The following is a 57,671-nucleotide window of genomic DNA, read 5'->3' on the forward strand; positions in this document are numbered from 1 at the left end:
GTCCGGTAATGCCTATAAGCTGCGCCTGAAGCCGGAAGTGCACCAGCAGATTGACTGGCCTGTACCTCAGGAAGTCAAAGATCTTGACCTGACGGTGATGCACTATTTCGTGTTTGAGAAGGTGCTTGGTATTGGCCGCGAAGCGCAACGCGATTATCCTGGCCTGAGCTACGTGCGCAACTTCACCGCCTGTGTCAGCCAGGTGGACTCCGGTAAAGCTCGTCTGGCCCTGATCACCAACGATGTGTCGATGGAACAGGTGAAACGCGTTTGTTACAGTGGTGCTATTATGCCGCAGAAGTCCACCTTCTTTTACCCGAAAACAATCTGCGGATTTTTATTCAGCTCAATCAAAGAAAATGAATTTATCTCGTCCGATACTGCTTGCCTCTAACTCCCCGCGCCGCAAAGAACTCATGGCCGGGCTCGGGCTTCAGTTCGAAGTGCATGTAAAGGAAGTAAACGAGGATTTCCCGGAGCATATGCAACGCGAACAGGTGGCCGAGTTTCTGGCTTCGCATAAAGCCGATGCCTATACCTCCGACTTACAAAATGAAGTGCTAATCACGGCCGATACGATCGTTTGCCTGGGTGATCGCATCCTAAACAAACCAGCCGATGCCTTGGAAGCTTTCGAAATGCTGCGGGCCTTGTCAGGGAAGCACCACGAAGTGATCACGGGTGTCTGTATACTCACGAAGAATTCAAAGACCATCTTTCACGACGTGACCAGGGTCTATTTTAAGAAGCTGAGCGACGAGGAAATCAATTACTACATCGAGCACTATCAGCCTTTCGACAAAGCGGGTGCCTACGGTATACAGGAGTGGATCGGCAAGATCGGGATCGAGAAGATCGAAGGTTCCTATTTTAATGTAGTAGGCCTGCCTGTTCAGAAACTCTATACCTACCTCAAAGATTTACAGGTAATCACTTTGTAAGTTTGCACTTTACTGTTTTCTCCGTTTGCAGGTATACCAAGGATCAAATTCTTCTCTAAAAAAGGAACGTTATTATACCTATGCAGCTTAATCTGTTTCATGCTGCAAGGGTTAATTGACGGAATTATTAATTACCATATTCGTTTATAATTTCATTGCCTTATCAGCACATCATCAATTACTATATAAATCTAGATGTCTCTTACCAAATTATACCTGGCCAAAGGAAAAGAACATTCCCTGAAGCGTTTTCACCCGTGGGTTTTCTCTGGCGCCATTAAAAAAATTGAAGGAACGGAAGCCGGAAGAAGGTGACACGGTGGAGGTATACTCCAATCAACGCGAATTTCTGGGCATGGGCCACTGGGCGCCGGGCTCTATTGCAGTGCGCGTGTTCTCTTTTGAGCAAGTAGAGCCGGACTATACCTTCTGGAAAAGCAAGGTGCAGCAAGCCTACGACTACCGTAACCGTCTTGGACTGATCGACAATCCGCATACGGATGTATACCGTCTGGTATACGCTGAAGGTGATGGCGTTCCTGGGCTGATCGTGGACATGTACAAAGACACGGCCGTGATCCAGACGCATTCTGTGGGCATGTACTCAGTGCGCGAGCATGTTGCCAAAGCTCTGCAGGAAATCTACGGTCCGCACCTGAAAGCGGTGTATGACAAGAGCGCCGAGTCCTTGCCTGCCAAGTCGCCGGTGCAGGCTGAGAATGGCTACCTGTTTGGCGAGTCTAGCGGAGGCGTAGTGGTGACCGAGAACGAGAACCAGTTCTTCGTGGATTGGGAAAGCGGTCAGAAGACAGGATTCTTCATAGACCAGCGCGAAAACCGGGAGTTGCTGGCCCGCTACGTGAAAGACAAGTCAGTGCTGAACACCTTTTGCTATACCGGTGGTTTCTCGGTATACGCCCTCAATGCCGGTGCCAAAGAAGTTCACTCGGTTGATGTCTCCAAAAAAGCCATTGAACTGACGATTAAAAACGGTGAACTGAGCCAGGCACCTGACCGCCATGAAGCCTATGCCATAGATACATTCGAGTTCCTGAAAGGCAAGGAAGACCGCTACGATGTGATCATTCTGGACCCGCCAGCCTTTGCCAAGAGCCAGAAAGTGCGTCACAATGCGGTCATGGGCTACAAGCGTCTGAATGCCGAGGCGATGAAGCGCATCAAGCCGGGTGGTATTCTGTTTACTTTCTCCTGCTCGCAGGTGGTAGACAAATACCTGTTCAACAACACGGTGATGGCTGCTGCCATTGAGGCCGGTCGAAATATCAAAATCATGCACCATCTCTCCCAGCCCGCCGACCATCCAATCTCCATCTTCCATCCTGAAGGTGAGTATCTGAAGGGGTTAGTGTTGTTTGTAGAGTAAGACCAGTTTAGGAGTTTGAGAGTTTAGGAGTTAGAAAATCAATAAATTCTGAGTTACAATTTTATATTCTCTGTACCCGAAGAATTAAAAAGGCCTACCAGTGATGGTAGGCCTTTTTAATTTTTAAACTTATGTCTTTAGAAGAGCTTACCTCTTAATCTAAACTCCCCAGCTCTTAAACTCTAATACTTGAGGCAATTCCATGCGGATGCGCCATTCTTTTGGGTAGTAGTTATTAAGCGATTGCCAACTTGCTTTGCCCAGCCGAGGGGCTGGTTTTCGAATTGCAGCAGGATCCAGTCGTTGCTGTTGCCGCTCATACCGATGTCTTCCTTGCGAAGATAGCGCAGGGCCGCTTCCAGGTCGAGCTCTTCCGTGCGGAAAGCTGCTTTGTTGAGATGTTGCGACAGTGCCAGGGCTTGCAACGGCTTCAGCTTTTTGCCTTTCGCTTCTGCTATTTCGGTGCCTGCGTAGATCACATATAGGTTTTGGTAGAGCTGGTCCACTTCTTCGAACAGATTCTCAGGTATAGCAGAGATCACTTCGCCATACTGTACCCAGGCAAAGCGGTCCGGTTCCAACAACCAGTCGCTGACCATGGCCTGTTCCTTCTTGCCAGCGTGTATCAATTTATACTTTTTCTTTTTGGATGATCGCTGTGGCTCTTCATACTCCCCTGCTTTTCGGATGACTGACAAAAAGAACCCTTCGCCCTGTACCTGGTGCGGGTAGAAACGATAGCCAGAAACACCATCGAGGGAAGTAGCTTCTACCCCCCAAGCCGGATCGAGTGTGAGTGAAAGCGACTGCGCGTTTTCCTGATCGGCCAGCCAGGCAGTGTTCTTTTCGTTTTCCGCCAGATTCCAGGTACAGGTGCTGTAAATCAGGATACCGCCCGGTCGCAGGGCTTCCCACACATCCATCAGGATGCGCTGTTGGCGTTGGGCGCAAAGGTTCACGTTCTCGTCCGACCATTCATTCATTGCCTGCGGGTCCTTGCGGAACATGCCTTCGCCACTACAGGGGGCATCTACCACCATCACATCAAAAAACTCCGGTAGTCGGCCAAAATCACGCGGGTCATTGTTGGTGACTACCACATTGCCGCTTCCCCACTTGGTCACGTTCTCTGCCAGTATGCTGGCACGGCTTCGAATGACTTCGTTGGCTACCAATAAGCTGTCTGGTGAGATCAAACTGGAGATGTGAGTTGACTTGCCTCCAGGCGCTCCGCAAAGGTCCAGCACACGGAGTGACTGGCTGAGGTCTACGTGCTGACGAAGCGCTTGCTCCAGAAACATGGAGCTTGCCTCCTGCACATAATAGGCACCGGCATGCAGACGAGGGTCCAAGGTGAACTGAGGTCGCGAGGGCAGGTAATAGCCCGTCTCTGTCCAGGGGACCCGCGGCAGGTTAGGCTGCCCTGCAGCTTATTTTTGTTTAAACGAATGCTTACCGGCGCAGGCTGTTGCAAAGCTGTCTCGAAGCGGGTATAGTCCGCTCCCAACTGGCCTTTCATGCGCTCGACAAATGACTGAGGTAATTCCATACCCTAAAGGTACGGCTATTTGGTCTTTCAGTAAAAGAAGTGATGTGTGTTGTTAGGTCCGTTGCTCATTTATCAGCTCCAAAAATTCCTGTACAATGGGAATATCAGCCGGGCACCAGTTGTAATTGGTCAGATCCTGTGGCATTACCCAGTGATAAGAGCGGTGTTCAGTGAGCTTGATTGTTCCGCCGTTGTATTGGCAAAGGAAAGGTATAAGTTCGATCGTTTTATCATCGTATTTCTGTACAACAGGTGTTAGACGCTGCACCGGGGTGATGCTCAGATTTAGTTCCTCTTGAATCTCTCGTATCAGGCAGGCGATCTCGGTTTCACCATCTTCTACTTTTCCGCCGGGAAATTCCCATAGCATGGCTTGCGGCATTGTTTCACTGCGCTGGGTAACCAGCACACGACCATATTGTTCAATCAGAGCACAGGTAACTTTTGTAATCATAGCTTAAGTTAGTAAAGTGGCAGAAATGTATTAACTTTTAATGTGATATTTTTTTACTTAAATAAGTGTCCAACCAGAAGAAGATCTGTCCAGCCAATAAGCAAATAGCCAGATTTAATATGATACTCGAGTCATCCTGTACTAGTCCGAAGTAAAGCACCTGCACCAGAAAAATATGGTAGGATGCTTTTCCAAGGTTAGCCATCAAGCGAAGTACTACATGATCTGATTGCTGCGGGAAAGCCAGAATAGCCAGGTAAATAAGTATAGCGGCATATGGGAAGGTCAGGAACAGTTGTGATTGCCACTCAGGTCTTATGTATGGCAGACTGAGATTCTGATATTGATAAACGTACAGGTATATGCCACTGGCAATGCCGGCCAGTAGCAGTAACAAGCTATTCTTTTTCTGAAAAGGGGTGGTTATCAGTCGTGAAAGCCACAGGCCTAACGCGATGGCCGAAAAATAACGGAACAAGGCCGCATCGTACAGGTAGCGGTCTTTTTGGAAGTAGGCCACCTGATAAGCCAGAAACTGAAAAGCAATTTCTGTCAGCAGTAGTATGATACTGGTGCGAACAGGCCAGCGATGGAAGGTATAGCCAATCAGGGGAAGTGCGATCAAAGACTGCAGCAATAGCGTGATAAAGTAATTGCCTTTGCCTGACACCGGTAGCACACCGATCAGGTTTTTCCAGCCCAGTGTATAGATTTCCAGTGCGTATACCTGTTCTGATACATAGCCCGCAACTAAGGCGATGATATAGATCAGCAAGAGCGGGAAAATGATGCGCAGGGCCTTCTTCTGAAAATAATGCGGGGTATAAAGCTGGTCAAAACGCAGTGTTCTGCTACCGTAAGACATCCCCAGGTTCAAACCCATCAATACCATGAAAACAGGCACAGCCTGCCAGATATGAAACACAGCATAGCTGCCAACCAATTGCTCCCGCGAGAGCGAGTGCAACAGCAGTACGGCGATAATGGCCAGTCCCTTCAGGATATCAATTTGCTGGAAATGCTGTTTCATCTATCAGGCCCGACCAATCAATATGGGCTTTAAACGCGAAAGGCACACCTCAGGGTATGCCTTTCGTGCTATATGGTCTGTTACGGCTTAGGTGAGTTTTTCCTTCAGTATCTCAAACTCCACAGCCGGTGCGATGCGCTCGTACAGGATCAGGTATACCGCTGTCGTGATCGGCATGTCAACTTTTAGCTTTTTATTAAGCTCGTAAATGCTTTGCACAGCATAGTAACCCTCCGCCACCATGTTCATCTCAATCTGGGCCGACTTTACAGTATAGCCATGTCCGATCATGTTACCGAAAGTACGGTTACGGCTAAACTGTGAATAGGCGGTCACGAGTAGGTCTCCCAAATAGGCTGAACCGTTCAGATCACGGTGAATCGGCATGGCGGCATGTAGAAAGCGCTCTATCTCCTGCATGGCATTTGATACGAGAACCGCCTGAAAGTTGTCGCCATAGTTCAGACCGCGGGCTATCCCGCAAGCCAGCGCAATAATGTTCTTGATCACAGCACAGTACTCCACGCCGTCCAGGTCGTCAAGCGGATTGGCTTTGACGTAGCGGTTGCGCAGCAGTTCGCAGAAGCGCTCCGCCGTGGGCAGATCGTATGAACCGATGGTCAGGTAAGACTGCTTTTCCATGGCTACCTCCTCGGCATGGCACGGACCGGCAATCACCAGCTGGTGGCTGTTCGGAACGTCGTACTGCTGGCCCAGGTAGTCCGTGATCAGGATGTTCTGCTTCGGGATCATCCCTTTGATGGCAGAAATCAGCACCTTGTCTTTTAGCGCATGCTGCTCCAGGCCGCTCAGCGCCTCCTGTACGAAAGCAGCAGGTACGGCCAGAATCACCCAGTCCGCCACGGCAACTACATTGCGCAGGTCCGTCGAAGGCTTTACATAGTTAAGGTCATAGGTCACGCCACTCAGGTAACGTGGGTTATGACGGTAATTAATCAGGTGTTGCACGTCGTTTTCGTTGCGCATCCACCAGTGTACCTGTGATTTATTCTCTGAAAGGATCTTTACCAGGCTGATGCCCAGCTTCCCCCTCCTATAACTGCAATTTTTTCCAAACCGGGTGTTTATTTGTTATTCACCATTCGCTTCAGCCAAAGCTGATTTGTTTAGTGACTTCTCGTCTTTCACGGCCACTTTGGCTCCGTCTTTCAATGTTTTCGATACAGCTCTGAAAGGACCGGATACTATTTTCTGACCTTCTTCCAGACCACTCAGAATCTCGATGTTCTCGAAGTCGCTGATACCGGTTTTCACCTTTACTGATTTAACGGTATTATCGTCTGCATACACAAACACAACTTCTTCGATTGGTCCTGAAGGTGCTGCCGGAGCTGGTTCCGCGTTATTATTTGCGTTTTCTCCATTACCGTTTTCTCCTTCAGCATTCTCTCCTGTTGATCTGGCTGGCGTGTTCGAGCGAGTCGTCACAGCGGACAAAGGTACAGATAAAACGTTATTTTTGCGTGCTGTGATGATGTCAACCGAAGCTGTCATGCCCGGACGGAATGGACGGGCGTTCTTATCGGCAAGGTGGCTGTACGATTCGTTCAGCAAACGGATACGCACTTCAAACTCAGTCACGGCCTCCAGTGAAGCGGCGTCTTTTGCGGTATTTGCAATAGAGGTCACGATGCCCTTGAACTTCTCGTCGCGGCTGGTGTAAGAGTCAACTTCCACAATTACGGAGTCTCCCATACCTACCCGGATGATGTCGTTTTCGTTCACGTTCACACGTACCTCCATATTGTTGAGGTTGGCAATGCGCATGATCTCTGTACCGGCCATTTGGGAAGTACCTACACACGTTCTCCTCTTTCCACATTAAGTTTTGACACCGTGCCGCTTACAGGGGCATAGATGGTGGTTTTGTTCAGGTTCTCACGGGCATCGTTCAAGGAAGCCAGCGCATTCTGAACACTGAATTCAGCGGCACGCACGCTCTGAGCCATAGACTCGATCTCTTGTTTGCCTGCTTCGTACTGTGATTTGATCTGCTGAAATTCTGCTTCGGATATCACCTTTTGGTCAAACAGACTCTTGTTGCGTTGGAAGTTCTGCTCAATCTGTACAAAATTAGCTTTTGATTGCGCTAAACGGGCTTTTGACTGCGCCAGGTTAGCGCGGGCCTGGTTTACGCCAGCTGTCTGCATGTCTACGAGCGACTGGTAGTTGTCAGGACGTATGCGTACCAGCAGTTGACCTTTTACAACGGAGTCGCCCTCCTGCACTGTCAGTTCAATGATCTCACCTGAAACATCCGGGCTTATTTTTACTTCAGTTTCAGGTTGTACTTTACCTGAGGCACTTACTTTCTCTACAATCTCGGAGCGCTTCGCTTCTGCCAGCACTACCTCTGTTCCTTCTTCCTTGCCAATCCAGCCTGCCTTTTTAGCTACTAGAGCCAGTACAAGAATCAGAACCAGAACGCCTATCAGGGTGTAAATAAGCTTATTCGATTTTTTCGTCTGCCATAATTTTATATTAGAAAGAGAGATCTTTGCCTTGGTAGAAATCCAAGACTTTTAGTTTGAAGGTATATTCGTATTTCGCCTGTACCAAGCTGGACTGAGCCGAGCGGTAGGTGTTCGCTACAACATTGAAATCTACTGTGTTGATCACACCACCCTGAAGTCTTAGTTCAGCATTGCGGAAGTTTTTCTCAGAGGCGTTTACCTGCTGGCGGGCAGCTGCGTAGCGACGCTGTGCCGCGATGGCATCCACATAGGCCTGCTCAATCGTCTGACGCAGGTTGTTACGGGCAATGTCCGCATTGAGCTGTGCATTTTGCTGCTGTATTTTAGCTCGCTGCACGTTGGTGCGTACTTGCAAACTGTTCAGGATCGGAATCTGAAGTGACACACCTACCTGCGTGTTCAGGTTGTCGTCCCACTGACGGAACATACCGTAATATTCATCAATACGACGTGTCTCGACATTGTCAAACCAGAGTGTCTGGGATGCAGAGCCTGTTTCGTTCAGGTATACCACCTGTGGCACACGGCCTACTACTTCCCTTTCGATAGCCAATAGTCTGCGGCTGGTGCTGGCATATCTGCTACCTGCACCTGCAAAAAGGCTAAGACGTGGGAAATAAGCCCCACGCGCCAGACTAAGACCTGTATCGGCACTGCGCAAGCGTAGCTCGGTGGCACGAATGGCAGGGAGCGTCTGCAGGGCCACATCATATACCTGGCTTCCATCCACAATGACCGGATTTTCATCAGGTTCCGGGATGTCTGGTATTTCTACCTGAAACTCTTCTGTAGTCGGGATATTCAACAGCTGCATCAGCGTCAGCCTTGCTATATCGCGCTGATTCTGTGCTGTAATGTAGTTAAGTTCGTCTGTTGCCAGCTGTGACTCCAGATCCAACACAGCATTTTCGGCCACGCTGCCAGCTTTCAAAAGCGCCTGAGTGCGGGTGAGCTGCTGGTTGGTGAGGTTGCGCTGCAGATCAGACACATTCATCTGCTCGTTGGCAAACAGGATGTTCAGATAAGCGGTTACGATCTGAATTGTGATATCATTTTGAGCAGAAAGATAGTCTTGCTCACTCGCCTCGAGATCTAAACTGTTCTGCTTGATCTGATTTACCTGCTGAAAACCTGCAAACAGCGGCAACGATGCGTTGACCGATACATTGGAGGTACGGGCATTCTGCGTCTGGAGGCTAAAGCTTACCGGGTCCTGAAATGAACCTGTGTTGAAGCTGTAGTTACCATTGGCATTGATACTGGGCAGTCGGGATGCACGTGACTGGTTCAGGTCAGCCTTGCTTAGATCACGGTTCAGACTGCTCTGGCGCACGTTCAGGTTATTTGCCTTTGCATAATCCACAGCTTCCTGCAGCGACCATACGCCATCACCTCCTGCACCCTGCTGCTGCGCCATGGCGGAGCCAAATCCACCAACTGTTAATCCCAGGGCCAACAAAAGCACCTTGTTTGACATTTTTTTCATAGTATGATTTCTTCTTAAAGGTCGATGTTAGGAATGTAAATCACATGCTTTACCCAGCTTAGCTGCTTCAGGTACTCAAGTGTGATAGGTTTGATGCCAGAGTCCATTTCGATGAACTGGCGAGCCAATTCATTTCTGCCCTTTCGCGACACGTTCATAGTGGCAATGTTACAATCATCCTGTGCGATCACGGTTGCGATAAAGGCGATGCTGCCCTTCACATCATCCGCGTCAATGATCAGCGTATGCAGATTAGCCGAGAAGTTTGCCGTAAACCCGTCTACCTCTACAATCTTGATCACGCCCCCGCCGCGGCTCTGGCCGATCACTTCTACCTGTCGGTCGCCTGCTTTGAGGTTCAGCTTGATCGTATTGGGGTGCATGGTAGAGGCGTTGCCTACCGAGCGGAAGGTATATTTCAGGCCACGCTCTTTGGCATGGTCAAAAGCTTCCTTAATTCGTTTGTCATCTGTTTTAAAATCCAGCAGGCCGGCTACAATAGCGCGGTCAGAGCCATGGCCTTCGTAGGTTTGAGCAAATGAATTATAAAAAGTAATGATAGCTTCCTCCGGAACCGTTCCTAACACCCGGATGGCCGCACGTGCAATGCGCACTACGCCAGCGGTATGGGAGCTTGAGGGGCCTATCATAATGGGACCAATCATATCAAAGACACTGCTTTTTTCTGCCATGGGGATAAAGCGGGTAAATATCGTAAAACCCAAATTTAACAATTAAGGCTTATTATAACATTTTTTCGCCGGTATATTCTGGTGATTTCTACCAACAGTCGCTTTTGCTCTATTAATATCGGTTTTCGGCCCATCAACTATATCGAAATGCACGGCTTTATGAGTCTTCAAAACACATGATGCTAATGGTAGAAAAATGGTTGCCTGGCACCATTGGATTTATTTTGGCAGATAATTGTTTTCATGGAAGGAGTGATAAATATGGGCGTGTCTTCAAAATCTATGCGATTGTTTTACTTTATTTGTAGGCTAATGGCATCTCATAAACCCCCATCTGTATACCATGGAGCAACAACCTTTTAAGCCGGAAGTGCTGGAGCAACTCCGCAGACTGGAAGCCAAGTACGTGCCACTCGGGCAGGATCTGGCGGCCTATCTGGAGGGACTTTACTACACGGATTACCTCAACTACTGGGATTATATTCACCTTGATACCCTGTTGAGCCTGCAGAACCCCCGCACGACCATACCGGATGAAAAGATCTTCATCATGTACCACCAGATCACTGAACTCTACTTTAAGCTTTGCCTGGAGGAATACCGGCAAATAGGTGAAGACAAAGGGATTACAGGTGAAATGCTCTTCAAACGCTTGAAGCGAATAAACCGCTATTTTGAAAACCTGATCGACTCCTTTGATGTGATGGTGGATGGCATGGATCCGAAGCAGTTCCTGCAGTTCCGGATGGCCTGATGCCAGCCAGTGGATTCCAGTCGGTGCAGTACCGCATGATCGAGATTGCTTCGACAGAGCTTCGTAACCTCACCGATAAAGAGAAACGCAAGGCCCTTGGTTTGCAGAGCACGCATGAGGAACTGATGGGCTGCATCTACTGGAAAGAAGGCGCCACCGAAGTGTCATCGGGAGCCAAGACGCTCACGCTGATACGATTTGAAGAAAAGTATACACAGCAACTCATTCAGTTTGCAAGGCAGTATGAACACATGAATGTCTGGGCTGTCTACAAGCGTTTGTCTGAGGAAGAACAGCAAAACCCGCGCCTGATCCGCCAGCTGCGTGAGCTCGACAGCAATGTGAACGTGAACTGGCCGCTGATGCATTATAAGTCAGCCGTACGCTACCTGCAGCGCGACCCGGAGGTGATTGCTGCTACGGGCGGAACCAACTGGCAGAAATACCTGCCTCCCAAGTTTCCAAAAGCGCCATTTTCTACCCGGAGCTATGGTCTGAAGAAGAGCTTGGCAACTGGGGCAAAGGCTGGGTTGAGAAAGTTCTGAATGGAGATGTTTAGGAATTGAGTGATTTATAGAACTAGCGATTGAGTGAGTTGAAATTATAATAACTGAGTGGTTTCTTATGCTTTTCAAAAATCTAAAGTTGATTCTTTTCTTTGTGGTGGGAAATTGTACTCTACTTAATAAGCAATCACTTATTCAAAATCAAAAATAATCACTCGTTAAATCAATTACTCATTCAATAATTAATTTAAGGATAAATACCTTACTAACTGTAAATGAATAAGAAAGAAGTTGAAGTTGTGCTGTCGCCAGAGGTGGCGTACAACGATGAAGTGCTGGAGCTGGAGCTCATTAAAAGTGCCGGAGTGAAGCCGGAAGATGTAAAGCATATCCACCGCATCAAGCGTTCTATTGATGCCCGTGGGCGACAGGTGCTGCTTCGGGTCAGAGCCGATATTTATCTGGACACCCCTCCTGCTGATATTATCTCGCCAAGGTATAGCTACCCTGATGTAAGTACTAAAAAGAAGGTCATTATTGTGGGCGCTGGACCGGCTGGTCTGTTTGCTGCTCTGCGCTGCATTGAACTCGGGCTGAAGCCCGTTGTGCTGGAACGTGGAAAAGACGTTCGTTCGCGCCGCCGCGACCTGGCGGCTATCAACAAAGAGCATATCGTGAATCCTGATTCAAACTATTGCTTTGGCGAAGGCGGTGCCGGTACATATTCAGACGGCAAGCTCTATACCCGATCCAAGAAGCGCGGTGATCTGCAGCGTATACTCGAGATTTTCGTACAGCACGGTGCTACCCGCGACATCCTCTTCGATGCCCATCCGCATATCGGTACAAACAAACTGCCCCGCATTATCACCGCCATCCGCGAAAGTATAGAAGCATCTGGTGGTGAGGTGCTGTTCGATAAGCGAGTGACCGATTTTATCGTGGCGCAGGACGTGATGAAAGGCGTGGTTACGCAGGATGGGCAGGAATTTACCGGTGAAGCCGTAATCTTGGCTACCGGCCACAGCGCCCGTGACATATTCGAGCTGTTGCACCACAAAGGCATTACCATTGAAGCCAAGCCTTTTGCCATGGGTGTACGTGTGGAGCATCAGCAGCGCCTCATCGACAGCATACAGTACAAGTGTGAAGACCGCGGGTGCTGGCTGCCGGCTTCTTCCTATGCCTTGGTGCATCAGACGGTTTACGATAACAAGCAGCGTGGTATTTTCTCCTTCTGTATGTGCCCGGGTGGTTTTATTGTACCTTCTGCCACAGCTCCCGGCGAAGTGGTGGTGAACGGTATGTCACCGAGCCGTCGCGATTCTAAGTTTGCCAACTCAGGTATAGTCGTGGCGATAGAGCTGGAAGACATGGAACTCGATAAGTACGGTCCACTTGCCGGACTGCGTATGCAGGAAGCTTTGGAGCGCAAAGCCTGCGAAATGGCCGGCGGCACGCAGAAAGCGCCAGCCCAGCTCCTCCTCGACTTTACCCGTCAGAAAACCGGTGGAGCCCTGCTGGAGACTTCCTACCAGCCTGGCCTGACACCTGTAGATATGAATAAACTGTTTTCCCCTGCTATGGCTTATCGCCTACGTGAAGGTTTCAAAGCCTTTGGCAACAAAATGCGCGGCTACCTGAGTAACGACGCCCAGATCATTGGTGTAGAAAGCCGTACCTCTTCCCCTGTGCGGATACCCCGCGATAGAGAGACCCTGGAACATGTTCAGGTTAAGAACCTTTACCCTTGTGCAGAAGGCGCCGGTTATGCAGGAGGCATTGTGTCAGCGGCAATGGACGGGGAGCGCTGTGCCGAAAAAATAGCGGCCAAAGTGCTTCGACAGGTATAGCTAAATGGATTGTATAAGTCTTATACCTGATTGCCCTGTAACGTTTCAGGACGTATAGCGGTTAAATAGAGGGAGCAAAATATCTGAATTATGAAAAAGACACTTGTACTGGGTGCTACCGATAATCCCTCCCGCTTTGCTACAAGGCTATACACCGGCTGCAACAGCACGGCCATGATGTGGTGCCTGTGGGCATTCGAAAAGGAGAAGTTGGCGGTCAGCCCATTATTACTGATAAAGAACAGAAGATTGAAGGAGTAGATACGGTAACCCTGTATGTGGGACCGCAGAACCAGCCAACCTGGTATGATTATATCTTGTCTGTAAAGCCGAAGCGCATCATTTTCAATCCGGGTACTGAAAACCGCGAACTGGAGCAAATGGCCGAAGACGCAGGTATAGAAACCATGCACCATTGCACGCTGGTGATGCTGGCTTCCAGCACCTATTAAAATTTTTGCAAAATATTTTTGGGGGGCTGTAACCTCCGAAATAGTCGGGCGTATAATCCAATATAATCAAAGTTTGCAGATGGCATTTGTTGTCTATGCAATCTTTAGAAAAAGGGATCTTTCAAGAGATCCCTTTTTTGTTTTAAAGCGGTTTGGGTCTCGGGAAAGAATATTTTGCCTTAATTGCTACCTGACCCCTTAGCTCCTATGCTTCTCTTCTCAAGACTTCCAACGGGGGTCTGTTCAACACACCCCGGCTATTCAGCAAGCCAACTGCTACAGTCAGCAGCGTTACCAGCACAAAGATGACCAGCAAAGGCCAGAGCACTGGCACAAACTCCATCTCAAAGCTAAATACAGCCAGGGCCCATGCGGCACCAAAGGCGATCACGCAGCCTACAGCGGCAGCCAGTACCCCCAGCATCATGTATTCCATCAGCGTTATACCTAATATCTGCTTTTTGTTAGCCCCGAGTGTACGTAGGAGCACACTCTCCTGTACCCGCTGATATTTGCTCACATTAACCGAGCCTACCAGCACAAGTAAACCGGTGAAAATACTGAAGAGGGCCATAAATTGAATCACGAAGGATATCTGGCTGACTACTTCCTCAAGGGTGCGCAGGATCAGATCGAGACCGATGGCGGACACGTTCGGAAAGGCCTCCACGACTCTGCGCTGGAACTGCGCTGCCTGTTGCTCGTTGTCGCTGCGTGTCATCAGCACATGGAACTGGGGGGCCTCTTCGAGCACGCCTTCCGGGAAAAGCACCTGGAAATTAGTCTGCACCCGGTTCCAGTCAACCCGGCGAATATGCGCTACCCGTGCAGGTATAGTTGCCCCCTGTACATTGTACAGCAGCGAATCCCCCACATTTACCTTAATACGCTCGGCATACCGTTCCTCCAAGGACACAGGCACCCTGCCGCTACCACCATACTGATTATCACTCCAACTGCCCTCCTGTGTTTTCTCGGAGTCGCTGAGATGGTCGCGATAGGTCACGCGGTATTCCCTTGTGAAGTTCCAGGGTCTGATCTCCAGGGTGGTGTCTTTGCGAACGTCGGCCAGAGTCAGGTTATTGATCTGCTCCAGTCTTACTGTCACAATTGGGTCAAAGTACAGGATAGGGAGACCCTCCTGTTTTGTCAGATCAGCCACCTGCTCGCGCTGTGCATTTTGAATGTCGAATAAGACGAGGTTTGGCTGATCTTCAGTACCGGATAGCGACACCTCGCTCAGTAGCGTGCGCTGCACCATAAAGAGCGTGCCGATCAGAGCTGTGCCTAAACCGATGGAAACAACCAGTAGCAAGGTCTGGTTGTTTGGACGGTACAGATTGGCTAGTCCCTGCCGCCAGATGTAGCCCCAATGGGAAGGGAAAAAGCGTTTGACAGTCCAGGACAAGCCTTTAGCGAGCAGAGCCAGTACCAGAAAGGCCGCAATGACCCCTCCTGTGAAGTATAGGGCCTGCCACCAGGTGCCCATCTGCCAACGGGAGAAAATAATAACAAAGGCCAGTATCAGACCATAGACCGCCCAGCGGAGCGGATCTTTCTGGTTGGTCAGGTGCTCCACCGTGGCACGCAGGGTAATCAGCGGCGAAACCTGCCGTATGCTTAACAGAGGGAGCAGCGCAAAGAGCACCGACACGACCACACCCAGCAGTATACCTTGTGCAGCGGCTGTAAATGAAAAGTAAGCATCTACAGACACCGGCAGGAAAGAGCCAAACAGCTCTGGCAGCACCAGTTGCACGACGCTACCTAAGGCCGCACCGGCAAGTCCACCCAGCAAGCCCATGCCCATTACCTGGAACAGGTATACCAGAAAGGCCTGCTTGCCGCTCATACCCAGACAGCGAAGTATGCCAATGGTTGCCAGCTTGTCGCGCATGTACACGTGCACGGCACTCGCTACACCTACGCAGCCAAGCAGCAGGGCCACAAAGCCTACCAGCGCCAGAAAACGGGCCAGTTCGTCATATGAGCGGCCCATACTCTTTTTGCGCGTTTCTACGGTGTCATAGAACATCCCCAACTCCTCGAACCGCGGATCCAGCCGATTGCCTAGCGTATCGGGTTGTACATTATCATTGAGGTCGTAGTAGTAATAGTAAGAAACCCGGCTGCCGCGCTGAATCAGGCCGGTTTCGGGCAGGTATTGTCTCGGTATGTACACGACGGGCGCTACGGCAGCCGTCATGGCTGTCTGGCCAGGTATACGGTGCAGGGCCCCTTCGATAGCAAAGGTCAATGCACCCACCCGAATCGAGTCGCCGGGCTGCGCCTCGTACTGCAGCATCAGGTTATAATCCACCAGCGCTCGCCTGTCCTCACGGAAACTTCGGCTGGCTTCTACAGGGTCGGTTTCAATGGCTCCGAAGTAAGGGAACTCCCCTTCCAGCGCCCGCACCTGTACGAGTCGGGTATCGTTGCTCTTCACAAAGTATACCATCGACATCATGCGGTTCTCGTCAGAGCGCTTGCCCAGTGTACTTACCGAATCGATCAGTGCCATGGAAAGCGAATCGGGCTCTTTGTTCATACCCATCACCAGGTCTGCGCCGATCAGGCCACGGGCTTTCTCGTCAATGGCTACCTGCAAACTGTCGCGGAACGAATTGATGGCCACCAGCGCGGCTATACCCAACACGATGGATGACAGGAACAATACCAGCCTGCCCCGGCTGCGGCGGGTATCGCGCCAAGCCATCTTGAGTAGCCAGGGTATGTTCAGTTTCGGTTTTTCCGGATTTGGCTTGTTGTCAGACAAGGTTTACTTGAAGTTTAGTGAGGTAAGATTTTACGGGCTTGATACTTATACCTTAGGAAAGGTTGGAGTCCTCGGACTGGTGAACTGTTTCAGGAGCTCCTGTATCAGACACCACATGCCCGCCCTTAATGCGAATAATGCGTTGCGTCTTTTCGGCCAGTTCCAAATCGTGGGTCACGAGTACCAGCGTAGTCCCCGCCTCTCTATTCAGGTCAAACAGCAGCTTTTCAACCTTATCGCCGGTCTCCTCGTCCAGGTTACCGGTTGGCTCATCGGCAAAGAGAATGGTGGGTCGATTGGAGAAAGCCCTTGCCAGCGACACCCGCTGCTGCTCTCCTCCTGAGAGTTGTGTCGGGTAATGGTCGTGACGTTCCGCCAGTCCTACGCGGGCCAGCAGATCCATGGCCTGTCGCTGCACATTGCGTTCGCCACGCAGCTCAAGCGGTACCATCACATTCTCAAGGGCCGTAAGCGTAGGGATCAACTGAAAGTTCTGAAAGATGAAGCCCACATACTGATTGCGCACCTGCGCCCTTGCGTCTTCGCTGAGGTTGTCGAGCCGCACACCGTTGAGTACAACAGAGCCGCTACTGGCCCTGTCGAGTCCTGCACAAAGGCCCAGCAAAGTAGTTTTGCCGCTTCCGGAAGGTCCAACAATAGAACAGGTGTCACCGGCCTGCAATGTAAAGTTGATTCCCTCCAGCACAGTCAGGTGACGGTCGCCGCTGTCGTAGGTTTTCTTCAGGTTGTTGATTTCTAGTATAGTAGACACGTAGGTAGTGTTTTATGAATTGTAACGTCAGGTATAGCGCCGCAGGTATAGGTATATGCTGCACTATTCCCGAACCTAATAACTTATACCGGTCGTTATAGGTTTTAAGATTGATAAAACTAAATTTAGCAAAAAATAAGCTACATGAACAAAACGAGCAAGTATATCTCCTTATTCCTAGCCCTTTTCCTTACCCTGTCGGGCTGTGAGCAGGCCACTACCACTGAGCAGGTGGCAACAGAACAGCAGGCACAATCCGACACTACCACCACAACTGAAGCACCTAAAAACGAGCGTATCAAGACCATTGTGTTCTTCGGTAACAGCCTTACTGCAGGCTACGGCCTGGAACCTGACCAAGCCTTTCCGGCGCTGATCCAGGAGCGGATCGATTCCCTTGGTCTCCCTTATAAAGCCGTAAACGCAGGACTGAGCGGCGAAACCTCAGCCGGTGGCAAAAGCCGCATTGACTGGTTACTGAAACAGCCGATCGATGTATTTGTGCTGGAACTGGGTGCCAATGACGGTCTGAGAGGTATAGATCCGGCTTCTACGTACGACAACCTCGGCACGATCATCGATAAGGTGCGGGAAAAGAATCCGGATGCGGAGATCATCCTGGCAGGTATGCAAATGCCGCCGAGCATGGGCCAGCGCTATACCCAGGAGTTTCAGGAGGTGTTTACCCGACTGGCCAACGACAAGAATGTAGCGCTTATTCCTTTCCTGCTGGAAGGTGTTGCAGGTGATCGAGCTCTTAACCAAGGCGATGGCATTCACCCGACTGTAGAGGGGCAGCGGATACTGGCAGATAATGTGTGGTCTGTACTGGAGCCGATTTTAGTGGCCAAACGAGCCTCCTAAGGCACTTCTTGAAAAATAATTAATTTATTTTCAAAGATTTGTAACCAATTACAACACAAGTCACGTATAAAAGCATGGCTAAAAGTTGAAAGTTTAATTAATAATTAATCCTTTCAAAAAATAACAGCGCCGGTCCCTTCATTGGAGCCGGCGCTGTATTTTTTTGTATGGATTCTATTTCAGTTTACTCTTCTGCCACTTCCGATTTCATCTTCTCGGCCAGTACATAGTAGGCGCCTTTGGTAACGACCTGAGCCGTGGCAGGCATCTCTTTCAAAGGCTTAACTTCCATAAAACCATTTTCGGCTATACCTGTCTCCACTTCCTGCATGCGAAACGTAGTAGGACCTTCTTTCACAAAAACATAATGTTTGCCCTTGTAGCGTACCACCGATTCTTCGGGTAGCGCTGGCAATTCCTGCTTACCAGCCAGAATCTGTGCGTTCACATACATGCCTGGCAACAGGTTGGCGTTTTTGTTGTTCTCCAGTTCGGCGTGCACCGTCACCATGCGCGAATCGCCTTCAAATGCCCTGCCCAATGCAAAAATTTCCGCCTCGAGCGGCTCACCTGCTACATTTGGCATGGTAAACAGTACTTTCTGACCCTCTTTCATTTTGCTGAAGTCCCGCTCGAACACGCTGAGCTCTAAGTGCAGGTGGTGGTTGTTCACGAGTTCGAACATCTGCTGACCCGGCTGTGCATATGAACCCATGTTCACGTCGATGACGCGCACAAAGCCATTGATGGGCGCCGTGATGGCCATGGTAGAGGTAATCTGTCCTGCTTCCACGTTTTTAGGGGATATGCCCATGGCAGACAGGTGGGTAGCAAGCGCCTTCAGCCTTGCCCGTTGCACCTGCACGTCTGACTCGGCCTGCTCAAATCGCTTGCGGGAGCCCACCTGTTCTTCGCTGAGCGTGCGCTGGCGCTCGTAGTCCTGCTCTGCAAAACGCAGCTGGTTGCGGGTAGTCAGGTATTCTTCCTGCAGCTTGATCAGCTCGGGATTCTGGATCGTGGCCAGCACCGTGCCTTTCTGCACATACTCACCTTCTTTTACAGGTATAGAGCGCACTACGCCTCCCATTAAAGGGTTGATACTAGCCTTGTTCTGTGGTGGCAGCTGAAGTTGTCCGTTAGCTGTCACGCGGGCCGAAAGCGGCTTGTTTTCGATCATACCCAGTTCAATGCCGCCAACCTTTTGCTGCGCTTCGGAAAATGAAACGACAAAGGGTGATGCGGTGTTTGAAGTTTCTGTTGTAGCAGCCTCTGGTTCCTCGGCTGGTGCCTGTTTAGAGCATGCCGCCAGACTAAGCAGTCCGCATAGGGCAATGGTCTTTATGTAATATGCTGTCATGTTATTCGATTCCTGCAGTAAATTCTAAACTGATAATGGTTTGGTTGTAATCGCGGAGGGCGTTCAGGTAATTGCTGCGTAGCTGGTAAGCCTGGTCGAGCGCCTGCACATACTCCACATAGTCGATGTCGCCGGTGCGGAAGCTGAGTTCAGCGGCCTTGTTCATCTGGTCAGCCTGGCGTAACGCTCTCTGCTCAAAGAATGCCAGGGTGTTGCCATGCTTCTGCAGTTCCTGCGCCAGGTTCTGCAGCTCGGTCAGCAGCATCTGCTGCTGATACCGCACCTGGCTCTTCACGGCCTCCTCATTCATCTTAGCCGCCTTTATGCGCGACCGCTGTGCCCCGAACCAGAGCGGAACGGCTATACCTACCTCGTAACCCGTAAAACGGTCACCGGAATTGTATATCCGGTTCGGGTTCTCGCGTGGCGCCTCTCCTATAAAGGTTTGGTTGAAGTAACCGACTGTAAAGTCTGGCAGTAGACGTGACTGCTCCAATTGCTTCTGCCGTCCGGCTACCTGTGTCGCGCTTTGCAAAAAGGCGATATAGGGGTTGGAAGCTAAAGCTGAACTATCCGACTGTAAGATCAATTCCCGCTTGCCTAGCCTTTCCTCTTCAAATTGCAATGGCTCCTGTGCCTGTAGAAGCTGACGGAGCCGTCTCTCGGCTATCTGCTGGTCGGCCTGTGCTTGCTGCAGCTCGGTTTTTATACCCAAGCTGCGGGTCTCGGCCGTGGCCTGTTCCAGATAACCAGTCTCTCCTGTTTTGAAGCGGATGGTGGCGGCTCTGGTAAAGCGTCCATACAGACTGTCCTGTTGCTGGAGCAAGCGCAGGCGCTCGTTATGGTACTGCAGCAGGTACCAGGCCTGCTTAACGTCCCGGATCAACTCCCGTTCCACGATCTGCTTCTGCGCTTCAGCCTGTTGAATGGTGGCGTCAGCGAGCCGTGCCTGATCGCGGTATACCGTCGGGAAGGCAAACTGCTGGGAAGCGGAGATATATTCATCCTTATTGATGGTGCTGATCTGGCCCCTGCTGTAGGACAAGTTGGTTTTGGGCAGATCGGTCGCAGCGCCGCGCATGGCCTGCTCGCGCTCCACACCATAAGCCGCACTCTTCAAGCCGAGGTTATGCTCCCGGGCATAGTTTATGCTCTGCTGCAGATTCAGCGGCCCTTGGATAGACTGCGCTATACCTTGCGCCGGGTAAAGCAGACTGCCAGCTACCAGAAGGAGCGCAAGCAGGTGGGCAGATACAGGTTTGCGCTGCAGCTCCTCTTCCGTGCTTTTTTCATTCGAAGAGAAAATGTAATAGAGCACCGGCAGTACCACGAGAGTCAGTAGCGTGGAAGTGAACAGGCCTCCTATTACTACTGTGGCCAGCGGACGCTGCACTTCGGCTCCGGCTGAACCGGAAAGGGCCATCGGCAGGAAGCCCAGCGCGGCCACAGATGCCGTCATCAGTACCGGTCGCAGACGAACATTCGTCCCTAGCAGTACGCGTTCGTAGACATCAGTCATACCTTCCCGCTTGAGTTGGTTAAAGTAGCCGATCAGTACGATGCCGTTTAGCACTGCCACACCAAACAGGGCGATAAAGCCCACACCTGCCGAGATACTGAAAGGCATGTCGCGCAGCCAGAGTGCAAAGATGCCACCGATGGCTGACAAAGGTATAGCAGTGAAAATAAGCAGACTTTGCTTTACGGACTTAAAGGCAAAGTATAGGAGCAGCAGGATTAGCAGAAGAGCCGCCGGAACGGCTACTGATAGGCGTTGCTTGGCGTGCACGAGGTTTTCGAACTGTCCTCCGTAGGTAATGAAATAGCCAGCCGGAAGGGGCAGCTCACGGCTCAGTTTGTCCTGTATCTCGGTCACAATCGACTCCACATCCCGCTCGCGCACGTTGAAGCCCACCACAATACGGCGACGGCCTTCCTCCCGTGAGATCTGCATCGGTCCTTCTTCAAAGCGGATATCTGCTACCTGCTGCAAGGGCACTTGTCCGCCTTGTGGCAGCCCTACAAAAAGGTTTTCGATGTCATTCAGGTCACTGCGAGAGCCCCCTTCCATGCGCACGACCAGGTCGAAGCGGCGGTCGCCTTCGTAAATAGCCCCGGCAGCCTGTCCGGCAAAGGCCGTGCGGAGCACCGCGTTCACGTCAGCCACCTGCAAGCCGTATTGCGACATGCGGGCGCGGTTGTAGTCCACCACGATCTGCGGCAAACCCGTGACCTCCTCCACATAAATGTCCTGCACGCCGGCTACAGGAGCTATCAGTTTATCAACCTGATCGGCCAGCTCCGAAAGCTGATCCAGATCTTCCCCGAAAATCTTGATAGCCACATCCTGCCGCGCACCCGTCATCAGTTCGTTGAAGCGCAGCTGGATCGGTTGCTGAAAACCATAGTTTACACCTGGCAACACTTTCAGGGCTTCATCCATTTTGGCGGCCAATTCCTGGCGGGTGCTGGCGCTGGTCCACTCGTCTTTGTCTTTGAGCAGGATCATAACGTCAGCCGCCTCAATCGGCATTGGGTCCGTTGGAATTTCTGCAGTACCTATCTTACCGATCACCTCGGTCACTTCCGGGAACTGCGTTAATAGAATTTCACTGGCTTTAGCCGTCGTTTCGATGGTCTGGCTGAGTGAGGCTCCCGGTACCAGGCGCAGGTCCATGGCAAAGTCACCCTCTTCCAGGTCAGGCAGGAACTCCCCGCCCATGCGGCTGAACACAAACAAACTGAAGGCAAACAAGACCAGAGCTGCTCCAATCACGAGTGCTTTACTGTGCAAGGCAAAGGTGATAACCGGACGGTATACCCGCTCCAGAAAGCCCATGATCCGGTCGGAAATATTCGGCTTGTGCTTCGTCGTTTTGCTCAACAAGAGAGTAGAAACCATCGGCACATAGGTGAGCGACAGGATGAAAGCGCCCATGATAGCAAAGCTCACGGTCTGTGCCATCGGCTTGAACATCTTACCCTCTATACCTACCAGCGCCATGATCGGCAGGTATACGATCAGGATGATCAGCATACCGAAGGCAGCTGAGTTCATGATGTTGGAAGCAGCGCTTTTCACTTCCAGGTCCATCTCTTTTTGCGTGAGACGGCGCAGTGGCAGGTCCTTGTTCTTGACCACAATGAAGTGTAGCACGCCTTCCACAATAATTACGGCACCATCCACTATAAGCCCGAAGTCGATTGCACCCAGACTCATCAAATTGCCTGATACGCCGAATACGTTCATCATACCCAGCGCAAAGAGCATAGACAGAGGAATTACCGATGCCACAACCAGTCCTGCCCGCAGGTTGCCCAGCAGGAGCACCAGCACAAAAATTACGATCAGACCGCCCTCGATCAGGTTGGTTGCCACAGTGTTGATCGCTTTCCCTACCAAGTCACTGCGGTCGAGATACGCTTCAATCAACAGGCCTTCCGGCAGCGATGACTGTATGCTGGCTACTTTATCCTGCACGTTTTTGATCACTTCAGACGAGCTGGCCCCTTTCAGCATCAGCACGATGCCTCCGACCACCTCACCTTCGGTATTGCGGGTGAGGGCTCCATACCGTACAGGGTGGCCGTACTGGACCTGCGCCACATCACGGACAAGCACCGGCAAGCCATTTCGGTTGGAAACCACGATCTTCTCGATGTCCTCCAGGGTGCTAACCAGTCCCAGGCCGCGGATAAACAAGGCGCTCTGGTTCTTCTCGATGTAGGCCGCACCTGTATTCTCGTTGTTCTGCTCCAATGCCGCGATCACATCGCTTACGGTTAGGTTCATACTGCGAAGACTGGATGGGTTCACAGCCACTTCATATTCTTTCAGGAAACCGCCAAAGCTGCTGACATCAGCCACGCCGGGCGTACCCAGCAACTGCCGGCGTACGATCCAGTCCTGGATAGTACGCAGCTCAGTTGGGCTGTATTTTTTTTCACTGCCCGGTTCCGTTACCAGTACATATTGGTAGATCTCGCCGAGGCCGGTGGTAACGGGTGCCAGTTCTGGCGTACCCATCTGCTCGGGAATCTGTCTGCTGGCCTCTCCCAATCGCTCGGTGATCATTTGCCGGGCCAGGTATTGATCCACCTCGTCTTTAAACACTACGGTGATCACAGAAAGCCCGAAGCGCGACACAGATCGCATCTCGATTACATCCGGAACGTTGGCCAAAGCCATTTCAATGGGAGTGGTGATGAAGCGCTCGACTTCCTGGGCTGCAAGTGTTGGCGAGGAGGTAACCACCTGCACCTGGTTATTGGTGATGTCGGGCACAGCATCGACAGGCAGCTGCGTCAGGGAGTAGGTTCCCCAAACGATTAACGCCAGCACCATCAGCCCCACCACCAGTTTATTATGTATCGAAAAATCGATGATTTTATTAAACATGGTAAGCTTGATTTTAATCAATGGAATAAGGTATGCAGTTACACCAAAAGCGCTTTTAAGGGCTTGTGGTTACAATTATAGCTGCACTTTGTCTTGATAGTAGAATCAGGCTACCAGCCGTGGAGGGTGCCACCAGGTAGAGGCGATCTTTATTTCGCGCAACTCCGGGTAAACAAGAGGTTTGGTTTGAGGAATGACCGGTACGCGGAAGACAATGTGCTCCGGCTCTACTGTAACGGTAAACGTGGCGCAGCAACCACAACTGCAGAATAGCGGGCAAGTGTCTTCGTGAAAGGGTGACTCACCTGTGGTGTCGGCTACGTCCGTCATGTTGGGGAGGTGCTCGTGGCTATCCATAATCTTATCTGTGCACGGCAGACAAGCCGTCCAGAACATAAACAGGGAAAAGAAAATAGCCACGAATCTCATCTCTACAAATATAAGGCATTCTGTTTTAAACAGGTTCCGGGTAGAGCTATTCAGAACAATTCTTAAAAAGGAAAAGCCGGAAGTGGGTGCTATTGCAGAAATAGTGAAATAAATTCTAGCTGACAGTCAGTATTTTATAGTCAATGGTGCCGCATTCTAAAAAAAATATCAGAAATTTATTCTTGCTTAGGCAACCTCCGGGTGAGTATCATCATCTAAGAGGTAAAGAGAGACAAAAACAGCTCAAGAAGGCCAGATAAGCGACATTATTTGATAAAAATTTTACCCAGCGTGACAGAACAGGAGTTAATAGCAGGTTGCCAGAAGGCCGAAAGTAAAGCGCAGAAATGCCTTTACGAGCGCTTTGCCTCGCCGATGTACGGTGTGTGCCTGCGTTACCTCAAAAACCAGATGGACGCGGAAGAGGCTTTACTGAACGGGTTTATGAAGGTATACCAGAACATAGACAGGTTTGAGGGCAAAGGCAGTTTCGAGGGTTGGGTAAGACGCATCATGGTGAATGAAGCTCTTGGGTTTTTGAGAAAAAAAGAGTCGCTATACCTGTCTGTTGAAGACGACCACATACAAGTGGCGGGCAACATGGGAGCCGATCACGATCTAGCTGAAGGCGAACTACTGGATTTGTTACGCACTTTACCTGCCGGCTACAGGGCAGTATTTAACCTGTATGCAATTGAGGGATATTCTCACAAAGAAATAGCCGACATGCTGAATATCACGGAAGGCACTTCGAAATCGCAGCTAAGCAAAGCACGCGCTATGCTGCAGCGAAGACTGACCGGACAGGAAGCAGTCGCCAGCTAATATAAAAGGAGGTTCAGTTATGAAACCAGAAGACATAGACAAACTATTCAAAGAGCGATTGGGCCCTTCATCGCCCACGCCCCCTGCCGACCTTTGGAACAGATTGCAGGACCGGATAGAAACCGAGATGCCTAATGCTCAAAAGGAGGAAGCGAAGCCACGAGGCTTTATGTGGCTCTCCTACTCTATCGCTGCCGCTATTGCGCTCGTGCTCTCAGTGGGCGTCGTGTTCTACAATGTACAGAACGGCACTGTGCCGGTAGACCGATACGGCTTGGCGGACCGAAATGGTCTGAAAGCAGAGCAGCCACTTGTTATCACAGCACCTGCCACAGCGGACAAGCAACTGGCACAAGTAGCTGAAGAGCCGTCAACTACGCCATCAGCAGATGAAGAATTAATTGAGCCTGCCAAACCGGCTGAGACTGCTGCTACAGCACCTACGCAGCCAAAAACGGTTAAGAAGCAGTTGATCGCCAAAGCGGAACACAGCGTGGAGGCAAAAAAAACCAGGTCTGAAGTCAGTGCAAAAAGCGTTGTTGCAACGCAACAACTGGCGGCTCAGGTAGAAACGCCAGTTATACCGGATGCCCCTCAGAAGGGAGACTACTTTAACACAGGAGAAACAACTCCGGTTACTTTTGCAGCCAATACAGTGGACATGAATGCTCAGCCTGTGGAAATTATAATAAAGCGGGCTGTCCATGTACAGGAGGTAGAGGCAGATGAAGAGCTGAGCGGCTTCGAAAAGAAACAGAAACTTGCCAAGAACATCTTTAAGCAGGTTCGTAATCTCTCAAACGGAGAAAAGGTTGAGTTGTCAGAGCTCGGCATCAATGCAGACAGAATTGCACTTGAAACTCAAATTGGAAAACAGAAAATATCAAAAGTCATTAATCTCTAATCTTTTAAAACCATGAAAAAGATACTACTTCTCGTAACGGCCATCATCATGGCTGCAGCCACCGGTGTGTCTGCCAAAGGCGGTCAAACCATAGGCGAGCGACTCGGCCAGCATGATACGATTGTTGTTAAAATGGCCAATGGCGCTAAAATGGTGCTATACCTTCAGAACATAGAACAGCTCAAAGCTTTCGAAAACTATAGCCTGGACTCTCTGATGCGCGTGCTGAATAAATATGTTGATCAGGTAGACCGCATGGACGGTGCAAACAAAGAGCTGAAGTCGCAGGAGACCACCGTCGTGTTTGGCAAAAATGACAATGATCCGGAAACTGTGACCATTACCGTGCAGGAAACCGGCCAGGATGGGAAGGTAAACAGAGAAAAACACGAGATCCGGATCAACAAGAATATCAAGATCGATGTGGAAATTGAGGAAAAGGATGGCAATACCAAGGTTGACGTGAACATGCCTAACCGCGCCGAGCGGGACAGTATACGGACAAGCAACGTGAAGAAGTCTTACAAAGCTACCCGCTTCAATTTTGACTTGGACCTTGGCTTGAACAACTTCTTAAACACCAATAGCCAACAAGTACCTGACCTGAAGCCGCTAGGTTCACGCTATGTAAGTATCAACTGGCACCTCAATTCACAGATCGGTGGTCGCAAGAGTCCGCTATATCTGGTGTCAGGCCTTGAATTTGCCTTCAATAACTACATGTTCGACCGCAACTTCGTGATTGAGGAGGATGTAAATGATGTGACCTTCTTCCGTCGTGAGATGGAGATCAACTATGACAAAGTGAAGCTGACACACTCATCCGTAAACGTTCCGCTCATGCCAATGCTGAAGTTCAAGCGCCAAAACGGCAAGGAAGGATTTAAGTTGGGCGCCGGCCCGTTTGTAGGCTACCGCCTGGGTGCCCACTCTAAGTTTAAGTTTGAGGACAGCGGTAGGACGCAGAAAGAAAAGGTGCGCAGCAGCTACAACCTGAGTGACTTTCAGTATGGCCTGACAGGCGTGATAGGCTACGGCAACCTGGACCTCTTCGTGAAATACAACATGAACGACTTGTTCAAAGACAACCGCGGCCCGGATGCCAACGTAATCAGCTTTGGTTTAAGGTTGTTTAATTAATAAGCTGTTAATTAGGTGATTATATTGTTTACAAAAGATGCCTCTAGTCAGAGGCTTCTTTTGTTTTAAAGCCTTGCGTTGCGCATAAAGTTATCGATGATGATGGCGGTAGCTGTAGCCACATTAAGCGACTCTGCCTCTCCGAAATCAGGAATCTTGATAAGCCGGTTTACTTCGCTGGCAACTTCCGGGCGTATGCCATTCGCCTCATTTCCCATCACCACCACGCCTGTTGGCTGCAGTTGCATGCGGTGCAGGTTTTCGCCATCCAGCGAAGCGCCATAGACAGGCACATTCTCCGGGAGTTGGTGCAGCCACTCACCCAGGTTGAGGTAATAGGCCTTGACACGGGTAAAGGAACCCATGGTAGCTGAAATGGTCTTGGGATTATAAAAGTCTGCGCAGGTTTCTGAGCATACAATGGTCTGGATGCCGTACCAGTCTGCAATGCGGATGATGGTACCCATGTTACCCGGATCGCGGATGTCGTCGAGAGCCAGAGTGAAATCGCCAGGGTGAAACTGCAACTTTGGGAGCTGGTGCATGTGGGCTACAGCCAAACCAGCATTATTGCTTGAAAAAGTACCCGCCCTGGTCAGATCCTGTTCCGTAACAAGTTCGTATCTTGTACCTTTGCTTAGCCTGTTGCCATGCTCCTGCAGGAAATCCTGGGTTATGAACAGGTGCTGTATCTCAAAATCTGAGTTTAACAGCTCCAGTAGGCTTTTAGCTCCCTCCACCATAAAGGCTTGGTGTTGGTTGCGGTATTTTTTTACTTGCAGGGAGGTAACGTATTTTACAATTGCTTTCGACAACATAGAGCGGAGAATCGTTTGAGAACACGATATTATATATTCGGGCTGGTAATTACAATTTTAAGTTTCACCGCCTGCGTGCCGACCAAAAATCTGGGCGAGAACGAACAGCTCTTGTTAGGTATAGAGCCTAAAGGGATCGAACACGTCAGCCAGACTGATATAGAGGCGGTTTACCAACAGCGCCCTAACCGGACCTTCCTTGGCTCTACGCCTTATCTGGCCATCTATAACTTTGGGAAGCGATTTTACAGTCCTGCCCGCATCGACGAGCGCATTGAAAAGCTACGTAGAAAACGCGCCGATAAAACAGCCCAAGCCGATGACTCCACAAAGGTACGCCGAATCCAGGACCGCTTTGACCGCCGCATAGCCCGCCAGCGTGATCGGAAGGAAAAGGGTAATCTGCTCATGCAAATAGGTGAACCTCCCGCCATCTATGACTCACTGCTGATGGAGCGCACCATGGACCAGGTAGAAATTTACATGAATACCAAAGGTTTTTTTAATCATGAAGCGGACTACGAGAAACAGGTAAAAGGCAAAAAGGTATACATTACGATCAATATCGCTGAAAATGAGCCTTACCGTTACAGTGCGCTCAACTACACTATACCCGATGATTCTCTGCTCCAGATTGTGAAGCGATACGAGGCCAGGTCGCTACTCAAGGTAGGTGATGTGTATGATGAGCAGTTGCTCACACAAGAGCGGGATCGCCTGCATGAGATGATCCGTCACAACGGATATTTTGACTTTTCGCGTGCGTATATAATATTTGAGCCGGATACCAGCTACGGGGGGAACACGGTGCGTCTGCATACCATTATTCAGAATCCGGAGAACGGGTCCCGTCACAAAGCTTATACTATCAGGAACGTGTATTTTAAGACAGATGCGGACCGGTTTGGTTTGGCACGCGATACGCTGGAATACAACAATGTAAAATACCTGGCATACGACCACAAGTACTCTTTTAACATACTTGACAATAAAGTTTCGGTATACCCAGGTCAACGGTATAGCCAGTTCAGGACATCCCTTACACAGCGGCGACTGGCTGAGATGGATGTGTTTCAGTTTACCAATGTAAGCTACAACAAGATCACAGATGCGACCGACTCAACAGCTGGTAACCAGTTGAATGCCTTCATTAATGCCCTCCCCTCCAAGAAATTTCAGGAAACGGCTGAATTGGGGATGAACTTTACCGAGCGCAGGCCTGGTCCTTTTTCCAGCATCCGACTGAAGACACGCAATGTTTTCGGAGGTGCCGAGAACCTGGAATTCGGTATACGTGGGGGCCTGGAGGGACAGATCAATATTGCAACTGATGAAACGGTCATGATACGGGAGTTTGGTGGTGATGCTGCGCTTACTTTCCCGCTGTTTATTCTCCCTTTTGGCGGAAAGAAAATTCTGCAGGATTTCAATCCCAGAACCCGGTTGTATACAGGCTATACCAATGTTAATCGTGCTGAGTTCCAGAGAAGCATTTACGAAGCCTCTCTTGACTACATCTGGTACAAGTATCCGCGTCCGCTTCAGACGCCAACTGTGCAGTATGTGTTTTCACCGGTCAATATTAATATTATTCAGGTTAATCGTATTGACCCCACTTTTGAAGAAGACCTGCGAGAACTGAGTCAGCTCAGCCGATCTTTTGTGGAGAGTTTCAAAAGCGGATTTATTTCTTTTGTTGGCTTTAATCTGATCTACAACACAAACGACTTTCTGCAATCGCGCAATGCCCGCTACATGCGTGTGCTGACCGAGGTCGGCGGTCTCACTTCCAAACTGGGTATCTTGCCTGAAACGGGCAGTCTGAGGCAGTTCCAGTATGCCAAATTAAACACTGATTACCGACGCTATTTGCCGCTGGGAGGACAGCGCTTTTTTGTTTATCGTGTAAATGCTGGTGTAGGCGGTCCCCTGTTTGGTACGAATGCCCTCCCCTATGATAAATACTTTTTTGCAGGAGGTGCTTCAAGTGTGCGTGCCTGGCAGGCCCGGCGTCTGGGCCCTGGCTCATATCGGCGGGTGATTACAGAAACTGAGGATGGAGAGGAGACTGATAGAAGATTTATTGCCGAACAGCCTGGTGAAGTATTACTCGAAGCCAGTGCTGAGTACCGTTTTAATATGGTCGGTTTCTTAAATGGTGCTGTATTCGTTGATGCTGGTAACGTGTGGATGCTGAAGCCTGATAACCGCCCGGGGTCTGAATTTCAATTTAACCGCTTTTATAAAGAACTGGCGGTAGGTACTGGCTTTGGTTTGCGACTAAATTTCTCTGTTGTGATTCTTCGATTTGACTTTGCCACACAGGTATACGATCCGGCCGGAGACCTTAACGGCAACAAGTTCGTGATTCGTGATTTCCGCTTCTCCGACTTTTTCCGCCAGGTTGATCCAGCCAATCGAAGAACTAACCTCAACATCGGCATAGGTTATCCTTTCTAAAGCTTAGCTATAAGACCTGTACTTTTAGTTCTAATAGCCTGCAAACAAATCCCGTCATGATCTGACGGGGATTTTTGTTTGCAGGCTATGCTAGAGTCTAGTAGTTCAGCAACTCTTCCAGAGCAGCGGCTACCTTTTCCGGGTTAGGCAACATCATCTTCTCCAGCTCCACATTCAAAGGTATAGCTGGCAGGTTAGCAGCACCCAGGGTATAAACTGGTGCGTCTAGCTGCTGGAAGCATTCTTTGGAGATACGTCCCGCCAGTGATTCTGCAAAAGAGTTCATCAGCGGCTCCTCGGTGAGTACCAGTGCCTTGCCGTGACGACGCACAGAAGCGACTACGGCCTCGAAATCCAGCGGATTGAGCGTACGCAGGTCCAGGATCTCAACGCTACCTTTGAATTGCTTGGATGCGGTTTTGGCCCAGTATACGCCCATACCGTAAGTGATCACCGTCATGGAGTTGCCCATGCGGATTTCCTCGTCAGAGGCATACTGCACCACGTTGGCTTTGCCGAGAGGCAGGATGTAATTTTCATCCGGCTCCACGGTCTTGGCGTCTTCGGTGCCGGCTACTTTAGACCAGTACAGACCTTTGTGCTCCAGCATGATCACCGGGTTCGGGTCCAGGAAGGCAGCTTTCATGAGACCTTTCATGTCGGCAGCATTGCTCGGGTACACCACTTTAATACCACGGATAGTCAGCAACGTAGACTCGATGCTGCCGGAGTGGTAAGGACCACCTCCTCCGTAAGCGCCGATCGGCACACGGAGCAGCGACTGTACCGGGAACTTGCCCATCGAGAGGTAGCAGCTCTTAGAAAGCTCTTCCACCAATTGGTTCATACCCGGCCAGATGTAATCGGCAAACTGAATTTCTACAATTGCCTTTGCACCTACGGCTGACATACCTGCGGTAGATCCGACAATGTACGCTTCCTGAATCGGGGTGTTAAACACACGGTTATCGCCGTATTTCTTAGCTAGCAGAGCGGCTTCGCGGAACACACCACCAAGTTCCCCTCCTACGTCTTGCCCATAGAACAAAGCTTCCGGATAGGTGCGGAGAATATCGTCCACGGCATGGAGGGCGGCATCTACCATAATGGCTTTATCGGCTCCCTCCGGTCGACGGTTGCCTTTTTCCTCTGTTACCGGAGTTGGTGCAAACTCGTGCTGGTCGAAGGTGTTAGGATCAGGCACGGGAGCGTCCAGTGCACGCTGGTAATCAGCATTCACAGTTTTTTGAGCTTCCTGTTCGAGCCACTGTACTTCTTCTGACGTAACATCGGAATCCAGCAGCGCCTGACGCAGCTTCGGGATCGGGTCGTTGACGCTATGTTCCTGCAGGTTGCTGCCACGATACCACTCGCGGCGCACACCGGAGGTATGGTGACCCAGTAAAGGCACTTTGGCGTGAACCAGTATCGGTTTACGCACTTCGCGGGCATACTCAAATGCCACCCGCATGCCTTCATAGGACTCCGCAAAGTCAGAGCCATTCACGCGCAGTCGCTCCATCCCTTTGAAGCCGGCTGCATACTCGTAGGCATCCATGGCGCGCATTTCCTTTCCTGTGGCCGAAATACCCAGTCGTTGTCCTGCACAAGGTATACAATTGGCAGATTCTTCAGTACCGCCATCTGGAAAGCCTCGGCCACTTCACCCTCCGTCACAGAGCCGTCTCCCAGGGAGCAAAGCACCACCGGCTTTTCCTCACTATTAGTCAGTCCCTGCGATTCGAAGTAGGCAATGGCGTGTGCCATACCAGTGGCAGGTATAGCCTGCATGCCAGTGGCAGAGCTTTGATGTGGAATGGTCGGAAAGCCTTCGCGACGCAGCGAAGGGTGTCCGTAGTAGGTGCGGCCACCTGAGAACGGATCACCGGCTTTGGCCATCAGCTGCAACATGAGCTCGTAAGGCTGCATGCCTATACCTAACAGCACTGAATCATCGCGATAATAGAGTGAGGCGTAGTCGTAGGGCTTCAGTTGAAAGGCCGTGGCCAATTGTATGGCTTCGTGACCGCGGGATGTGCTGTGCACATACTTACTGCAAATGGCCTTGTTTTCTTCGTAGGTGTCTGCCATTGTCTTGGCAGTTATCATCAGTCGGTAGGCTTTTTTAAGAATGCCCGTGTCAATCTTAAATGCCTCCATCAGTTCTTTTGACATAGGTTGCGCGTAGTTGTTGCCCGAAGTTAAGGAAAAATGTGCTTTTTCTGAAATCCTTACGAATGTTCGGTAGAGCGGGGTTTATTTGGTAGTTTTACGGTTTCCGGACAAAAATACCTGGTGGCAAAGGACATAGGACTTTGGATTTCTGTTCCGGAATTCTGTGATCTTTGTCAGATGACACATTAAAGAAGTAATAAAGATAATATGTTCAGAGAAGAAGTTGAAGCTTTTATGCGCCAGTTCCAGCTAGACCTGGTGCGCGACCTTGAAAACTGTGATGGCGGTGCAACTTTCCAGAAGGATGAGTGGCAACACGAACAGGGCGGTGGCGGCATTTCCCGCATCATCGAAAACGGGAACGTGCTCGAAAAAGGCGGTGTCAACTTCTCTGCTGTGCAGGGCGAGCTCTCTCCACAATTCCTGAAAATGCTGCAGATGCCTGATCCGAAGTTCTTTGCGACGGGCGTTTCGGTGGTAATGCACCCACACAGCCCGATGGTGCCGATCACGCACATGAACGTGCGCTATTTTGAGGCTGGCAACGGTACAGCCTGGTTTGGTGGCGGCATTGACCTCACGCCTATTTATGTGGATGTGAAGCAGGCAAGGGAGTTTCATGAGGCCATGAAAGCCGTGTGTGACAAACACCATCCCTCCTATTATCCGGAGTTCAAGAAATGGGCCGACGACTATTTCTACAACGAGCACCGACAGGAAACCCGCGGTGTGGGCGGTATTTTCTTTGACCGTCTGATGGCTACTGATGAGATCAGCCTGGAGCAACGCTTTGCCTTTGTGCGCGACGTGGCCTATGCTTTTGCGCCATTCTATACCAAGATCATCAACGAGAACCGCGACCTGCCTTATGGCGAGCGTGAAAAGCAGTGGCAATTGATTCGCCGTGGCCGCTACGTAGAGTTTAACCTCGTGTACGATCGTGGTACCAAGTTCGGACTGGCAACCAACGGTCGCATTGAGTCTATCCTGATGAGTTTGCCGCTTCATGCCTCCTGGGTATATAACCACAAGCCGGCACCGGGCGGACCTGAGGAAAAGACCCTGGGTTATCTTAAGAAGGACATCGACTGGATCAACTTAGCCTAAGCATGCTGGAGCAACTGGAGAAGCTGGACCAAGAGCTATTTCTATACCTGAATGAGCAGCAAAGCCCGTTCTGGGACAATGTTATGGTCACGGTTTCAGATAAATACTTCTGGATTCCCTTTTACCTTCTGCTGATTGGCTATATCATCTGGCGCTACAAGCTGCAGAGTATCCCAATGCTGCTGATGGCTGTGGCAGGTATAGGATTGGCCGATTATGTGGCCTCTGGTATTTTCAAACCTTATTTTGCGCGTCTGCGTCCCTGTCACGATCCTGAAATATCAGCCATGGTAAACCTGGTGCGCGGCTGCGGCGGACAATTCGGCTTCCTCTCCTCCCACGCCTCTACTGGCTTTGCGCTGGCGGTTTTCTTTAACCTGACCCTATCCGACCGTTACTTGATCTTCAAGATATTGCTGGTTACATGGGCTGTGATGGTTTCCTATAGCCGCATATACCTGGGTGTGCACTATCCGGGCGATACGCTGGGCGGCGCTCTGGTGGGTACCGGAACAGCCATGTTGGCCGTGGTGGGCTACCGTTTTTGGCTGCGAAAATATACCCGCTTTCAGCACAAACCTTTGGCATAATCCGCTGTTTCTGACGTATTGTTAGAAGAGCTGATTTCCGGACTTGCAACTACGACACTTTTTATACCTGCTTCTGTCACTCATACTCCTGCCTGTGCTACCTTCATGGGCACAGGACAGTTTTGTGCTAAGCGGCCGTGTACTCGACGCCCGTACAGATGAGCCCCTGGCCGGTGCTTCCATCAGTCTGAAGGAGCGCCCTTCTATCGGTACGGTCTCGGAACCGGATGGCAGGTACAGCATGAGTGCCCCGCCAGGCAGTTATACCTTGGTTATCCGTTACATTGGCTACAATAGTCAGGAAATTCAACTTCAGCTCTTTCGAGTCGAATCACTTAATATACGATTGGAGCAGGCCAGCTACAGCACCCGTGAGGTGGAGGTGATCGGGACCCGCCTCAAGCCGATTACCCAGACCGCCACGATGGGTGAACTGGACATCCCGATGACTTCGGTGAAAACGCTGCCGGTGCTGTTCGGAGAGACTGACATCATGAAAACTGTGCAGCTGATGCCGGGGGTGCAGTCGGGTGGCGAAGGCAATACAGGTTTTTATGTGCGGGGCGGAGGAGTTGACCAGAATCTCGTGCAACTCGATCAGGCGGTGGTTTACAACCCTGGACATCTGCTCAATTTCTTTTCTGTCTTCAATAGCGACGCCATCAGCAATGCCACCCTGATCAAAGGCAACATGCCGGCCAGGTATGGCGGGCGCCTGTCGTCGGTACTGGATGTGGAGCTGCGGGAAGGAAGCATGGATAGTTTGCAGGCAGAGGGCGGCATTGGCCTGATCGCTTCCCGGCTGACGGTGCAGGGCCCATTGGTCAAAGACAAGGCCTCGTTCATTTTCTCTGCCCGCCGCACCTACGTGGATGTATTGTTCGGGCCATTTCTGCGAAACACCGAACAAGGTGGGGTGCCTTATTATTTTTATGACTTCAATGGCAAGCTCTCCTATACCTTGTCACCGAAGGACAAGCTCTACCTGAGCGGTTACTATGGCAAGGACGTAGGTTCGCTTACACTCTCTTCCGGCCGCTTTGTGGCCGATTTCCAGTGGGGAAATGCTTCCGCCACTGCCCGTTGGAACCATCAGTTTTCAGGAAAGCACTTTGTAGATGTGACAGGCACATTGAGCAACTACGCATTTGATTTCAATTGGGACTTCGGAGACATTACAACAGCAGTTGAAACCGGGGTACGGGATTATACTTTGAAAACCGATTTTGTGTATACTCCTTCTGTGCGCCATGAGCTGCACTACGGTTTGCACTATACCCACCATACGTTGCGTCCCCGAACCGGCAGTGCGGAAACAGCCGAAGGAGATGTATTCTCTACCGACAGGATCCTTTCCAAAACAGCCCATGAAGCCGCGCTATACCTGTCCGATGATTGGAATGTAACGGATCGGCTCTTGGTGAGCTTAGGTATACGGGGGAGTTACTTTGCGCAGATGGGACCTTTTACTTTCTATACCTTTGATCAGAACGAAAGGCCTATTGATTCAGTGGCATATGCAGCGGGAGAGCGGGTGAAAACGTTCCAGGCCCTGGAGCCACGTGTGTCGGTGCGCTACAGCTTAGGGGCTGATGCTTCCGTTAAAGCAAGCTATGCCCGTTCGGCACAGTACCTGCACCTCGTTTCCAATGCCTATACAACCCTGCCTCTGGACGTATGGGTGCCAAGTTCGGCAATAGTAGAACCACAGCGGGCCACACAGTATGCAGTGGGCTATTTCCAGAGTTTCCGGCAAAATATGTATGAAGGGTCTGTGGAGCTCTATTATAAGACCATGGAAAATCAATTGGAGTACCGTGAGGGTTTTGTGGCGGGGCCTAGTAACCGTGATCTGGAGTATGAATTTGTGCGTGGAAGTGGCGAATCTTATGGCGCAGAGTTTTTCCTGCGCCGGAACTATGGTGATTTGCAAGGCTGGCTGGGCTATACCTTGTCCTGGACCGATCGCACCTTCCCCGCTATCAACCAAGGCCGTACCTTCCCCGCCCGCTTCGACAGGCGGCATGACATCTCGCTGGTGGCTACTTATAAGTACAGTACCCGCTGGACATTTGGTGGCAGCTTCGTCTACGGCACCGGACAAGCCACTACGATGCCCGAGCGGCGCTACCTGATTGAGGGAACAGTCAATTACCAGTACGGTGACCGCAACAGCTTCCGGATGGAGCCTTTTCACCGGCTGGACCTCTCGGCTACGCTGGAAGGAAAGGCGCACCGACGGTTGCAGTCGAGCTGGACCTTCGCGATCTACAATGTGTATGGCCGCCGTAACCCCTTCCTGTATTTTATTGATAGCGAAGGGGCGCCTTACAGTACAGATACTCGGGTGCAGGGAAAGAAAGTCTCACTGATTCCAATTCCACTGCCATCAGCCACCTGGAATTTTAAATGGTAATGCTATGCGAATCAGAAATCTGCTTGCACTCGTCCTGATCACCTTCCTGCTTTCCTGCGAAGAAAGTCTGACCATCGACATACCTGCCGGACAAGAACAACTGGTAGTAGAAGGGCACATTGAACAGGATGCGCCTCCTGTGGTGGTGCTCACGCGCAGTATGCCGGTGTTTGCAGGCTCCTCTCCCGCTGATATCGAAGCCAGTTTCGTGCATGGGGCTCAGGTAGAGGTGTCGATCGCAGGAAAGAGCTATACCTTAAAAGAAGTACCGGCGGCCGCCTTTTGGCCAGGGCTGCGGCGTGTAGTGTCAGAGCAATACGCCATACCTGAGAACCAGCTTACCAGTAATAGCAACTTTATTTTTTATGTTTATACCTCTGATGAGTTGCGGGGCGAAATCGGCAAGAGCTATCAGTTGCGAATCAGTCACGAAGGGCGGGTACTGACCTCTTCGACGACCATACCCCATCTCAACCCCCTGCAGGAACTCTTTCTGCAGCCTCATCCCGACCCAAGGCAGGACAGCTTGTTCACACTCTTCTACCGCTACCGCGACCCTGACACCCTGGGGAACAGCGTCCGCTACTTCACAAAGCGCAACAGCGAACCCTTCTACCCTGGCTACTTTACCTCTGTTTTCAATGATGAGCTGATCAATGGAGTGCAGAACCTGAGTTTCCCGCTTGACCGGGGGGAGCCCCGTGGCCGGGATGTCGATCTGGATACTTATAGCTATTTTGGGAAGGGCGATACGATCACAGTGCGCTGGGCTGCGATCGATCTGGATCACTATCGCTTTTGGTATACCTTAGAAAATGAGCGTAACAACAATGGCAGCCCCATCGGCTCCGCCAATACCACCCGGTCTAACATCAACGGCGGATTAGGTGTTTGGGGCGGTTATGGGGTAACGTACCACCAGATTGTGGTAAAGTAATGACTAAACTTTTTTATTAACTTTTATTCAAGAGCCTCGCTACATACTTGCCGATTATATCAAACTCCAGGTTAACAGTTGTACCCGGCTTCACCTGGTGCAGATTGGTATGTTCGTAGGTATAGGGTATGATCGCAACAGAAAAACGGTCTTCCTGTGAGTTCACTACCGTCAGGCTAATGCCGTTGACAGTGACCGAACCCTTCTCCACCGTCACATTTCCTAGGGAAGAATCATAGCGGAAGGTGAAAACCCAGCTGCCGTTTTGGTCTTCTACGGACTCACATACTGCTACCTGGTCCACGTGGCCCTGCACGATGTGTCCGTCGAAACGACCGTTGGCACTCATGCATCGCTCCAGATTCATCTTGTCACCCACCTGCACGCTGTTCAGGTTTGTTTTTTGCAGCGTCTCGTCTATAGCGGTCACAGTGTAGTTATCGCCCTCTATGTTCACCACTGTCAGGCAAATGCCGTTGTGAGCCACACTCTGGTCGATCTGTAGCTCCTGTGTGAAAGGTGCTGACAGCGTGAAGTGCTTGTTGGTGCCTTCTTCCTGTATGGCCTGCACCTGGCCCATAGCTTCTATTATACCTGTAAACATCTTTCCGGGCTTATTGTCTGAATTCAAAATTAACCATGATTTTGCTGAAAAGCATACTTGCTATACCTAAATCCGCAACAGGCCGAGATTAAATTGCCTTAGTGTTAGGTAACTCTGCCCTCCTATGCTTATTTTCGCATACGGCATCACTATCTGTTCTCAGAAAAAGAATGCCGCTGGCTGAATCAGCTGGCATAGCAAGTGCCAATCATTTGTAACTAGTATTATAGGAAAAGGGAAATGCAGGTAGATTTGTACAAACACAAAGGCATGCGCCGCGCCTTGGTAAAGCAGTTGAGAGACAAAGGTATACGCGATGAACGGGTGTTGGCTGCAATTGAAACAGTACCCCGGCATTTTTTCTTCGAGAAAGCCTTCTTGGAACAAGCCTATCAGGACAAAGCCTTTCCGATAGGCGAAGGACAAACCATTTCGCAGCCTTACACGGTCGCTTTCCAGACGGAGCTGCTGAAACTGAAACCAACCGACAAAGTACTCGAAATCGGGACCGGCTCGGGCTACCAGTGCTGTGTCCTCCTGCAGCTTACGCCTAAAGTTTACACCATCGAGTATAACAAGCCGCTCTATGAGAAGGCGGTAAAGTTCTTCAAGACGTATGGCTTGTTCCCGCACACCTTCCACGGCGACGGTTCACAGGGTTTGCCTGCCCATGCACCATACGACAAGATCATCGTGACGGCCGGAGCGCCCGGTATACCTAAAACATTGGTAAGTCAGCTCACTATTGGTGGTATTCTGGTAATCCCGGTAGGTGGTGAGTCGAGCCAGAAGATGCTGCGCATTACCCGCACCGGCGAAAATGATTTTACGCGGGAAGAATTTGCTGATTTCAAATTTGTGCCCCTTCTGGGCAAATCTGGTTGGGAGGCAGATAATTTATAGCGCTTTAGCCTTAATGCCAGCGAGTGAGGAAGGTTTCAATCTATAATGAGAATTAATCCTTCCGGTGATAGCCTTATAAATTATATACTTGCCACACTACTACCCAAACATTTTGCCCAAATGCCTTTTCGGTCTTTTTGTTTGGACCTTCGTGCCCTATCTTTGCGTCAGAATTTATAGAACAAACATGCGTAAACAGAAAAAAGTAAGCGAATCGTACGTGATTATGACTGAGTTGGTGTTGCCAAACGACACCAATACCCTGCATAACCTGATGGGCGGTAAAATGATGCATTGGATGGACATCGTGTCGGCTATCGCTGCACAGAAGCACTCCAACCGCATCGTGGTTACGGCTTCAGTAGACAACGTGTCATTCGCTGAAAGCATAAAATTGGGCAATGTGGTTACGCTCGAAGCTAAAGTTACCCGTGCCTTCTCTTCATCTATGGAAGTGCACATCGTGGTTTATGCCGAAGACATCCCTTCGGGCAAAAAAGTGATGTCAAACCAGGCCTTCTTCACCTTTGTGGCGGTTGACCAGTCTGGCAAAGCGATCGATGTGCCGGAAGCGATCCCTGAAACCGAGGAAGAGATCAGGCTGTATGACGGTGCTTTACGCCGCCGTCAGTTACGTCTGGTATTGGCTGGTCGTATGAAACCGAGCGAAGCCAATGAATTACGCTCTATCTTTGATCTTAAGGAAGACGCCGAATAATTTATACCTTACTAAATGGCAGCCCTGACACCAGAACAACTGAACGCGGAATTTCTGAAGCATTTCATGCCCGAAACGCTCTACCTGATCGAGCAGGACCAGGTGACTGTTGTCAGTGCGGCTATACCTACTGCTACTGAAGCACCAGTAATTAAACCGGTTCATGAAACTGCCGCTCCCATTCCAGCAAGTCCGGCGACTGTTGCAACCGATACCCCTAAACTTCCGAAAATAGAGACAGCACCTCAGCCAAAGTCTTTTGATCTTATCGGTGAGAACCATAAAGGTCTGATTGTGTTGGTCACACTTCCGGATGCAGCGTTTAGGGTATTACCACAGTCACAGTTTCTGACCAAAATACTGGCAGCTATTGGTTTTGGTCCTTCGGATGTTGCCTTTGTAAATAACGTGTCGGGAGCGATCACGAAGTTCGAAGCGCTGCGCGAAACCACCCAGACAAAGTATATCATCAGTTTTGCCAGCCGCCTTGACACTGACCTTCCGCACGAGAAGTTCACGCTTTACAATCCTGTGCCGGTAGATGGTGTGCCGGTTGTATTCTCACAGTCGCTGGCTGTGTTGGATGGCGATCAGGAGCAGAAAAAGTTGCTGTGGGCGGCGCTGCAGCGAGTGTTTAAAAAGTAGTACCTATTACATAACCATAAAAAGCAAAAGCCTTCCTTGACAGAAGGGCTTTTGCTTTTTATATCAGGTACAGATCCTGGTTTACTGTACCAACGAAGCAATTTTTGCTTCCAACTCCTCTCCTCTCAAACCTTTGGCAATGATCTTCCCTTCTTTATCGAGCAGAATAGTCTGCGGGATGGCATCTACCTGGTAGAGTTGAGCAGCTGAACTTTCCCAACCTTTCAGGTCTGATACCTGCGGCCAGGTCAGTTTGTCATCGGCAATAGCCTTCAGCCACTTGTCCCGCGACTGGTCCAGCGATACGCCAAAGATCTCGAAACCTTTGTCTTTGTACTTGTTGTACATCTTCACCACATTCGGGTTTTCCTTGCGGCATGGTGCACACCAGCTAGCCCAGAAGTCGATCAGCACATACTTGCCCCGCAGTTCAGACAAAGCCATGCTGCCACCTTCAGGTGTTGGCAGTGTGAAATCAGGCGCTACCGAACCCACGGCAGTTGTGCGCATAGCACTCAGGCGATCGTTCAACGTCTTGGTGTATTTAGACTCTGGAATGTGCTGGGTATAGAGTGTCAGCATACTATCCGCAAAAGCAAAATCCAACTGCGGGTTAACCAGGCTGAGTGTTCCGAAAGCAGACACAACAGACTCCGGATGCTTTGCAATGAAATTCTTGATTTCTTTCTGCAAGGCCAGATACTGTTGACGGTAACCTTCTGCTTCTTCCGTCTTGCCTTCAGAAATGGCGCGGTTGAACTGCTCGCTCAGAGCCATTTCCTTCTGGCGGTTTTCATTCACCATTTTGTTAAGACGCTGGAAAAGCTCAGAGTCCTCTGAGTTCTCAAACCTGGCTGTATTGTTCAGGTCGCGGGCATCAGCCTGTACTTTGATATTTTTATTTTCGAGAACCATCATCAGGGCATTTTGCTGATCGAGTCCGAGGCGGTAAAGCGTCGGTTCTTCTACCTGACCCTGAAATGAAAATGTACCATCCTGACTGATGTCAGCCGTATCGCGGGCAATGAATTGCTGTTCTCCCAGTTCAAACAAAAAGATCTGACCAGGTGTGGCATTTTGCAGTTTCCCTTCTATAGTATAGGCGCTGCCGTTGGTTGCTGTCTTGTTGCCCTGGCAGCTGGCCATCAAGGCAGCCGCTGAAGCCAGTACTATATAGTTCTTTAGGTTCATATTTCTATGGGTTTAGATGATCGTACAGCGGTGCACCTGGCAAAATATATCAAGGCCTGGTGTTTCGCGACACGTAATATTATGCATTTAATCCCTCTTGCAGCAATTGGTTGGCCACTTTTGGGTCAGCTTTGCCTTTGGTTTTCTTCATGATCTCTCCCATGAACATACCTACCAGTGATTTCTTACCAGCCTTATACTCCTCCACTTTCTGGGGATTAGCGGCAAGCACCTCTGAAACAATCGCCTTAAGGGAATCAGTATCAGATTCCTGCAGCAGATTCTGCTCCTCGGCCACCTGGTGCGCAGGTATACCTGGGTTCTCCAGCATGTATGGGAATATTTTCTTGGCGGCTACTGAGTGGCTCACCTTGTTCTCATCTACCAGTGCGATGATCTCGGCAATGCTGTACGGCTGCAGCGGGAAGTCCTTGATGTGCAGCTGCAACTCGTTTAGGTATGACTTCACCGGACCGGTTACCCAGTTGGCCGCGCCTTTGTAGTTCTTGGTGTGCTTGCAAAGCTCATCGTAGTATAAGGCTATTTCCTTCGCATCTGTCAAAACACCGGCGTCATACTCCGACAGGCCAAATTCCTCTGTAAAGCGCTTGTACAACTCCTGCGGCAGACTTGGCATGGTCTCCTTGATACGCTCCAACCACTCCTGCTCGATCACCAAAGGTGGCAGGTCCGGCTCAGGGAAGTAACGATAGTCATTAAGCGTTTCCTTGGAACGCATGGCCGTAGTTGAGCCCGTGTTAGCGTCGAAGTTGCGGGTTTCAGAATCAATCTTTCCGCCGTTCTCAATGACCATGATCTGGCGCTCAATTTCGTGCTCGATGGCACGCTGCACGTTGCGGAATGAGTTCATGTTCTTCACTTCTACCTTGGTACCCCAAAGCGGTGAATCTTTCAGCATCACCGAAATGTTGGCATCGCAACGGAGCGAGCCTTCTTCCATGTTGCCGTCGCAGATCTCGAGGTAGCGCACCAAACGACGAATCTCAGTCAGGTAGTTATAAGCTTCCTCGGAATCACGGATGTCCGGCTCTGATACAATTTCAATCAAAGGCACACCAGCACGGTTCAGGTCGATCAGCGTTTCAGTTTCGCCAGGCAGGTGCATGGATTTACCTGCATCTTCCTCCATGTGAATGCGCGTGATACCAATGCGCTTGTCATTGCCTGCGGCATCTTTCACATCCAGGTAGCCCGCTGTGCAAATAGGCGTCTTGTCCTGCGTGATTTGATAGCCTTTTGGAAGGTCTGGGTAGAAGTAGTTTTTACGGGCATAGATGTTGTAGCGGGTGATCTCGCAGTTTGTTGCCAGTCCCATCTTCACGGCCATCTCTACCACGGACTTATTGATGCGTGGCAAAGTACCTGGATGCCCAGTGTGATCACGCTTAGGTTCGTGTTTGGCAGCACGCCATATTCTGTAGAGTCAGACGAGTAGGCCTTACTCTCTGTCAATAGTTGGGCGTGTACTTCCAGACCGATAATCGCCTGGTATTTGTCTCTTATTGCTTTATCCATGATTCTTTATTGGAAAGCTATTTTTTATTTGTCTAAAACGGGATATCTACTAATTAGTAAATGGCTTGTTTCCGGTAACCATCATAAAGATGATATACAAAGCCAGACTATTTATCAATAGTAAGCCCAATAGGTATAGCCATTGCTGTTTCTTGTTTTGTTCTTGCTGCTGAAAGCTCTTTAAAATGTAGTACATCCCAACAGGAGCTATTAACAAACCGATAGCAGCAGGTCCAAAACCAACTATTTCTTTTGCTGGGCTTTTCAGTTGCATATACCTGGTCAGTAAGTTTAGCGGAACTGCTGAGCCCACTGCCCAAAGTATAAAGGTATAAAATGATTTAGCCTTCTCTAAATAGGGCGTTTCTATACCTGCCATTTACTTATTGCAACAGTCCTTTCACTAATTCCTGCGCTTTCGCAGGCACAGCCTGCAAACCAGCAACTTCCTTGCCGCCAGCCGTCGCATAGAAAGGCTGTCCGCCGCCGCCGCCTTTGATCTCTTTGGCAAGCTCACGTACCATCTGGCTGGCGTTCAATTTACGGTCCGAAACCAGGTTGTCTGACAGCATTACCGCGATTTGTGGCTTGCCGTCAATCTCTGCGGCTAACACCAATACCAGATTCTCAACCGCCTGGCGCATGTCGAAAGCCAGTTTTTTCAGGTAGTCAGCTGTGCTTACGTCAACTTTCTCGGCAACAAAGTTTACCCCGTCGATGGACTGCGCTTTCTGCACCAGACTTTCTTTCAGGCTGGTCAGCTGCTTCAGTTCAAATTGCTCGAGTTGCTTCTGCAGGACTTTATTGTCTTCCTGCAGTTTCTGAACGGCTCCAGATATGTTGCTATGCGTACCGAGTACTTCGCGCACGGCATTCAGCTCGTTCAGCTGTTGCTGCATATACTCTTCTGCAGAGCTAGCTGTAGTGGCTTCGATACGACGCACACCAGCAGCCACTGAGCTTTCAGAAATAATTTTGAAGTAGCCAATTTCGCCAGTATTGTAAACGTGCGTACCTCCGCAAAGCTCCACCGAGTGGTCGCGGTCGAAAGCAATCACACGTACAAACTCGCCGTACTTTTCACCAAACAAGGCCATGGCGCCCATTTCTTTGGCCTCGGCGATCGGGATGTTGCGCTGCTCTTCCAACGGAATCGCCTGGCGCACACGCTGGTTCACGATGGTTTCTACTTCACGCAGCTCTTCGTCTGTTACTTTAGAGAAATGCGAAAAGTCAAAACGCAGTATTTTTTCGTTTACTAAAGAGCCTTTTTGCTGTACGTGGTCCCCTAAAACTTTACGTAAGGCAGCATGCAGTAAGTGCGTAGCCGAGTGGTTCTTACGTATCAGGTTGCGACGCTCAAAATCCACCTCGCTTCTGAAAGTGGCATCCACTTGCTGCGGCAATTTAGCTGTGATGTGCAGGATTAGGTCGTTCTCCTTTTTAGTGTCCAGCACCTCGATTTGCTCTGAATCAGAAATCAGGTAACCTGTATCGCCTACCTGTCCACCGCTCTCTGCATAGAAAGGCGTGCGGTCGAGCACAATGTGGTACTCACTTTTATTTTTAGTCTTTACCTGACGGTAGCGAACGATATGAGAGTCCGCCACGTCATGCTCGTAGCCCAGAAATTCCGTCTCCACATCTGGCTGGATGATTACCCAGTCGCTTTGCTCGGAAGCAGAGGCGTTGCGGGAACGGTTTTTCTGCTGCTCCATCTCCACACCAAAACCAGCCTCGTCCACCTTCAGGCCTTTTTCACGGGCTATCAGGCAGTCAGGTCTAGGGGAAAACCGAAGGTGTCATATAGTTCGAAGGCGGTTTTGCCGTCGATAGTATTGTTGTTTTCTTTGAACTTAGCTTCCAAAGCATCAAGACGCTTCAAACCGTTTTCCAAAGTTCGCAGGAAAGCGTTCTCTTCTTCCTCAATCACGCGCTGTACGAATGACAGCTGTGCTTTCAGTTCCGGGAATACGTTTTCCATCTGGTCGGCCAGTACGGCTGCCAATTTGTATAGGAAAGGCTTTTTGAAATCCAGGTAAGTGAAGCCATACCGAACGGCACGACGCAGAATGCGACGAATCACATAACCTGCCTTGTTGTTCGACGGCAATTGACCGTCGGCAATGGTAAAGGCAATGGCACGGATGTGGTCGGACATCACACGGATGGCTATGTCTGTTTTCTCGTTTTCGCCATATACTACACCCGCTTCCTTAGCAATGTATTGAATCAGCGGTTGGAACACGTCGGTATCGTAGTTGGAGCGCTTGCCCTGGATGGCCATACATAAACGCTCGAAGCCCATACCTGTATCCACGTGCTGCGCAGGCAGTTTTACCAGTGAGCCATCAGCCAGACGATTGAACTCCATGAATACGTTGTTCCAGATCTCCACCACTTGCGGATGGTCGGCGTTCACCAAAGTCTTGCCGTCCACCTGCGCACGCTCTTCATCGGTACGCAAGTCCACGTGTATCTCCGAACACGGACCGCAGGGACCTGTGTCGCCCATCTCCCAGAAGTTGTCCTTCTTGTTGCCCATCAGGATGCGGTCTTCCGCAATCATAGACTTCCAGATGTCAAATGCTTCCTGGTCCATCGGCAGGTTCTCGGAGTCATCGCCCTGAAACACGGATACATACAGCCTGTCTTTTGGCAGCTGGTATACCTCTGTCAAAAGCTCCCATGACCAGGCCAAGGCTTCTTTCTTGAAATAGTCTCCGAATGACCAGTTGCCCAGCATTTCGAACATGGTGTGGTGATAGGTGTCGTAGCCTACTTCCTCGAGGTCGTTGTGCTTGCCCGATACGCGCAGACACTTTTGGGTGTCAGCGATGCGCTTAGAGGGGGCTGGTTTATTGCCCAGGAAGTAATCCTTGAAGGGCGCCATACCTGAGTTGATAAACATCAGGGTGGGGTCGTCTTTTACTACAAGGGGGGCTGACGACACAATCTGGTGCTGTCGCTGCGCGAAGAAGTCAAGAAACTTTTGTCTAATCTCAGCTGAGTTCATCTATGATTATTAAGCCTTTAGATACAATGTGCTATACTTCTTGTTTAATAACAAAAAATATAGAATTTTTGCCTTATAGAAACAGCCCTTTCGGGCAATGCTTACACGGGCCTGCATTAGGGCAAAAGTAGCAATTTTAGCCGTAATTCAGTGTGCTATACCCGAAAATTAGTGCTGTAGCCCTGTACCTTGAAACCGACACTATGCCTTATAAAGAAAAAGAAATCGAAAAGCAGTACTACACCATCGGTGAGGTAGCTGCCCTATTTGACGTTGCCCCCTCGCTTATCCGCTTCTGGGAGACTGAGTTTGACCAGCTTAAGCCCAAGAAGAACAAGAAAGGCAACCGCCAATATACCGCTAAAGACATTGAAGAACTACGTTCAGTTTACCATCTGGTGAAAGAGCGTGGCTTTACGATACAAGGCGCTAAGGAAGTGCTGAAGAACAAATCGGTGCAGACAAAGGACAAGATCGAGATCATTAATTCGCTTGAGAAAGTGCGTTCTTTCTTAGTGGGAATCAAGGAACAGCTGAACACCAAAAGCTAAGCCTGCGTACCTTGGTGCATGTCACAGGAAGCTCAATTTGAAGTTGCCTTTCGTTTTTGCCTTACGTCGGCGACCAGCTGACGAAGGTGCTGGTGAGCTATTGCGGCTCTGCCAAAGCTGTGTTTGACACGCCTGTTGCCAAGCTGATGAAGGTGCCGGGCGTGGGCGAACGTGTAGCGAAAAGTATTCGTGACAATGGCCGTCATGCTTTACTGGAGGCGGATGAAGTGCTGAAAAAAGCAGCTGACAGAAGTGTTCAGCTCCTCTTCTATACCTCGCCACATTATCCCAATCGGCTCAAGCAATTACCTGACGCGCCTCCCCTTCTCTACTTCAGAGGAAATACTGACTTAAACCATCGCCGTATCATCAGTATAGTAGGCACCCGTAAACCAACCAGTTACGGGCAGTCGGTAACGGAGCGGATAGTTGAAGAGCTGAAACCTTACAAGGTGACGATCGTCAGTGGTCTGGCCTACGGCATCGATATTGCCGCGCACAGGGCTGCGCTGCAGGCAGGCTTGCCAACGATTGGCGTCATGGCCTCCGGACCTGATACAATCTACCCCGGGGTACATAAAAAGTATGCCGAGAAGATGTTGGAGCAAGGTGGCGTGATTACCGAGAACACGTTTGGCACCAAGCCTGACGCCCCCCGCTTCCCGGCCCGCAACCGCATTATCGCCGGTATGTCCGACTGCACCATCGTGATCGAGGCAGCTTTCAAAAGCGGTACCCTGATCACCGCCGACATAGCCCACAGCTACGACAAGGAGGTAATGGCCGTGCCGGGTAACATTAATTCCCCGATGTCAGAGGGTACGAACTGGCTGATCAAGTCACACAAAGCAGCTGTGCTCACCTCCACACAAGACCTGATCGAGTTGCTCAACTGGGATGTGGAAGACAAACTGGCCTCTAAACGAGCCGCCGCTATACCTGCGCTTGATCCGGCTGACTTTACTCCTGAGGAGATGCAGGTGCTGCAAGTGCTGATTCAATCCGGCGAAGAGCAAATGGATAATTTAGGTTGGAAGTCGCAAGTGCCTGTCAACCAACTGGCGTCGGTCTTGTTATCACTTGAATTTAAAGGAATGGTAAAAGCGATGCCAGGAAAACGATTTGCGCTGATTCGTTGACGATTGTTAATGCCAACGATTTAAACTAATTGTCATCTTGTAAAGATCTTGGTGGCGACTAGCAAATGCTATAGTTATTTGCTGCCAGTATTCCTTCTGAATGATAAATGGTTTGACAAACATCCTGAACTCCTGAAATCTTAAACTCTCTAATTCCCTTGCTTCTCTACAACAATCAATTCCTTCCAGTGCAAGACTTGAAACTCCCCATCCATAACCGGGCTTTTCAGTACAATGACGGTTTCTTTGAAACGGTCATGGTCGTGGACGGTAATTTGCGATTTTGGCGGGACCATCAGGCTCGTATGCGGGAAGCCGCTGAGGCGTTACAACTAGCTATACCTGACTGTTTCTGGAGTGGCGAACTTGAAGAGAATCTATTGTATCTCGCAAGACAGCATAACTCTTTTAAGATAGGGCGTTTGAAGTTAAAAGTCTGGCGGTCAGGAGGTGGTTTGTATACCCCGCAGACAAATGAGATCGAATGGCTGGCGACTGCAGAGCCAACGCAAGCCATACCTGAAGCAGGTCTAACAATCGGTATTTGCCAGGGCGTACGTACCTGCTACTCCTCCCTCTCCCATTTCAAAGGCCCGCATGCACCGCTTTATGTGCTGGCAGGTATAGAAAAACGAAATAAAGGTTTTGATGACATGCTGCTGTTGGATGCGCAGGGCATTTGGCGGAATTGATTTCTTCAAACCTGTTCTGGCTGAACGATAAAGGTGATTTGTATACACCCGCCCTGGAAACGGGCTGTGTGAACGGAATTCTGCGTAGAAACATTCTGCGTTGGAGTCAGCAGCAAGGTATAGCGGTACGGGAAGTACTGGCCAAACCGGAAGAGTTGCTGCAAGCAGAAGCTGTATTTGCAGCGAATGTGACAGGTATACGAGGTATAGAATACCTGGATGAGAACAGCTTGAAAGTAAACAGTGAATGGCTGCAAAGCTTTAAAAATGGTCTAGTGCTATCAGTTGGGTGATGTAAATAGTATACTTCATCTAGTAGTTCATTAAATCAGCGCGTAACACTCTCTTATGACAAATAAACCAATACATATCGGCCTCCTGGGCTTTGGAATGGCCGGGCGGGTTTTTCATGCGCCCATTATATCGGTTGTAGAAGGTATAAAGCTCAGGAAAATAAAAGCAAACCGTCCCGAAAGCATTGCCCTGGCCAACAGGCTTTACCCTGATGCTGAAGTTGTACCTGAAACAGGTAGTGTCCTGGAGGATGAAACTGTTGATCTGGTGATCGTCGCTACCACCAACGACACACATTACAACCTGGCCAAAGCAGCATTAGAGGCCGGTAAGCATGTAGTGGTTGAGAAGCCTTTTACTGTTACATCGGAGGAGGCGAGTGAGCTGATTGAACTGGCACAACAAAAAGGAAAATTGCTGACCGTTTACCAGAATCGTCGCTGGGACAGTGATTTCAAAACAGTAAAAAAACTAATTGATGGCCAGTTGCTGGGGCGACTGGTGGAGTACGAAGCACACTTTGATCGCTTCCGGCCTATACCTGCTTCCGAGACCTGGAAAGAAGAAGAGAAACCGGGTACAGGTATTTTGTATGACCTAGGATCACACCTGATCGATCAGGCACTGGTGCTGTTTGGTTTGCCTGAGGCACTCTACGCCGACCTGCGGACTCAGCGCAGTGGCGGGCAAATAATTGATAGTTTCGACCTGACACTCTATTATGCCAATGGCTTGAAAGCTATACTTAAAGCAGGTATGTTGGTAAAGCAGCCTGGGCCTCGCTTTATCCTTTCGGGAGACAAAGGTTCTTTTGTGAAGTATGGCCTGGATGTGCAGGAAGCAGCATTAAAGGCGGGGCTCGCTCCTGCAGGTACAGACTGGGGAGCTGAGCCTGAAGAGATCTGGGGAAGACTGGACACTGAACTCAAAGGGCAGCACCTTGTCGGGAAAATCCAGAGTGAACAAGGTGACTATCGCGACTACTACGAAAATGTACGGGATGCTATCCTGGGTATAACAGAACTGGAGGTGAAGCCTGAGCAGGCGCTGAATACTATCCGGGTGGTTGAACTGGCCATGCAAAGCAGCTCCGAAAAGCGCATGCTCCCCTTCAAGCGATAGCCTATCTTAAGCAATCGTGTATAGCATATGAACCTTTACCGTATTCTGTAGTATATTTGTAGCTACAAACATTAAGGCTTACAACATGGAATCATTAAAAGGGAAAAGCGCCCTGATCACAGGCGCTGGTAAAGGTATAGGTCGGGCAATTGCGATTGCGCTGGCTCAGGAAGGTGTAAACGTGGGCTTGCTGGCACGCACTACTACTCAATTAGAAGAAGTTGCAGCAGAAGTGAAGAAGCTAGGTGTTAAAGCTTCCGTTGCTACTGCCGACGTGACCGATATATACTCAGTAAACGAAGCGGTGAAGGCGATTGGTGCTGAACTTGGCCCGATCGATATCCTGATCAACAATGCGGGTACGGCTAAGTTTGGCAAGTTCCTGGAGCTGGACCCGGCTGACTGGGAGAACATTATCCGTGTGAACCTGATGGGGGTTTATTACGTGACCCGGGCCGTGCTGCCGGAAATGATCGAGCGCAGACCGGTGACATCATCAACATTTCTTCTACGGCTGGTCAGAGAGGAGCTCCGGTAACAAGTGCCTACAGTGCCTCTAAATTCGCTCTCATCGGCTTGTCGGAGTCGCTGATGCAGGAAGTGCGCAAGCATAACATCCGGGTGAGTACCCTCACGCCAAGCACAGTGGCAACAGAGCTGGCTATCGAACTTAAGCTGACTGACGGTAACCCGGAGCGCGTGATGCAGCCCGAGGATTTTGCCGAACTGATCGTGGCGCAGCTGAAACTTAACCGCCGCGTGTTTATCAAAGAGGCCGGTATCTGGTCAACAAATCCATAATAATGAAGGCCCGAAGTTTAGCTTCGGGCCTTTTGCTTTATATCGCTACATGTTAACCTGTTATACCGCAACAGGTGCCTTTATGCCGGGGTGCGACACGTAGTTCTCCAGTTTGAAGTCCTCGAACTTAAAGTCGAAGATATCCTTTACATCCGGATTCAGGCGCATGGTCGGCAGTGGGTATGGCTCACGGGTAAGTTGCAACTGTGCCTGCTCCAGGTGGTTCAGGTATAGGTGCGTGTCGCCGCCTGTCCAGATGAACTCGCCCGGTTCCAGCCCTGTCACTTGCGCCATCATCAGCACCAGTAAAGCATAAGAGGCAATGTTAAACGGCACGCCCAGGAAAACATCGGCAGAGCGCTGGTACAGTTGGCAGCTCAGTTTGCCTTCTGCTACATAAAACTGATAGAAGGCGTGGCAAGGTGGTAGCTTCATGTTCTCAATCTCCGCCACGTTCCAGGCACTTACAATGATACGACGGGAATCCGGGTTGTTTTTCAACTGATTAACCACCTGCGTGATCTGATCGATATGGCGGCCGTCCGGTGTGGGCCAGCTGCGCCACTGCGATCCGTATACCGGACCCAGGTCGCCGTTTGCATCCGCCCATTCATCCCAGATTGTGACCCCATTTTCCTTTAAATAGGAAATGTTGGTATCCCCTTTCAGGAACCACAGCAATTCGTGGATGATCGACTTGAGGTGCACCTTTTTGGTTGTTACCAGCGGAAAGCCCTCCGCCAGATCAAAACGCATCTGGTAACCAAACACACTCAGCGTACCGGTGCCGGTACGGTCTTCTTTCTTCACCCCCTTGTCGAGGATATGCTGCATCAGGTCCAGGTACTGTTTCATAAGGTATAGCGCTGTTTTGTAGTTCCGAACCCTAAATATAGCGCAAAAATAATCCGGCAAAAAACCTGTCGCCTGTTTTATCAAAACATTTGCCCAATGCCACTCACCTTCCTTTTTTATGTCAAAATCCTTTTAATACTTCACTATATTGCTCCATCTTTCAACCCAAGCAGGTTGATACTCGAATAAGAAAGACCGCTGGGCAAATTAAAATCGAATGGAAATTCCTTTATTATCTGACGTCGTTATTATTCTGGGATTGGCCGTGGTGGTGATTCTGCTCTTTCAGCGCTTCAGGCTGCCGACAATCCTGGGTTTCCTGATGACGGGTGTGATTGCCGGACCACACGGCCTCAACCTGATTGCAGATGTACATGACATTGAGATTCTGGCCGAGATCGGTGTAATTCTGCTTCTCTTTATCATCGGGATGGAGTTTTCGCTACGCAACCTGGCCCTGATCAAGCGGACTGTCTTACTGGGAGGCGCTACCCAGGTCCTCGTTACGATTTTGCTGGTTGGCCTCGTTCTGATGATGTTCAACTTCACAGCAGCCGAAGGTTTCTTTGTCGGTTTCCTGTTTGCTCTAAGCAGTACGGCCATTGTGCTCAAGCTATTGCAGGACAAAGGCGAGATCAACAGTCCACATGGAAAGGTGGTGCTGGGCATTCTGATCTTTCAGGATATTGTGGTAGTGCCCATGATGCTGGTGGCGCCTCTGATGGCGGGCGGCTCTGAAAACATTGTGGTTGAATTACTGCTTATGGTGCTTAAGGGCGCTTTTGTGATTGTGTTCGTTTTGATCAGTGCCCGATACCTGGTACCCAAGCTGCTGTTTATCGTTGCCCAGACCAAGAGCAAGGAGCTTTTCATCCTCAGCATTGTGGTGATTTGTTTTGCGGTGGCCTGGCTGACGCAGAGTCTTGGCTTGTCGCTGGCGCTGGGGGCGTTTATGGCAGGTTTGATTATTTCAGAGTCGGAGTATAGCCACCAGGCCACAAGTAACATTCTTCCTTTCCGGGAAATCTTCACCAGTTTCTTTTTCGTGTCGATCGGTATGCTGCTCGACTTTGCATTCATGCTGCAACACCTGCCGCTGATCCTGCTACTGACTGTCTGCACCTTTATACTGAAAGGTGTAATCGCAGCTATGGCCGCCCGAATATTACAGTACCCGTTGCGTACGTCCATACTGGTTGGTCTTTCGCTTTTTCAGGTGGGTGAGTTTGCGTTTATTCTCTCCAAAACAGGTATAAACAGTGGTCTGCTCTCTCAGGAGGTATACCAGTATTTCCTCTCTGTTTCGCTGCTGACTATGGCGATCACCCCTTTTGTGATCGGTTCTTTTCACACTATTGCCAATAAGCTGAGTGCCCGCTGGGTACCTGTCAATAACCAGATACCCAATGCTCCAGTCAATGCCGATGCGTCAGATGATATGCACCATCTGGAAGACCACATTGTGATCATCGGGTATGGGATAAACGGACGCAATGTGGCCAAAGCGGCACGCCATGCCAGCATACCTTACGTGATTGTGGAGCTTAATGCTGTAACTGTAAAAGAAGAACGCCTGCGGGGGGAGCCCATACTCTACGGTGACGCCGTGCACGGTGTCATCTTATCGCATATCAATATACACAAGGCCCGTGTGGTGGTGATCGCAATATCCGACCCTGAAGCGACTAAACGAATTATTTCCAGCATCAGAGAAGTGAGCGACAAAGTGCATATCATTGTCAGAACCCGCTTCGTGCAGGAGATGGAGGAGAACTTCCGGCTGGGAGCCGATGAGGTGATACCTGAGGAGTTTGAAACTTCTATCGAGATTTTTACCCGCGTGCTTTCCAAATACCTGATGCCACGTGATGAGATTGCCAACTTTACTTACAGCATCCGGGCCGATAATTATGATATGCTGCGCAGCCTGACAGGCAGCAAAACCAATGCGGGAAATATATCAACTGACCTGCCAGATATTGAAGTAGCCAGTCTGCGGATCTATACCAAGGAAGACTCGCTGGTAGGTAAAACCCTTATTGATGCCGATGTGCGCAATCGCTTTGGAATCACGGTGGTAGGTATAAAGCGGGATGGCGATACGTTACTGGAGATCAATGCCCATACAAAACTGAAACGCGGAGACGTGGTCTATGTGGTAGGCAAGCCGTCTGATGTGATGCGATTCAATAATTTCGTACGGGCTGATTAAGTCTGAAAAAGAAAACCCCGCTCTCTGGTATGGGGCCGTTAAGTTCTAGCAAGTTCTCCCCTTGAGGGGGGCGCAGAGGCTGCGGATGCATCGTAGTTAAGTTTGCTAATGGCAATTCAGCACCGAATTTACACTCCTATAATTTCCTCACGGGGACAATTACGGACATAACTTAACAGCCTACGCTCGCTGGCGTGGTCTCATATTAAGGCTGCGCAGCAGTAGGCAGTCGCTTGACAATTTCCTGCACCAGACTTCTCACTTTGCCGTAGCTAGCATCAAAATTCTTCACGGCGCCTTCCGTCCAGCCCCGCCAGAGCAGCTGTTTCGATTTCGGGTCGATCACATCAACAATCAGCGTGCCCTGCTTAAAGAGATCTACAGCGCGGTAGCCGGGCAGCTCTGCATTGCCATAGCTATACCTGTAGCCAGACATATAGGCATAGCTGTACCCAAATCCAGGGCCATACAGTTCCGGCTTGTCCATCGCATCCGGTACCGATACACTCACATCATAAGCTACTAACATATCCGGATTCACAGTGGTTTTGGTATAGCCCTTACGCTGCAGTTCTTCCTCTACCGACTGCAGCAGGTGCTTGTGCAGATCCGCATCAAAGCCCTGTCCATAAGTCGGCTGAGCAGACGGTGTGGTTGGTACCAGGCATAGGTGCTTTTTTTACTTAATACGCCTTCTGATGAACTGATCGTGCTGGTGTTGTCAATGCCGGAAGTGGCCACGCAGGAACTGAAAAAGAGCGCGCACAGAAAGAGATATAATGCTGAGTTCAGTTTATTTTTCATGCTTTTCATAGTAGATGCTGGTGTCTGGAGGGCAAAGGCAGCAGGCTCTTCTCCTCCCCTCCTTACGCAAGCTCATTTTTAAGGGTGACAATTATCATCGCTTGCTTTCAAATTTATATATTCTTTTGCGAATAAATAAATATGCCGGCACGAAATAAGAGGCATTTCAAACCGAGCATAAGACCAGCCGTAAGTTAAGCGATACGCTCAAGGCTTAAGATCAAAAATAAGGAACCCATGAATCAACCCCAATTGAAGTACACCTCAGCTGAAGAAGCACTTTCTGTTATCAAGTCAGGCGATCGCGTGTTTGTGCATGGCAGTGCAGCCACACCACAGTACCTGCTGCACAAACTGGCTGAGCGCGCAGATGAACTGCGTAACGTGGAGCTAGTGAGTATATCTACTTTTGGTGACATGCCCTGTGCCGAAGAGCGATGCAGCGATGCCTTCTACATAAACTCCCTGTTTGTGTCGGCCAATGTGCGGGAGGCTGTAAACAGTGGCCGCGGCGACTATGTACCAATCTTCCTGAGTGAGATTCCTAACCTGTTCCGCTCAGGTATTATGCCGCTGGATGTAGCCATCGTGCACGTGTCGCCACCCGACCGCCATGGTTTCTGCTCCCTGGGTGTTTCCGTTGACATCGCCCGCCAGGCTGTCATCAGTGCGCAGCATGTCATCGCGCAGGTAAACCCGCAAATGCCCCGTACCCATGGCGACGCCTGATCAACATCCGCCGCTTCGACGCACTGGTGGAGGTGAACGAGCCGCTGCCGGAAGTCGACTATGGTCAGCGCATCACCCAGACGGAGGAGACCATCGGCCGTTACATTGCCGAACTGGTAGAAGATGGTGCCACCCTGCAAATGGGAATAGCGCAATACCTGATGCTACACTCAACAGCCTGACGAATCACAAAGGTCTGGGCATTCATACAGAGATGTTCTCCAATGGTATACTGCCGCTGGTAGAGCAGGGAATTATCACTAACGAATTCAAGAAGAAGCATCCGGGAAGAATTGCGACCGGCTTTATTGTCGGCAACCGCAAATTGTATGATTTTGTAGATGACAATCCACTGATCACCATGCTGAGCTCTGACTATGTGAATGATGTGACCGTCATTCGCTCTAATCCAAAAGTTACGGCCATTAACAGCGCGATTGAGATCGACCTGACCGGCCAGGTGGTTTCCGACTCCATTGGCACCTACCAGTTTTCAGGTATAGGCGGACAGATGGACTTTATCCGGGGAGCAGCCCTCTCCAAAGGCGGAAAGCCTATCATTGCTCTGCCATCTGTCACCAATAAAGGAATTTCGCGGATCACGCCTTATATTAACCAGGGTGCCGGCGTAGTGACCACTCGTGCGCACGTGCATTATGTGGTGACAGAATATGGGGTTGCTTACCTTTATGGCAAGAACCTGCGTCAGCGGGCCAAAGCCTTGATCGGAATCGCGCATCCCGATCACCGTGCACGGCTTGAAGAAGAGGCTTTCAAGCGATTCAAAAACTTATAGTCAGGGTGATAAACTTTAGCTTTAAGTTTGCGTGTATGGGAAGGTTACTATACATACTTTATGGACATTTCAATCTCCCCTTCCCATATACCTTCCCCTCGTCCGGAGTGGGTCGTACGATTTGCCCGCATCGGCCTGATCGCTAAAGGAATCGTGTACTGTCTCGTCGGTGCACTGGCTTTTATGGCGGCCTTCGAACTAGGCGGACAGACAGAACAGGCGCCGGCAAGACCGGCGTGTTTCAGTTTATCCTGGAGCAGCCTTATGGGCAGGTGCTGCTTGCTATTGTGGTGGCGGGCATGCTCTGCTATACCCTGTGGCGACTTATACAGGCCATTCGCGACACGGAAGATAAGGGCAAGGATGCCAAAGGTATAGGCAAACGTATAGGCTATGCTTTCAGCGGATTAGTTTATGGGGCACTTGCCTTTACTGCAGCTCAGTTGCTGCTGGGCAACGGCGGCGGAAGCAATGGAACAGATTCACGGCAGACTCTTGCCCGCGAATTACTGGCGCAACCTTTTGGGCAGTGGTTACTGGGAGCTGTGGCTGTCGGCACGATGATTATGGGGCTTTACCAGTTTTACAGGGCCTATTCCGGCAAGTATATGAATAAAGTGCAATCGGAACAGCTGAAACCGGAGGTTCGCACCTCTCTCGTCCGTGCCGGTCTGGTGGGTTACATTGCCCGCGGAATTGTCTGGCTGATCATTGGGTACTTGTTGCTGCGGGCTGCCATTAAGGCTAATTTCCGTGAGGCTGGCAGCAGTTCGCAAGCTTTTCAGTTTCTGGAGGAGGCTTCGTATGGCTCTTACCTGTTGGGTGTTCTGGCCCTGGGACTTATCTGCTACGGCGTATTCATGTTTGTGCGGGCCAAGTGTGAGGTGATCAGCACAAAGGGATAGCCGGGTTTACTTAGGAACCTGCAGGAGGTCATGTTCCTGTAGCGCCATTTCCACACAGTCCCTGGCCTTGGTTTTGCACCATGATCATCAGGCCACAAATATAAAGATGAGCAGAAGAACGCATATATCGTAAACTCCCATAAAGCTGTTGTACTGGTTGATCAGTTAATCACGAAGGCTTATTGTGAGCTGCCTGGAATCATTCGTAAATGTTCTTGCCTGCATAGGTGCGCCTGTTTTAATTGAACAATACTCCAACCGGAGTTTAAATTTAAGCTGCACCAGACGAGGCAGTTATTACCTTATCATCTAAAGTACTGAACCATGGCTGATTATAATATTATTTTGAAATGTTAATCAGGTGGTACAGTTAAACCAAAATTGAACCGGATTCTGTTAACAGGGTATAACTTTTCAGTTATATTTGACTCAAATTTTGCAATTATCCCACTACCTGATGACAAACGGTTCTTTTAAGATATTTATACTAGATGACGATGTATGGTACAGCGAATTGCTGGAATACCACCTTTCGCTCAATCCAGACTACGAAATCTATAAATTTCACTCAGCAAATGAATGCCTTGCCAGTA

42 protein-coding genes and 11 pseudogenes (1 of these 53 running past the window's edge) are annotated in these 57,671 nt (G+C 50.1%); 28 read left to right on the forward strand and 25 right to left on the reverse strand.

What is annotated here, in order from left to right:
• The 4 genes and pseudogenes from O71_RS01500 to O71_RS01510 form a co-directional block, all read left to right on the forward strand.
• Positions 1–394 (forward strand): annotated as a pseudogene (locus O71_RS01500) (DUF1015 family protein); the annotation flags it as partial.
• A complete protein-coding gene (locus O71_RS01505) occupies positions 360–941 on the forward strand; it encodes a Maf-like protein (protein WP_040573409.1) in 582 nt (193 codons plus the stop codon). The pseudogene O71_RS01500 and the gene O71_RS01505, both read left to right, overlap by 35 nt.
• A 195-nt stretch (positions 942–1,136) precedes the next feature.
• A complete protein-coding gene (locus O71_RS26960) occupies positions 1,137–1,256 on the forward strand; it encodes a hypothetical protein (RefSeq protein WP_369750847.1) in 120 nt (39 codons plus the stop codon).
• Positions 1,228–2,325, forward strand: coding sequence for a class I SAM-dependent rRNA methyltransferase (locus O71_RS01510; RefSeq protein ID WP_007652478.1), 1,098 nt, complete (start codon positions 1,228–1,230; stop codon positions 2,323–2,325). The genes O71_RS26960 and O71_RS01510 overlap by 29 nt, the downstream gene beginning before the upstream one ends.
• A 182-nt stretch (positions 2,326–2,507) precedes the next feature.
• Here the strand turns inward: O71_RS01510 and O71_RS01515 are convergent, their stop codons facing one another.
• The 9 genes and pseudogenes from O71_RS01515 to sdaAB form a co-directional block, all read right to left on the reverse strand.
• Positions 2,508–3,677 (reverse strand): hypothetical protein, encoded by a 1,170-nt coding sequence (locus tag O71_RS01515; RefSeq protein WP_007652479.1) that lies wholly within the window; start codon positions 3,675–3,677, stop codon positions 2,508–2,510.
• A pseudogene (locus O71_RS26965) lies at positions 3,678–3,737 on the reverse strand (hypothetical protein); the annotation flags it as partial. It lies immediately after the preceding gene.
• 68 nt (positions 3,738–3,805) lie between these two features.
• Positions 3,806–3,874 (reverse strand): annotated as a pseudogene (locus tag O71_RS26970) (hypothetical protein); the annotation flags it as partial.
• A 52-nt stretch (positions 3,875–3,926) separates the two neighbouring features.
• Positions 3,927–4,328, reverse strand: a complete 402-nt coding sequence (locus O71_RS01520) for a (deoxy)nucleoside triphosphate pyrophosphohydrolase (RefSeq protein WP_007652480.1) — start codon at positions 4,326–4,328, stop codon at positions 3,927–3,929.
• Between the two features lie 37 nt (positions 4,329–4,365).
• Positions 4,366–5,358 (reverse strand): acyltransferase, encoded by a 993-nt coding sequence (locus O71_RS01525; RefSeq protein ID WP_007652481.1) that lies wholly within the window; start codon positions 5,356–5,358, stop codon positions 4,366–4,368.
• Between the two features lie 87 nt (positions 5,359–5,445).
• Complete coding sequence (locus tag O71_RS01530) at positions 5,446–6,447, reverse strand: NAD(P)H-dependent glycerol-3-phosphate dehydrogenase (RefSeq protein WP_369750851.1); 1,002 nt, start codon at positions 6,445–6,447, stop codon at positions 5,446–5,448.
• Positions 6,448–6,450: 3 nt separating this feature from the next.
• Positions 6,451–7,859 (reverse strand): annotated as a pseudogene (locus O71_RS01535) (efflux RND transporter periplasmic adaptor subunit).
• Position 7,860: 1 nt separating this feature from the next.
• Positions 7,861–9,339 carry a TolC family protein gene (locus O71_RS01540; protein ID WP_007652483.1) on the reverse strand — a complete coding sequence of 493 codons (1,479 nt, stop codon included), beginning with the start codon at positions 9,337–9,339 and terminating at the stop codon, positions 7,861–7,863.
• Between the two features lie 14 nt (positions 9,340–9,353).
• On the reverse strand, positions 9,354–10,031 hold the full coding sequence (gene sdaAB, locus O71_RS01545) for an L-serine ammonia-lyase, iron-sulfur-dependent subunit beta (protein WP_040573410.1): 678 nt from the start codon (positions 10,029–10,031) through the stop codon (positions 9,354–9,356).
• 343 nt (positions 10,032–10,374) lie between these two features.
• Between sdaAB and O71_RS01550 the strand changes: the two are divergent.
• The 3 genes and pseudogenes from O71_RS01550 to O71_RS01560 all read left to right on the forward strand — a co-directional run bounded on the left by O71_RS01550 (position 10,375) and on the right by O71_RS01560 (position 13,596).
• Positions 10,375–11,344, forward strand: a pseudogene (locus O71_RS01550) (tryptophan 2,3-dioxygenase family protein).
• A 222-nt stretch (positions 11,345–11,566) separates the two neighbouring features.
• Positions 11,567–13,144 (forward strand): NAD(P)/FAD-dependent oxidoreductase, encoded by a 1,578-nt coding sequence (locus O71_RS01555; RefSeq protein ID WP_007652487.1) that lies wholly within the window; start codon positions 11,567–11,569, stop codon positions 13,142–13,144.
• 182 nt (positions 13,145–13,326) lie between these two features.
• Positions 13,327–13,596, forward strand: coding sequence for a CoA-binding protein (locus tag O71_RS01560; RefSeq protein ID WP_369750849.1), 270 nt, complete (start codon positions 13,327–13,329; stop codon positions 13,594–13,596).
• A 205-nt stretch (positions 13,597–13,801) separates the two neighbouring features.
• Here the strand turns inward: O71_RS01560 and O71_RS01565 are convergent, their stop codons facing one another.
• Together O71_RS01565 and O71_RS01570 are read right to left on the reverse strand one after the other, a co-directional pair.
• Positions 13,802–16,312 carry an ABC transporter permease gene (locus O71_RS01565; RefSeq protein WP_051017670.1) on the reverse strand — a complete coding sequence of 837 codons (2,511 nt, stop codon included), beginning with the start codon at positions 16,310–16,312 and terminating at the stop codon, positions 13,802–13,804.
• A 112-nt stretch (positions 16,313–16,424) separates the two neighbouring features.
• Entirely contained in the window at positions 16,425–17,144 is a 720-nt protein-coding gene (locus O71_RS01570; RefSeq protein WP_007652491.1) for an ABC transporter ATP-binding protein, read from the reverse strand.
• Between the two features lie 144 nt (positions 17,145–17,288).
• Here O71_RS01570 and O71_RS01575 point away from each other — a divergent pair, with 144 nt between their 5' ends.
• On the forward strand, positions 17,289–18,008 hold the full coding sequence (locus tag O71_RS01575; RefSeq protein WP_007652492.1) for an arylesterase: 720 nt from the start codon (positions 17,289–17,291) through the stop codon (positions 18,006–18,008).
• A 184-nt stretch (positions 18,009–18,192) separates the two neighbouring features.
• Here O71_RS01575 and O71_RS01580 read toward each other — a convergent pair whose 3' ends face one another.
• The 3 genes from O71_RS01580 to O71_RS23620 form a co-directional block, all read right to left on the reverse strand.
• Entirely contained in the window at positions 18,193–19,365 is a 1,173-nt protein-coding gene (locus O71_RS01580; RefSeq protein WP_007652493.1) for an efflux RND transporter periplasmic adaptor subunit, read from the reverse strand.
• A 1-nt stretch (position 19,366) separates the two neighbouring features.
• Positions 19,367–23,764, reverse strand: coding sequence for a CusA/CzcA family heavy metal efflux RND transporter (locus tag O71_RS01585; protein ID WP_040573415.1), 4,398 nt, complete (start codon positions 23,762–23,764; stop codon positions 19,367–19,369).
• 105 nt (positions 23,765–23,869) lie between these two features.
• On the reverse strand, positions 23,870–24,193 hold the full coding sequence (locus O71_RS23620; protein ID WP_076421808.1) for a DUF6660 family protein: 324 nt from the start codon (positions 24,191–24,193) through the stop codon (positions 23,870–23,872).
• 270 nt (positions 24,194–24,463) lie between these two features.
• Between O71_RS23620 and O71_RS01595 the strand changes: the two genes are divergently transcribed.
• From O71_RS01595 to O71_RS01605, 3 genes are read left to right on the forward strand one after another with little or no spacing between them, the layout of a single operon-like run.
• Entirely contained in the window at positions 24,464–25,018 is a 555-nt protein-coding gene (locus O71_RS01595) for an RNA polymerase sigma factor (RefSeq protein ID WP_237717656.1), read from the forward strand.
• A 19-nt stretch (positions 25,019–25,037) separates the two neighbouring features.
• Complete coding sequence (locus tag O71_RS01600) at positions 25,038–25,922, forward strand: hypothetical protein (protein ID WP_007652502.1); 885 nt, start codon at positions 25,038–25,040, stop codon at positions 25,920–25,922.
• Between the two features lie 12 nt (positions 25,923–25,934).
• Complete coding sequence (locus tag O71_RS01605) at positions 25,935–27,062, forward strand: outer membrane beta-barrel protein (protein WP_007652503.1); 1,128 nt, start codon at positions 25,935–25,937, stop codon at positions 27,060–27,062.
• A 65-nt stretch (positions 27,063–27,127) separates the two neighbouring features.
• Here O71_RS01605 and O71_RS01610 read toward each other — a convergent pair whose 3' ends face one another.
• Positions 27,128–27,880 (reverse strand): RNA methyltransferase, encoded by a 753-nt coding sequence (locus tag O71_RS01610; RefSeq protein ID WP_007652505.1) that lies wholly within the window; start codon positions 27,878–27,880, stop codon positions 27,128–27,130.
• Positions 27,881–27,955: 75 nt separating this feature from the next.
• Here O71_RS01610 and O71_RS01615 point away from each other — a divergent pair, with 75 nt between their 5' ends.
• On the forward strand, positions 27,956–30,340 hold the full coding sequence (locus O71_RS01615) for a BamA/TamA family outer membrane protein (protein WP_007652507.1): 2,385 nt from the start codon (positions 27,956–27,958) through the stop codon (positions 30,338–30,340).
• 97 nt (positions 30,341–30,437) lie between these two features.
• Here the strand turns inward: O71_RS01615 and O71_RS01620 are convergent, their stop codons facing one another.
• On the reverse strand, positions 30,438–31,445 hold the full coding sequence (locus tag O71_RS01620; RefSeq protein ID WP_369750852.1) for an alpha-ketoacid dehydrogenase subunit beta: 1,008 nt from the start codon (positions 31,443–31,445) through the stop codon (positions 30,438–30,440).
• Positions 31,446–31,592: 147 nt separating this feature from the next.
• Positions 31,593–32,515: pseudogene (locus O71_RS24930) on the reverse strand (thiamine pyrophosphate-dependent dehydrogenase E1 component subunit alpha); the annotation flags it as partial.
• 207 nt (positions 32,516–32,722) lie between these two features.
• On the opposite strand from O71_RS24930, the gene hemF reads away from it, so the two are divergent.
• From hemF to O71_RS01640, 4 genes are all read left to right on the forward strand, one after another.
• Entirely contained in the window at positions 32,723–33,622 is a 900-nt protein-coding gene (hemF, locus tag O71_RS01625; RefSeq protein WP_007652509.1) for an oxygen-dependent coproporphyrinogen oxidase, read from the forward strand.
• Between the two features lie 2 nt (positions 33,623–33,624).
• Positions 33,625–34,212, forward strand: a complete 588-nt coding sequence (locus O71_RS01630) for a phosphatase PAP2 family protein (RefSeq protein ID WP_007652510.1) — start codon at positions 33,625–33,627, stop codon at positions 34,210–34,212.
• A gap of 94 nt (positions 34,213–34,306) precedes the next feature.
• Entirely contained in the window at positions 34,307–36,628 is a 2,322-nt protein-coding gene (locus O71_RS01635; RefSeq protein WP_237717659.1) for a TonB-dependent receptor, read from the forward strand.
• A 4-nt stretch (positions 36,629–36,632) separates the two neighbouring features.
• Positions 36,633–37,565, forward strand: a complete 933-nt coding sequence (locus O71_RS01640; protein WP_007652516.1) for a DUF4249 family protein — start codon at positions 36,633–36,635, stop codon at positions 37,563–37,565.
• A gap of 16 nt (positions 37,566–37,581) precedes the next feature.
• Here O71_RS01640 and O71_RS01645 read toward each other — a convergent pair whose 3' ends face one another.
• Positions 37,582–38,169, reverse strand: coding sequence for a riboflavin synthase (locus tag O71_RS01645; protein WP_007652518.1), 588 nt, complete (start codon positions 38,167–38,169; stop codon positions 37,582–37,584).
• A 240-nt stretch (positions 38,170–38,409) separates the two neighbouring features.
• On the opposite strand from O71_RS01645, the gene O71_RS01650 reads away from it, so the two are divergent.
• The 3 genes from O71_RS01650 to O71_RS01660 all read left to right on the forward strand — a co-directional run bounded on the left by O71_RS01650 (position 38,410) and on the right by O71_RS01660 (position 40,435).
• Entirely contained in the window at positions 38,410–39,072 is a 663-nt protein-coding gene (locus O71_RS01650; protein WP_007652520.1) for a protein-L-isoaspartate(D-aspartate) O-methyltransferase, read from the forward strand.
• Positions 39,073–39,259: 187 nt separating this feature from the next.
• Entirely contained in the window at positions 39,260–39,790 is a 531-nt protein-coding gene (locus O71_RS01655) for an acyl-CoA thioesterase (protein WP_007652522.1), read from the forward strand.
• A 15-nt stretch (positions 39,791–39,805) separates the two neighbouring features.
• Positions 39,806–40,435: a hypothetical protein gene (locus tag O71_RS01660; protein WP_007652523.1), complete on the forward strand. Its 630-nt coding sequence runs from the start codon at positions 39,806–39,808 to the stop codon at positions 40,433–40,435.
• A gap of 81 nt (positions 40,436–40,516) precedes the next feature.
• Here O71_RS01660 and O71_RS01665 read toward each other — a convergent pair whose 3' ends face one another.
• From O71_RS01665 to alaS, 4 genes and pseudogenes are all read right to left on the reverse strand, one after another.
• Positions 40,517–41,626 carry a TlpA disulfide reductase family protein gene (locus tag O71_RS01665; protein WP_007652524.1) on the reverse strand — a complete coding sequence of 370 codons (1,110 nt, stop codon included), beginning with the start codon at positions 41,624–41,626 and terminating at the stop codon, positions 40,517–40,519.
• Positions 41,627–41,705: 79 nt separating this feature from the next.
• A pseudogene (gene gatB, locus O71_RS01670) lies at positions 41,706–43,162 on the reverse strand (Asp-tRNA(Asn)/Glu-tRNA(Gln) amidotransferase subunit GatB).
• A gap of 49 nt (positions 43,163–43,211) precedes the next feature.
• Positions 43,212–43,541 (reverse strand): hypothetical protein, encoded by a 330-nt coding sequence (locus tag O71_RS01675; protein ID WP_007652525.1) that lies wholly within the window; start codon positions 43,539–43,541, stop codon positions 43,212–43,214.
• 4 nt (positions 43,542–43,545) lie between these two features.
• Positions 43,546–46,178: pseudogene (gene alaS, locus O71_RS01680) on the reverse strand (alanine--tRNA ligase).
• 203 nt (positions 46,179–46,381) lie between these two features.
• On the opposite strand from alaS, the gene O71_RS01685 reads away from it, so the two are divergent.
• From O71_RS01685 to O71_RS01710, 5 genes and pseudogenes are all read left to right on the forward strand, one after another.
• Positions 46,382–46,729, forward strand: a complete 348-nt coding sequence (locus tag O71_RS01685) for a MerR family transcriptional regulator (protein ID WP_007652526.1) — start codon at positions 46,382–46,384, stop codon at positions 46,727–46,729.
• A 56-nt stretch (positions 46,730–46,785) separates the two neighbouring features.
• Positions 46,786–47,868 (forward strand): DNA-processing protein DprA, encoded by a 1,083-nt coding sequence (gene dprA / locus O71_RS01690; RefSeq protein WP_007652527.1) that lies wholly within the window; start codon positions 46,786–46,788, stop codon positions 47,866–47,868.
• 257 nt (positions 47,869–48,125) lie between these two features.
• Positions 48,126–48,853 (forward strand): annotated as a pseudogene (locus O71_RS24935) (aminotransferase class IV).
• 55 nt (positions 48,854–48,908) lie between these two features.
• Entirely contained in the window at positions 48,909–49,976 is a 1,068-nt protein-coding gene (locus tag O71_RS01705; protein WP_007652530.1) for an oxidoreductase, read from the forward strand.
• Between the two features lie 85 nt (positions 49,977–50,061).
• A pseudogene (locus O71_RS01710) lies at positions 50,062–50,777 on the forward strand (3-ketoacyl-ACP reductase).
• Between the two features lie 60 nt (positions 50,778–50,837).
• Here O71_RS01710 and O71_RS01715 read toward each other — a convergent pair.
• Positions 50,838–51,632 carry a thymidylate synthase gene (locus O71_RS01715; RefSeq protein WP_007652536.1) on the reverse strand — a complete coding sequence of 265 codons (795 nt, stop codon included), beginning with the start codon at positions 51,630–51,632 and terminating at the stop codon, positions 50,838–50,840.
• 217 nt (positions 51,633–51,849) lie between these two features.
• Between O71_RS01715 and O71_RS01720 the strand changes: the two genes are divergently transcribed.
• On the forward strand, positions 51,850–53,844 hold the full coding sequence (locus O71_RS01720) for a cation:proton antiporter (protein ID WP_007652538.1): 1,995 nt from the start codon (positions 51,850–51,852) through the stop codon (positions 53,842–53,844).
• Between the two features lie 205 nt (positions 53,845–54,049).
• On the opposite strand, the gene O71_RS01725 is transcribed toward O71_RS01720, so the two are convergent.
• Positions 54,050–54,508: a DUF4136 domain-containing protein gene (locus O71_RS01725; RefSeq protein WP_081490414.1), complete on the reverse strand. Its 459-nt coding sequence runs from the start codon at positions 54,506–54,508 to the stop codon at positions 54,050–54,052.
• A complete protein-coding gene (locus tag O71_RS23625; protein ID WP_155800424.1) occupies positions 54,424–54,648 on the reverse strand; it encodes a hypothetical protein in 225 nt (74 codons plus the stop codon). The genes O71_RS01725 and O71_RS23625 overlap by 85 nt, the downstream gene beginning before the upstream one ends.
• A gap of 237 nt (positions 54,649–54,885) precedes the next feature.
• Between O71_RS23625 and O71_RS01730 the strand changes: the two are divergent.
• The 3 genes and pseudogenes from O71_RS01730 to O71_RS01740 form a co-directional block, all read left to right on the forward strand.
• Positions 54,886–56,173 (forward strand): annotated as a pseudogene (locus O71_RS01730) (acetyl-CoA hydrolase/transferase family protein).
• A gap of 236 nt (positions 56,174–56,409) precedes the next feature.
• A complete protein-coding gene (locus tag O71_RS01735; RefSeq protein WP_007652547.1) occupies positions 56,410–57,078 on the forward strand; it encodes a DUF1206 domain-containing protein in 669 nt (222 codons plus the stop codon).
• Between the two features lie 457 nt (positions 57,079–57,535).
• Positions 57,536–57,671, forward strand: partial view of a sigma-54 dependent transcriptional regulator gene (locus O71_RS01740; protein WP_007652548.1) — the 5' portion only. Its footprint extends 1,223 nt past the window's final position; 136 of the gene's 1,359 nt are visible here — the first part of the coding sequence; the start codon lies at positions 57,536–57,538; the stop codon falls past the right edge of the window.

This window comes from Pontibacter sp. BAB1700, from assembly GCF_000277005.1.
GTDB classification, from domain to species: Bacteria; Bacteroidota; Bacteroidia; order Cytophagales; family Hymenobacteraceae; genus Pontibacter; species Pontibacter lucknowensis.

Excerpts from the sequence above, each read along its gene's own strand:
- O71_RS01505 (WP_040573409.1), top strand. The coding sequence starts at position 360 with ATGAATTTATCTCGTCCGATACTGCTTGCCTCTAACTCCCCGCGCCGC.
- O71_RS26960 (WP_369750847.1), top strand. The coding sequence starts at position 1,137 with ATGTCTCTTACCAAATTATACCTGGCCAAAGGAAAAGAACATTCCCTG.
- O71_RS01520 (WP_007652480.1), bottom strand. The coding sequence starts at position 4,328 with ATGATTACAAAAGTTACCTGTGCTCTGATTGAACAATATGGTCGTGTG.
- O71_RS01525 (WP_007652481.1), bottom strand. The coding sequence starts at position 5,358 with ATGAAACAGCATTTCCAGCAAATTGATATCCTGAAGGGACTGGCCATT.
- O71_RS01540 (WP_007652483.1), bottom strand. The coding sequence starts at position 9,339 with ATGAAAAAAATGTCAAACAAGGTGCTTTTGTTGGCCCTGGGATTAACA.
- sdaAB (WP_040573410.1), bottom strand. The coding sequence starts at position 10,031 with ATGGCAGAAAAAAGCAGTGTCTTTGATATGATTGGTCCCATTATGATA.
- O71_RS01555 (WP_007652487.1), top strand. The coding sequence starts at position 11,567 with ATGAATAAGAAAGAAGTTGAAGTTGTGCTGTCGCCAGAGGTGGCGTAC.
- O71_RS01565 (WP_051017670.1), bottom strand. The coding sequence starts at position 16,312 with ATGGCTTGGCGCGATACCCGCCGCAGCCGGGGCAGGCTGGTATTGTTC.
- O71_RS01575 (WP_007652492.1), top strand. The coding sequence starts at position 17,289 with ATGAACAAAACGAGCAAGTATATCTCCTTATTCCTAGCCCTTTTCCTT.
- O71_RS01580 (WP_007652493.1), bottom strand. The coding sequence starts at position 19,365 with ATGACAGCATATTACATAAAGACCATTGCCCTATGCGGACTGCTTAGT.
- O71_RS01585 (WP_040573415.1), bottom strand. The coding sequence starts at position 23,764 with ATGTTTAATAAAATCATCGATTTTTCGATACATAATAAACTGGTGGTG.
- O71_RS23620 (WP_076421808.1), bottom strand. The coding sequence starts at position 24,193 with ATGAGATTCGTGGCTATTTTCTTTTCCCTGTTTATGTTCTGGACGGCT.
- O71_RS01600 (WP_007652502.1), top strand. The coding sequence starts at position 25,038 with ATGAAACCAGAAGACATAGACAAACTATTCAAAGAGCGATTGGGCCCT.
- O71_RS01605 (WP_007652503.1), top strand. The coding sequence starts at position 25,935 with ATGAAAAAGATACTACTTCTCGTAACGGCCATCATCATGGCTGCAGCC.
- O71_RS01610 (WP_007652505.1), bottom strand. The coding sequence starts at position 27,880 with ATGTTGTCGAAAGCAATTGTAAAATACGTTACCTCCCTGCAAGTAAAA.
- O71_RS01620 (WP_369750852.1), bottom strand. The coding sequence starts at position 31,445 with ATGGTAGATGCCGCCCTCCATGCCGTGGACGATATTCTCCGCACCTAT.
- hemF (WP_007652509.1), top strand. The coding sequence starts at position 32,723 with ATGTTCAGAGAAGAAGTTGAAGCTTTTATGCGCCAGTTCCAGCTAGAC.
- O71_RS01630 (WP_007652510.1), top strand. The coding sequence starts at position 33,625 with ATGCTGGAGCAACTGGAGAAGCTGGACCAAGAGCTATTTCTATACCTG.
- O71_RS01640 (WP_007652516.1), top strand. The coding sequence starts at position 36,633 with ATGCGAATCAGAAATCTGCTTGCACTCGTCCTGATCACCTTCCTGCTT.
- O71_RS01645 (WP_007652518.1), bottom strand. The coding sequence starts at position 38,169 with ATGTTTACAGGTATAATAGAAGCTATGGGCCAGGTGCAGGCCATACAG.
- O71_RS01650 (WP_007652520.1), top strand. The coding sequence starts at position 38,410 with ATGCAGGTAGATTTGTACAAACACAAAGGCATGCGCCGCGCCTTGGTA.
- O71_RS01655 (WP_007652522.1), top strand. The coding sequence starts at position 39,260 with ATGCGTAAACAGAAAAAAGTAAGCGAATCGTACGTGATTATGACTGAG.
- O71_RS01660 (WP_007652523.1), top strand. The coding sequence starts at position 39,806 with ATGGCAGCCCTGACACCAGAACAACTGAACGCGGAATTTCTGAAGCAT.
- O71_RS01665 (WP_007652524.1), bottom strand. The coding sequence starts at position 41,626 with ATGAACCTAAAGAACTATATAGTACTGGCTTCAGCGGCTGCCTTGATG.
- O71_RS01675 (WP_007652525.1), bottom strand. The coding sequence starts at position 43,541 with ATGGCAGGTATAGAAACGCCCTATTTAGAGAAGGCTAAATCATTTTAT.
- O71_RS01685 (WP_007652526.1), top strand. The coding sequence starts at position 46,382 with ATGCCTTATAAAGAAAAAGAAATCGAAAAGCAGTACTACACCATCGGT.
- O71_RS01705 (WP_007652530.1), top strand. The coding sequence starts at position 48,909 with ATGACAAATAAACCAATACATATCGGCCTCCTGGGCTTTGGAATGGCC.
- O71_RS01715 (WP_007652536.1), bottom strand. The coding sequence starts at position 51,632 with ATGAAACAGTACCTGGACCTGATGCAGCATATCCTCGACAAGGGGGTG.
- O71_RS01720 (WP_007652538.1), top strand. The coding sequence starts at position 51,850 with ATGGAAATTCCTTTATTATCTGACGTCGTTATTATTCTGGGATTGGCC.
- O71_RS23625 (WP_155800424.1), bottom strand. The coding sequence starts at position 54,648 with ATGAAAAATAAACTGAACTCAGCATTATATCTCTTTCTGTGCGCGCTC.